This is a genomic window from Planococcus faecalis (assembly GCF_002009235.1).
In the GTDB taxonomy this organism is placed as follows: Bacteria; Bacillota; Bacilli; order Bacillales_A; family Planococcaceae; genus Planococcus; species Planococcus kocurii.
In genome coordinates this window covers 2,896,692-2,954,362 of sequence record NZ_CP019401.1, presented here as the reverse complement: position 1 = coordinate 2,954,362, position 57,671 = coordinate 2,896,692, and the positions used below count along the sequence as shown (strand labels likewise).

General features: G+C 41.3%; 58 protein-coding genes and 2 riboswitches (2 of these 60 cut by a window edge). Of the genes, 30 read left to right on the top strand and 28 right to left on the bottom strand.

Going from position 1 to position 57,671, the window contains the following annotated elements; genetic code table 11:
- From AJGP001_RS14660 to AJGP001_RS14605, 12 genes are all read left to right on the top strand, one after another.
- Positions 1-421: the 3' portion of a chromate transporter gene (locus AJGP001_RS14660; protein WP_071153160.1), read on the top strand. 161 nt of this gene lie to the left of the window's left edge; the window shows 421 of its 582 coding nt (coding positions 162-582); its start codon lies off the left edge, out of view; its stop codon occupies positions 419-421.
- Positions 418-951: a chromate transporter gene (locus AJGP001_RS14655; protein WP_078080699.1), complete on the top strand. Its 534-nt coding sequence runs from the start codon at positions 418-420 to the stop codon at positions 949-951. Before AJGP001_RS14660 ends, AJGP001_RS14655 begins: the two co-directional genes overlap by 4 nt.
- A gap of 159 nt (positions 952-1,110) precedes the next feature.
- Positions 1,111-1,593, top strand: a complete 483-nt coding sequence (locus AJGP001_RS14650) for an RrF2 family transcriptional regulator (protein ID WP_071153116.1) — start codon at positions 1,111-1,113, stop codon at positions 1,591-1,593.
- 20 nt (positions 1,594-1,613) lie between these two features.
- The gene (locus AJGP001_RS14645; protein WP_058384324.1) at positions 1,614-1,853 is read left to right on the top strand and encodes a DUF896 domain-containing protein; all 240 of its coding nucleotides are present in this window, start codon (positions 1,614-1,616) and stop codon (positions 1,851-1,853) included.
- 14 nt (positions 1,854-1,867) lie between these two features.
- On the top strand, positions 1,868-2,746 hold the full coding sequence (gene hslO / locus AJGP001_RS14640) for an Hsp33 family molecular chaperone HslO (protein WP_071153117.1): 879 nt from the start codon (positions 1,868-1,870) through the stop codon (positions 2,744-2,746).
- Between the two features lie 138 nt (positions 2,747-2,884).
- The gene (locus tag AJGP001_RS14635; RefSeq protein WP_071153118.1) at positions 2,885-3,487 is read left to right on the top strand and encodes an alpha/beta hydrolase; all 603 of its coding nucleotides are present in this window, start codon (positions 2,885-2,887) and stop codon (positions 3,485-3,487) included.
- Positions 3,488-3,632: 145 nt separating this feature from the next.
- Positions 3,633-4,598, top strand: a complete 966-nt coding sequence (locus tag AJGP001_RS14630; RefSeq protein ID WP_058384327.1) for a glutaminase — start codon at positions 3,633-3,635, stop codon at positions 4,596-4,598.
- 123 nt (positions 4,599-4,721) lie between these two features.
- Positions 4,722-6,767: a catalase gene (locus tag AJGP001_RS14625; RefSeq protein WP_071153119.1), complete on the top strand. Its 2,046-nt coding sequence runs from the start codon at positions 4,722-4,724 to the stop codon at positions 6,765-6,767.
- A gap of 108 nt (positions 6,768-6,875) precedes the next feature.
- Positions 6,876-7,973: a DUF2382 domain-containing protein gene (locus tag AJGP001_RS14620; protein ID WP_078080698.1), complete on the top strand. Its 1,098-nt coding sequence runs from the start codon at positions 6,876-6,878 to the stop codon at positions 7,971-7,973.
- 92 nt (positions 7,974-8,065) lie between these two features.
- Entirely contained in the window at positions 8,066-8,266 is a 201-nt protein-coding gene (locus AJGP001_RS14615; RefSeq protein ID WP_058384330.1) for a YwbE family protein, read from the top strand.
- A 149-nt stretch (positions 8,267-8,415) separates the two neighbouring features.
- Positions 8,416-10,542: an ATP-dependent helicase gene (locus AJGP001_RS14610; protein ID WP_078080697.1), complete on the top strand. Its 2,127-nt coding sequence runs from the start codon at positions 8,416-8,418 to the stop codon at positions 10,540-10,542.
- Positions 10,543-10,594: 52 nt separating this feature from the next.
- Positions 10,595-11,863, top strand: coding sequence for an MDR family MFS transporter (locus AJGP001_RS14605; protein WP_071153161.1), 1,269 nt, complete (start codon positions 10,595-10,597; stop codon positions 11,861-11,863).
- A gap of 20 nt (positions 11,864-11,883) precedes the next feature.
- Here AJGP001_RS14605 and AJGP001_RS14600 read toward each other — a convergent pair whose 3' ends face one another.
- Positions 11,884-12,195: a DUF3243 domain-containing protein gene (locus AJGP001_RS14600; protein ID WP_071153120.1), complete on the bottom strand. Its 312-nt coding sequence runs from the start codon at positions 12,193-12,195 to the stop codon at positions 11,884-11,886.
- 161 nt (positions 12,196-12,356) lie between these two features.
- Here AJGP001_RS14600 and AJGP001_RS14595 point away from each other — a divergent pair, with 161 nt between their 5' ends.
- Complete coding sequence (locus AJGP001_RS14595) at positions 12,357-13,181, top strand: VLRF1 family aeRF1-type release factor (RefSeq protein WP_058384332.1); 825 nt, start codon at positions 12,357-12,359, stop codon at positions 13,179-13,181.
- A 32-nt stretch (positions 13,182-13,213) separates the two neighbouring features.
- Here AJGP001_RS14595 and AJGP001_RS14590 read toward each other — a convergent pair whose 3' ends face one another.
- On the bottom strand, positions 13,214-13,897 hold the full coding sequence (locus AJGP001_RS14590) for a hypothetical protein (protein ID WP_245830203.1): 684 nt from the start codon (positions 13,895-13,897) through the stop codon (positions 13,214-13,216).
- A gap of 130 nt (positions 13,898-14,027) precedes the next feature.
- Here AJGP001_RS14590 and AJGP001_RS14585 point away from each other — a divergent pair, with 130 nt between their 5' ends.
- On the top strand, positions 14,028-14,390 hold the full coding sequence (locus tag AJGP001_RS14585) for a VOC family protein (protein ID WP_071153121.1): 363 nt from the start codon (positions 14,028-14,030) through the stop codon (positions 14,388-14,390).
- A 146-nt stretch (positions 14,391-14,536) separates the two neighbouring features.
- On the opposite strand, the gene hmpA (AJGP001_RS14580) is transcribed toward AJGP001_RS14585, so the two are convergent.
- Positions 14,537-15,721 carry an NO-inducible flavohemoprotein gene (gene hmpA / locus AJGP001_RS14580; protein ID WP_483878471.1) on the bottom strand — a complete coding sequence of 395 codons (1,185 nt, stop codon included), beginning with the start codon at positions 15,719-15,721 and terminating at the stop codon, positions 14,537-14,539.
- A 614-nt stretch (positions 15,722-16,335) separates the two neighbouring features.
- A complete protein-coding gene (hmpA, locus tag AJGP001_RS14575; RefSeq protein ID WP_071153123.1) occupies positions 16,336-17,523 on the bottom strand; it encodes an NO-inducible flavohemoprotein in 1,188 nt (395 codons plus the stop codon).
- Positions 17,524-17,613: 90 nt separating this feature from the next.
- On the opposite strand from hmpA (AJGP001_RS14575), the gene AJGP001_RS14570 reads away from it, so the two are divergent.
- Complete coding sequence (locus AJGP001_RS14570; protein ID WP_071153124.1) at positions 17,614-18,048, top strand: RrF2 family transcriptional regulator; 435 nt, start codon at positions 17,614-17,616, stop codon at positions 18,046-18,048.
- 34 nt (positions 18,049-18,082) lie between these two features.
- Here AJGP001_RS14570 and AJGP001_RS14565 read toward each other — a convergent pair whose 3' ends face one another.
- The 3 genes from AJGP001_RS14565 to AJGP001_RS14555 form a co-directional block, all read right to left on the bottom strand.
- Entirely contained in the window at positions 18,083-18,505 is a 423-nt protein-coding gene (locus tag AJGP001_RS14565; protein WP_071153125.1) for a pyridoxamine 5'-phosphate oxidase family protein, read from the bottom strand.
- 98 nt (positions 18,506-18,603) lie between these two features.
- Positions 18,604-19,491 (bottom strand): EamA family transporter, encoded by an 888-nt coding sequence (locus AJGP001_RS14560; protein ID WP_071153126.1) that lies wholly within the window; start codon positions 19,489-19,491, stop codon positions 18,604-18,606.
- A 107-nt stretch (positions 19,492-19,598) separates the two neighbouring features.
- Positions 19,599-19,829 carry a hypothetical protein gene (locus AJGP001_RS14555; RefSeq protein WP_058384339.1) on the bottom strand — a complete coding sequence of 77 codons (231 nt, stop codon included), beginning with the start codon at positions 19,827-19,829 and terminating at the stop codon, positions 19,599-19,601.
- 212 nt (positions 19,830-20,041) lie between these two features.
- On the opposite strand from AJGP001_RS14555, the gene AJGP001_RS14550 reads away from it, so the two are divergent.
- A complete protein-coding gene (locus AJGP001_RS14550; RefSeq protein WP_071153127.1) occupies positions 20,042-21,061 on the top strand; it encodes an STAS domain-containing protein in 1,020 nt (339 codons plus the stop codon).
- A 41-nt stretch (positions 21,062-21,102) separates the two neighbouring features.
- On the opposite strand, the gene pepT is transcribed toward AJGP001_RS14550, so the two are convergent.
- The 6 genes from pepT to AJGP001_RS14520 form a co-directional block, all read right to left on the bottom strand.
- Positions 21,103-22,320, bottom strand: a complete 1,218-nt coding sequence (gene pepT / locus AJGP001_RS14545) for a peptidase T (protein ID WP_071153128.1) — start codon at positions 22,318-22,320, stop codon at positions 21,103-21,105.
- 168 nt (positions 22,321-22,488) lie between these two features.
- Positions 22,489-23,694, bottom strand: a complete 1,206-nt coding sequence (locus AJGP001_RS14540) for a M20 family metallopeptidase (RefSeq protein WP_078080696.1) — start codon at positions 23,692-23,694, stop codon at positions 22,489-22,491.
- A 27-nt stretch (positions 23,695-23,721) separates the two neighbouring features.
- Entirely contained in the window at positions 23,722-24,555 is an 834-nt protein-coding gene (locus AJGP001_RS14535; RefSeq protein ID WP_071153129.1) for a MetQ/NlpA family ABC transporter substrate-binding protein, read from the bottom strand.
- Positions 24,556-24,587: 32 nt separating this feature from the next.
- The gene (locus tag AJGP001_RS14530) at positions 24,588-25,238 is read right to left on the bottom strand and encodes a methionine ABC transporter permease (RefSeq protein ID WP_078080695.1); all 651 of its coding nucleotides are present in this window, start codon (positions 25,236-25,238) and stop codon (positions 24,588-24,590) included.
- Positions 25,228-26,259 (bottom strand): methionine ABC transporter ATP-binding protein, encoded by a 1,032-nt coding sequence (locus tag AJGP001_RS14525; RefSeq protein WP_071153130.1) that lies wholly within the window; start codon positions 26,257-26,259, stop codon positions 25,228-25,230. Before AJGP001_RS14525 ends, AJGP001_RS14530 begins: the two co-directional genes overlap by 11 nt.
- 133 nt (positions 26,260-26,392) lie before the next feature.
- A riboswitch (SAM riboswitch) is annotated at positions 26,393-26,507 on the bottom strand.
- A 111-nt stretch (positions 26,508-26,618) separates the two neighbouring features.
- Complete coding sequence (locus tag AJGP001_RS14520) at positions 26,619-27,260, bottom strand: glycerol-3-phosphate acyltransferase (protein ID WP_078080694.1); 642 nt, start codon at positions 27,258-27,260, stop codon at positions 26,619-26,621.
- 133 nt (positions 27,261-27,393) lie between these two features.
- Positions 27,394-27,509: riboswitch (SAM riboswitch) on the top strand.
- 98 nt (positions 27,510-27,607) lie between these two features.
- On the opposite strand from AJGP001_RS14520, the gene AJGP001_RS14515 reads away from it, so the two are divergent.
- Together AJGP001_RS14515 and metX are read left to right on the top strand one after the other, a co-directional pair.
- Positions 27,608-28,900, top strand: coding sequence for an O-acetylhomoserine aminocarboxypropyltransferase/cysteine synthase family protein (locus AJGP001_RS14515; protein ID WP_078080693.1), 1,293 nt, complete (start codon positions 27,608-27,610; stop codon positions 28,898-28,900).
- 12 nt (positions 28,901-28,912) lie between these two features.
- Complete coding sequence (gene metX / locus AJGP001_RS14510; protein ID WP_071153131.1) at positions 28,913-29,926, top strand: homoserine O-acetyltransferase MetX; 1,014 nt, start codon at positions 28,913-28,915, stop codon at positions 29,924-29,926.
- Between the two features lie 115 nt (positions 29,927-30,041).
- Here the strand turns inward: metX and AJGP001_RS14505 are convergent, their stop codons facing one another.
- Complete coding sequence (locus AJGP001_RS14505) at positions 30,042-30,272, bottom strand: helix-turn-helix domain-containing protein (RefSeq protein WP_058384347.1); 231 nt, start codon at positions 30,270-30,272, stop codon at positions 30,042-30,044.
- A 275-nt stretch (positions 30,273-30,547) separates the two neighbouring features.
- Between AJGP001_RS14505 and AJGP001_RS14500 the strand changes: the two genes are divergently transcribed.
- A complete protein-coding gene (locus AJGP001_RS14500; protein WP_071153132.1) occupies positions 30,548-31,810 on the top strand; it encodes a mechanosensitive ion channel in 1,263 nt (420 codons plus the stop codon).
- Positions 31,811-31,932: 122 nt separating this feature from the next.
- On the opposite strand, the gene AJGP001_RS14495 is transcribed toward AJGP001_RS14500, so the two are convergent.
- The 5 genes from AJGP001_RS14495 to AJGP001_RS14475 form a co-directional block, all read right to left on the bottom strand.
- Positions 31,933-32,568, bottom strand: a complete 636-nt coding sequence (locus AJGP001_RS14495) for a response regulator transcription factor (protein WP_078080692.1) — start codon at positions 32,566-32,568, stop codon at positions 31,933-31,935.
- A complete protein-coding gene (locus AJGP001_RS14490) occupies positions 32,543-33,589 on the bottom strand; it encodes a sensor histidine kinase (RefSeq protein ID WP_058384350.1) in 1,047 nt (348 codons plus the stop codon). Before AJGP001_RS14490 ends, AJGP001_RS14495 begins: the two co-directional genes overlap by 26 nt.
- Positions 33,586-34,284, bottom strand: a complete 699-nt coding sequence (gene liaF, locus AJGP001_RS14485; RefSeq protein WP_058384351.1) for a cell wall-active antibiotics response protein LiaF — start codon at positions 34,282-34,284, stop codon at positions 33,586-33,588. The genes AJGP001_RS14490 and liaF overlap by 4 nt, the downstream gene beginning before the upstream one ends.
- Before the next feature lie 65 nt (positions 34,285-34,349).
- Positions 34,350-34,988: a PspA/IM30 family protein gene (locus AJGP001_RS14480; RefSeq protein WP_071153133.1), complete on the bottom strand. Its 639-nt coding sequence runs from the start codon at positions 34,986-34,988 to the stop codon at positions 34,350-34,352.
- A 13-nt stretch (positions 34,989-35,001) separates the two neighbouring features.
- Positions 35,002-35,349, bottom strand: a complete 348-nt coding sequence (locus tag AJGP001_RS14475) for a lmo0954 family membrane protein (protein ID WP_071153134.1) — start codon at positions 35,347-35,349, stop codon at positions 35,002-35,004.
- 350 nt (positions 35,350-35,699) lie between these two features.
- On the opposite strand from AJGP001_RS14475, the gene AJGP001_RS14470 reads away from it, so the two are divergent.
- From AJGP001_RS14470 to trhO, 4 genes are all read left to right on the top strand, one after another.
- Positions 35,700-36,788, top strand: coding sequence for a metallophosphoesterase (locus AJGP001_RS14470; RefSeq protein ID WP_071153135.1), 1,089 nt, complete (start codon positions 35,700-35,702; stop codon positions 36,786-36,788).
- Positions 36,789-36,801: 13 nt separating this feature from the next.
- Positions 36,802-37,416: a DedA family protein gene (locus AJGP001_RS14465; protein ID WP_071153136.1), complete on the top strand. Its 615-nt coding sequence runs from the start codon at positions 36,802-36,804 to the stop codon at positions 37,414-37,416.
- A gap of 72 nt (positions 37,417-37,488) precedes the next feature.
- Entirely contained in the window at positions 37,489-38,439 is a 951-nt protein-coding gene (locus AJGP001_RS14460; protein ID WP_071153137.1) for a 2-hydroxyacid dehydrogenase, read from the top strand.
- A gap of 480 nt (positions 38,440-38,919) precedes the next feature.
- The gene (gene trhO, locus AJGP001_RS14455; RefSeq protein ID WP_071153138.1) at positions 38,920-39,882 is read left to right on the top strand and encodes an oxygen-dependent tRNA uridine(34) hydroxylase TrhO; all 963 of its coding nucleotides are present in this window, start codon (positions 38,920-38,922) and stop codon (positions 39,880-39,882) included.
- Positions 39,883-39,934: 52 nt separating this feature from the next.
- Here the strand turns inward: trhO and AJGP001_RS14450 are convergent, their stop codons facing one another.
- The 7 genes from AJGP001_RS14450 to AJGP001_RS14425 form a co-directional block, all read right to left on the bottom strand.
- Entirely contained in the window at positions 39,935-41,461 is a 1,527-nt protein-coding gene (locus AJGP001_RS14450; protein WP_058384358.1) for a tripartite tricarboxylate transporter permease, read from the bottom strand.
- An 18-nt stretch (positions 41,462-41,479) separates the two neighbouring features.
- Positions 41,480-41,929 carry a tripartite tricarboxylate transporter TctB family protein gene (locus AJGP001_RS14445; RefSeq protein ID WP_071153139.1) on the bottom strand — a complete coding sequence of 150 codons (450 nt, stop codon included), beginning with the start codon at positions 41,927-41,929 and terminating at the stop codon, positions 41,480-41,482.
- A gap of 49 nt (positions 41,930-41,978) precedes the next feature.
- Positions 41,979-42,998 carry a Bug family tripartite tricarboxylate transporter substrate binding protein gene (locus AJGP001_RS14440; RefSeq protein WP_071153140.1) on the bottom strand — a complete coding sequence of 340 codons (1,020 nt, stop codon included), beginning with the start codon at positions 42,996-42,998 and terminating at the stop codon, positions 41,979-41,981.
- Positions 42,999-43,134: 136 nt separating this feature from the next.
- A complete protein-coding gene (locus AJGP001_RS14435; protein WP_410477390.1) occupies positions 43,135-43,812 on the bottom strand; it encodes a response regulator in 678 nt (225 codons plus the stop codon).
- Positions 43,805-45,343, bottom strand: coding sequence for an ATP-binding protein (locus AJGP001_RS14430; protein ID WP_151897518.1), 1,539 nt, complete (start codon positions 45,341-45,343; stop codon positions 43,805-43,807). The genes AJGP001_RS14435 and AJGP001_RS14430 overlap by 8 nt, the downstream gene beginning before the upstream one ends.
- Before the next feature lie 160 nt (positions 45,344-45,503).
- The gene (locus tag AJGP001_RS17565; protein ID WP_169835278.1) at positions 45,504-45,644 is read right to left on the bottom strand and encodes a hypothetical protein; all 141 of its coding nucleotides are present in this window, start codon (positions 45,642-45,644) and stop codon (positions 45,504-45,506) included.
- A complete protein-coding gene (locus tag AJGP001_RS14425) occupies positions 45,637-46,494 on the bottom strand; it encodes a MerR family transcriptional regulator (protein WP_245830201.1) in 858 nt (285 codons plus the stop codon). The genes AJGP001_RS17565 and AJGP001_RS14425 overlap by 8 nt, the downstream gene beginning before the upstream one ends.
- Before the next feature lie 262 nt (positions 46,495-46,756).
- On the opposite strand from AJGP001_RS14425, the gene AJGP001_RS14420 reads away from it, so the two are divergent.
- Both AJGP001_RS14420 and AJGP001_RS14415 read left to right on the top strand, forming a co-directional pair.
- Positions 46,757-48,238, top strand: a complete 1,482-nt coding sequence (locus AJGP001_RS14420; protein WP_078080690.1) for an aldehyde dehydrogenase family protein — start codon at positions 46,757-46,759, stop codon at positions 48,236-48,238.
- Between the two features lie 18 nt (positions 48,239-48,256).
- Complete coding sequence (locus AJGP001_RS14415) at positions 48,257-49,423, top strand: saccharopine dehydrogenase family protein (protein WP_078080689.1); 1,167 nt, start codon at positions 48,257-48,259, stop codon at positions 49,421-49,423.
- Positions 49,424-49,509: 86 nt separating this feature from the next.
- On the opposite strand, the gene AJGP001_RS14410 is transcribed toward AJGP001_RS14415, so the two are convergent.
- Positions 49,510-50,421, bottom strand: a complete 912-nt coding sequence (locus tag AJGP001_RS14410; RefSeq protein ID WP_071153143.1) for a diacylglycerol/lipid kinase family protein — start codon at positions 50,419-50,421, stop codon at positions 49,510-49,512.
- Positions 50,422-50,528: 107 nt separating this feature from the next.
- Here AJGP001_RS14410 and AJGP001_RS14405 point away from each other — a divergent pair, with 107 nt between their 5' ends.
- The 5 genes from AJGP001_RS14405 to AJGP001_RS14385 all read left to right on the top strand — a co-directional run bounded on the left by AJGP001_RS14405 (position 50,529) and on the right by AJGP001_RS14385 (position 56,532).
- Positions 50,529-51,710 carry an alanyl-tRNA editing protein gene (locus AJGP001_RS14405; RefSeq protein WP_071153144.1) on the top strand — a complete coding sequence of 394 codons (1,182 nt, stop codon included), beginning with the start codon at positions 50,529-50,531 and terminating at the stop codon, positions 51,708-51,710.
- 68 nt (positions 51,711-51,778) lie between these two features.
- The gene (locus AJGP001_RS14400) at positions 51,779-53,938 is read left to right on the top strand and encodes a beta-propeller domain-containing protein (RefSeq protein WP_078080688.1); all 2,160 of its coding nucleotides are present in this window, start codon (positions 51,779-51,781) and stop codon (positions 53,936-53,938) included.
- 102 nt (positions 53,939-54,040) lie between these two features.
- Complete coding sequence (locus AJGP001_RS14395) at positions 54,041-55,180, top strand: zinc-dependent alcohol dehydrogenase (protein WP_071153145.1); 1,140 nt, start codon at positions 54,041-54,043, stop codon at positions 55,178-55,180.
- Between the two features lie 116 nt (positions 55,181-55,296).
- Positions 55,297-56,052, top strand: coding sequence for a threonine/serine exporter family protein (locus AJGP001_RS14390; RefSeq protein ID WP_071153146.1), 756 nt, complete (start codon positions 55,297-55,299; stop codon positions 56,050-56,052).
- A gap of 12 nt (positions 56,053-56,064) precedes the next feature.
- Complete coding sequence (locus tag AJGP001_RS14385) at positions 56,065-56,532, top strand: threonine/serine exporter family protein (protein ID WP_058384370.1); 468 nt, start codon at positions 56,065-56,067, stop codon at positions 56,530-56,532.
- A gap of 593 nt (positions 56,533-57,125) precedes the next feature.
- On the opposite strand, the gene AJGP001_RS14380 is transcribed toward AJGP001_RS14385, so the two are convergent.
- On the bottom strand, positions 57,126-57,671 hold the 3' portion of the coding sequence (locus tag AJGP001_RS14380) for a bifunctional diguanylate cyclase/phosphodiesterase (RefSeq protein WP_058384371.1). Its footprint extends 1,461 nt past the window's final position; only the last 546 of its 2,007 coding nucleotides appear in the window; its start codon lies beyond the right edge, outside the window; its stop codon occupies positions 57,126-57,128.

The window sequence follows — 57,671 nt, the reverse complement described above, 5'->3', positions numbered from 1 at the left end:
GTTCGGAGATACTTTAGCGTTGGGAAATACGATGCCAGGACCTATTGCGACGAAAATGGCAGGCTATATCGGTTATCGTGTTAATGGGGTAATGGGTTGTCTTGTCGCACTGGCTGCGTCAGTCATTCCGACAGTTATCTTAATGATTATTTTGTTGGGCATTTTACAAAAATACAAAGATCTTGAATGGGTCAATAGCATGTCAGCCGCAGTGGTTCCAGTTGTAGGCGTTATGTTGGCGGTAATGACGTGGGATTTCTTTCAGAAGTCAGGAAAAGCTTTAGGGTTAGGACGCGCCATTCTATTCACAGCGATTGCCATTATTTTACTAGAACTAATGGGAATCCATCCGGCTATTATCATCGTAGGTATTTTGATTGTTTCCTTCACTTCATTTAAGAAGGGAGTCGGACCGAAATGATTTACTGGTCTATCTTTTTAGCGTTTTTTATCCCCGGTATTTTAGGCTATGGCGGGGGGCCGGCCTCAATTCCGCTTGTGGAAAAAGAAGTAGTAGACCACTACGGCTGGATGACCACCCAAGAGTTTGGAGAAGTTCTCGCTTTGGGAAATGCTTTGCCAGGTCCCATCGCAACGAAAATGGCAGGATATATTGGTTATATGGAAGGCGGCATCCTTGGCTCTATTGTTGCTTTAGTTGCTTCAGTGGCGCCGTCACTTATTTTAATGGTGCTGTTGATGGTCACTCTTTTAAAGTACAAAGATTCACCAAAAGTCCAAAACATCACCAAATTAGTTCGCCCTGTAATTGCTGTCTTATTGGGTGCCATGACATTGCAGTTTTTTATGACATCTATTGATACATCAGGAACTGTACAGACTGTTATTCTAGTAGTCGTTAGCTACTGGTTGTTAGAAATGAGAAAAGTTCATCCAGCCTTCGTTATAATAATGGCACTCGGTTATGGTGCGGTGTCTGGAATCCTTTAGTTTTGTGTTTTCGAAAAAAATAAGTACACGAAGTCATCCGATTAGGGGTGGCTTTTTTTTTGTGAAAAAGACAGGCAGTATAATTTACTTTTAATTCAAGAACGTATATTGTAGATAACAAGGATAATTATTATCTACAATCGAAAGAGGGTGATTTGGGTGCACATGAAACCAGGTGTAGAACAATCTGTATATGCCGTTCTTCTATTAAATATGTTGCCTGATAAAGCGGTGCTACCAGGAGAAGCAATTAGTCAACAACTGGGAACTTCGCCAACTTATTTTCAAAAGCTTTTGAGGAAATTGGTCAGTGCGGGCTTAATCACTTCTGTACCAGGAGTTAAAGGCGGCTTTAAATTAAACAAAAATCCTGAAGACATTAGCGTATTTAATATATATGTAGCCATTGAAGGACAACAATCGCTTTATTCACCAAGTGGGGTGTTAGGAGATTTGCTGGAACTTGAAGAGCCTGAGCGGTGCTGCTTGCTGACAGATTTAATGATCCAAGCAGAAAATGCGTGGCGCGACCGGATGGAACAAGAAACAATTGCTTCTCTTTCCGAAAAGATGAAAGAACAACAGTTTCAAGAAAAAACGAAAAAACTGACCGATTGGCTGTCTCAAAAATTAGTCGGTTAAAAGCGAAAAGAGGAATAATGATGATTGATAGTTTACCACGTATTAACCAGTTAGCAAAAAAAGCGCGAGAAGAAGGACTGACCAATGCAGAAAAAGTAGAACAACAAGTATTGCGTGAAGACTATTTGCGTTCAATTCGTGGGCAAGTAGAATCAACTGTCACTAGTATGACGGTTATTGATCCACTTGGTGAAGACGTTACTCCTGAAAAAGTACGAACAAAAAAAGAAAATAATCTAATCATAGAAAGTTTAAACTAGAGAGGAAGAACAAGATGAACGATTATTTAGTGAGAGCATTGGCCTATGATGGACAAGTGCGAGCGTATGCTGCCCGGACGACAGAAACTGTAGCGGAGGCCCAGCGTCGCCATTATACATGGCCGACTGCATCTGCAGCACTTGGAAGATCCATGACGGCAAGCGTAATGTTAGGCGCCATGATGAAAGGCGAAGAAAAGTTGACGATCCGTATTAACGGTGGAGGCCCAATTGGCACTATTTTAGTGGATGCCAATGCAAAAGGCGAAGTTCGAGGCTATGTGAGCAATCCGTTAACTCATTTTGATTTGAACGAACAAGGAAAACTTGATGTCAAAAGAGCAGTCGGTACAGAAGGAACGTTAGCAGTTTCCAAAGATATTGGATTGCTTCAACCGTTTGTTGGACAAGTTCCGATCGTGTCAGGTGAGTTAGGTGAGGATTTTACGCATTACATTACAACCTCAGAACAAATTCCGTCTTCTGTAGGAGTTGGTGTAATTGTGAATCCTGACAACACGATTCAGGCTTCAGGTGGGTTTATCATTCAATTACTACCTGGTACAGAAGAAAGCATTATTGAAGACATTGAAGCGCGTCTAAAAGTAATTCCGACAATCTCAAATATGGTGCGCCAAGGTCTATCACCGGAAGATATTTTAGATGAAGTGCTGGGGAACGGAAACGTCAAAGTACTAGACGAAATGCCTGTGAAGTTTCAGTGTCAATGTTCAAGAGATCGTATTTCTAACGCGATTCAAGGACTTGGTGTTGCCGAAATTGAAGGCATGATTGTGACAGACGGCAAAGCAGAAGCACAATGCCATTTTTGTAATGAAAACTATCTGTTCTCGAAAGAGAATTTGGAAGATATGTTGAAAACAGAAGCATAAGTAGAACGAGAGGTCCACGCACGTTGTTGCGATGGACCTTTTTTATTGGAATGATAAAAAAGGTATGTTATTATTATCTTGAATTCGAGATATATATTGATGCAATAAAAAGTAGAAGCAATTGGAGGTTATTAGAAGATGAAAAATATTTTTAAACAAGGCACGAATCTATCAAAACCAACTTTACTTATGCTCCATGGAACGGGTGGGAATGAAACGGATTTATTAGCTATTGCGGCTCATATCGATCCGGAAGCATCTGTGTTGAGCGTTCGTGGAAACGTCTCTGAGAACGGCATGCCACGGTTTTTTAAACGCCTATCAGAAGGTATATTCGATATGGAAGATTTAAAAATCCGTACGGAAGAGCTGTATAACTTTATTGGTCAAGCAGCGGATGAACATGGCTTTGACCGCACACAAGTTGTTGCAATTGGCTATTCGAACGGAGCCAATATTGCAGCTAATTTACTGTTCACGTATACTGGCGCATTAAAGGGAGCTATTCTTCATCACCCAATGGTTCCAAATCGTCATACAGATTTACCTGATTTGGCGAATACTCCTGTATTTATCGCAGCGGGTACAAACGATCCGATTTGCCCAGCAGAAGAATCAATAGACCTTGAAAAATTATTAAGCGATGCCGGTGCAGAAGTAGAATTGCATTGGGAAAATTTCGGTCATCAATTGACAATGCCAGAAGTAGAAGCTGCAAAAAACTGGTATGATAAGTTATAAAAGGAACCTTCCTCGAGAAATTGAGGAAGGTTTTGTTGGTTTTGATACCATTCATAAAGCTTCTCGTTACGATAGGGTGCGAGTTTTTGACAAAGGCTGTGGGTTTCATTCATGATAAGAGAAAAGAAAGCTTAGGAGGAAAGAGATGCAAAATAATCCGCATATTCGAGAACAACTAGAGGCTTGGGTAGAAGAAAATAGAGGTCATGCGATATTAGGAAATACTGCACAATACATCCCAGCGCTTGGAAAGGAGGATCCGAGTCAGCTTGGAATTTGTATGGTGGACGACAATGGAAATTATTATTGCGCAGGCGATACGGACAAAGAATTCACTTTACAGAGCATTTCAAAAGCGTTGACATTTATCGCACTCAGCTGCAACTACGGATTGGATTTCGTATTAGAACGGGTGGATGTAGAACCAACAGGAGAAGCGTTTAATTCCATTATTCCGTTTGAAATTCATCGACCGAACAAGCCGTTTAATCCTTTTATCAATGCTGGAGCCATCACTATTTCGGCATTGCTGCCAGGACAAACGAGTCAGAAAAAATATGAATTTCTGCTCCATTTTCTAGAAGAATTAGTCGGGCATCCATTGGAACTTGATAAAGAAGTCTATGATTCGGAATGGGCATCCTCACATCGTAACAGGGCGCTTGCTTATTATTTGAAAGAAGCAAAATTCTTAGAAATTGAAGTAGAAGAAGCACTAGATATTTACATTCGGCAATGCGCAATTAAGGTGAGTACGAAAGATTTGGCGTTAATCGGTTTGATCATCGCCTATGATGGTTTTAATCCCATTACAAAAGTAAAACATTTTTCAGAAGAAATCGCTCAAGTTGCCAAAGTCCTCATGGTGACATGTGGCATGTATAATTCATCTGGAAACTTTGCAGCTCATGTTGGCATTCCAGCTAAAAGCGGTGTGTCAGGTGGCATTATGGCCGCAGTGCCACCGAAACTCCATTCGCAAACTTATGAGTTTCGGGCAGGTGCGGGCATCGGTGTTTATGGTCCCGCCATTGATGTGCAAGGGAACAGTGCAGCAGGTACGATGATGCTGCGTCAAATTTCCAAAGAATGGGATTTGAGTATTTTTTAATAGTACCCCGCAAGCTGTCATAAGCTTGTGGGATTTTTTTTGTGAAAAATTTGTATGAATGTGTTTTAAAAAGCGAGACAGGGTAATAGGAGAATGAATAACAAAAGCAGAAGGAGTGGCAAAATGACAAAACAACCTGAAGTGAACAAAAACAGCAAAGATGAGCAACTTGAGCAGTACCGAGTAGATGATTCTGGCAAAAGCCTAACAACCAATCAAGGATTGAAAATGGCTGAGGATGAATTTTCGTTAAAGGCTGGTGAACGTGGTCCTACCTTGTTGGAAGATTTTCATTTCCGGGAAAAAATGACCCATTTTGATCACGAACGTATTCCAGAGCGAGTCGTTCATGCCAGAGGATATGCTGCACATGGTGTATTTGAAACATATGACTCTTTAGAGCATTTAACGAAAGCAAAATTTTTATCTGAAAAAGGGAAAAAGACACCCGTATTCGTGCGCTTTTCTACTGTTGCTGGATCAAAAGGGTCTGCTGAGACCGTACGAGATTTGCGCGGTTTTGCTACGAAATTTTATACTGAAGAAGGAAATTACGATCTAGTTGGAAATAATGTACCGGTATTCTTTATTCAAGATGCCATCAAATTTCCAGATTTTGTTCACGCAGTAAAACCAGAGCCACACAATGAGATGCCGCAAGCTGCAAGTGCCCATGATACGTTGTGGGATTTTGTCATTAACAACCAGGAAACTGCACATACGATGATGTGGTTAATGTCAGACCGTGCAATCCCCCGCAGTTTTCGAATGATGGACGGTTTTGGCGTACATGCTTTCCGTTTCATCAATGCAGAGGGCAAATCACATTTCGTTAAGTTTAGCTGGAAGTCTACGCTGGGTACCCATTCACTTGTCTGGGATGAAGCGCAGAAAATTTCTGGAAAAGACCCAGATTTCAATCGCCGTGATTTATACGATTCAATTGAACAAGGAGATTTTCCAGAATGGGAATTGGGCGTTCAAATTGTCGCGGAAGAAGATGAGTATAAATTTGACTTTGATTTACTAGATGCGACTAAACTATGGCCGCAAGAAGAAATTCCAATGCAGATGGTCGGCAAAATGACCTTGAATCGCAACGTGGATAATGTCTTTGCCGAAACAGAACAAGTAGCTTTCCACCCAGGACATGTGGTACCTGGAATCGATTTTTCTAACGATCCCTTGCTTCAAGGGCGTTTATTTTCTTATACCGATACGCAATTGCTGCGCTTAAACGGTCCGAATTTCCATGAACTGCCGATTAATCGACCAGTATGTCCGTTTCATAACAATCAGCGAGACGGTTTTGGCCGACAATCGATCAATAAAGGACGAGTCGCTTATCAAAAAAGTTCGTTTACCAATAATACACCAGCTCCTGTAAGCGAGGCTGAAGGCGGCTATTCTCATTACCAAGAGAAAATGGAAGGGCGTAAAGTCCGTGCCCGTAGTGAAAGTTTTAAAGACCATTTTTCACAAGCTACGATGTTTTGGAACAGCATGACAGAACCGGAACGAAAGCATATTATCGAAGCCTTCAGCTTTGAGCTTGGGAAGTGCCAAGAAATTTGGATTCGTGAAGGAGCCATTGAAATGTTTACAAATGTTAACTTGGAAATGGCACAAGCTATAGCTAAAAATATCGGAGTGACGCCTCCAACAACGGGTGGGTCAGCTGTCACCAAAGTTTCTCCTGCATTAAGTATAGACAATACGATTAAATCGGCTGCTACCCGTAAAGTGGGTGTATTGATTGATACAGGTTTTAACGATGCCGAAGTGCTGAAGATTCTTGAAAAACTCAAAACTGAAGGCGTACAGTACGAAGTTGTTAGTGAAATGCAAGGCAAGCTAGAAGGTTCGAGTGGAAAAAAATTGGAAGTTGATCATACCTTCACGACGACTGACCCAGTGCTCTATGATGCCATTTATGCGGTTGGTGGACCGGATGTCAGCAAGAAATTCGCTAAAGAAGCGGCACGTTTCATCGGTGAAGCATTCGACCATTACAAACCGATTGGCGCTACACATGACGGTCAAAAATGGCTTGAAACAGCAGGAATCGAAAGCCAACCAGGCATAATAGGAAGCAATCATGCTGATTTTGCAACAGCATTCATAAAAGCAATTGCAGCCCACCGTCACTGGGATAGACAAGTCGAATAAAGAGTCGAAAAACTGATTTTATTTTTAAAAAGGTTTAAGAAAATGAAGGTCGGGTAATTTCTAAACTAAGCAAACATATTCATATTATGAAAATTGGAGGAATTGTAAATGACTAACAATAAATTTATGGGTACGTTCGATAACGAAACAGAGGTATTAAGTAAAATTGAAGAACTAAAAGCACAAGGTTCTAAAGAAGATGATATGTACGTAATGGCTCGAGACGAAGGCCAGATTTCGATGGTACGCGGACGGACAGATGTAGACTATAAGTCATCCGAAGGAAATTGGATGGATAAATTCATGGGCTTCTTGTCAGGAGACGATTCAACACGGGAAGCATTTTCCGGTATGGGAGTCGATAAAGACGAAGCAGATCGGTATTACAACGAAGTACAAAACGGCAAGATCCTATTATTTGTAGACCGTGAGTATGGTGCAAACTATGAAGGTCAAGCGCCATATGATAATACTTCAACAAGTACTGAAGCAGGGACAATGGGAGCACCAGGAATAGGAAGCAATAGAAACCATCTAGATGACGAAGCTGTAGGCAGAGACGGTCTAACAGTGGACACAAATAATGAAAACGACGTTTATTACAACAAGAAAAATGATACATTTAGTCGAGACACAACTGACACAGCAGGTGTTGGAAAAGATGCAGGAACAGGCTTTGGTCTTGGGTCTGATCGTACAACGGAAGATTTAAATCGTACAGATCGTCTTGATGGGACAGACAAAAACTTTAACCATGGAGACACAGAAGAAGAGAAACTTCGTTTACACGAAGAACGTTTAAGTGTTGACAAAGAACGCGTGCAAACGGGTGAAGTCAATGTTGGAAAACACGTTGTCGAAGAAAACCAAACAATTGAAGTACCAGTAGAACGTGAAGAAGTCTATATAGAGCGTCGCCCAGTAAATGAAGAAACAACAGGGAATTCCTTTGATAACAATTCTGGATTAACAGGAGATGCATATCAAGAAGGCGAAAACATCCATATTCCCGTGACAGAAGAACGCGTTGAGGTGACAAAAAAAGATGTAGTAGCTGAAGAAATTATAGTTGGAAAACGTAAAGTACAAGACACAGAAACTGTAAATGAAACAGTTCGTCACGAAGAAGCGGATATCGACGAAGATACTATTTCAACAAAAGACAAGTTAAATCATGATGATCACAAAGATCGTGATCGTTTCTAAAGAAAATCTAGTTGGAGGCGGGGATTAATCCCCGTCTTTTTGTTCGTCCAACAGGAATAGCGTATAGTAGAAAGAGGCAAGGAGGGATAGCAATGGATGGTAAAAAAAGAAGTGACGTTAAGCCAGGCATTGAAGTACATGTGATTTTAAAGCAAGATCAGCGTTCAGGCAAGAAAACACACGGTGTTGTAAAAGATTTGCTAACAAATTCTGCGACACATCCACATGGCATCAAAGTTCGCTTACAAGATGGACAGGTAGGACGGGTCTGTGAGATTTTATCAGGAAAATAGAGCTTCTTTCACTTTTGTGTAAGAAAGCACTGTGCACCAAGCCTCTTTAATAACAAGGACTATTATAAGTTAAACAAAAACGGATCCATTAAAATGGGTCTGTTTTTGTGTTAATATAGGGATATTGAAAAATGAAGGAGTCTCTCAAAATGAGCCAATTCTTTGAACGTAAAAAACAGGAACTTGGAGTTCAATTAAATAAAATACAGCGAAAAGCAGTAGAGCGTACAGAAGGTCCTTTGCTGTTGTTAGCGTGTCCGGGGTCTGGAAAAACGACTACGATGATTATGCGTATCGGTTACCTAATCGAAGAAAAAGGGATATCTCCGCAACGTATCAAAGCGATTACATTTAGTAAGGCATCTGCTAATGATATGCTCGAGCGGTATAAACGATTTTTCCCAACGCTACAGCCAATTGATTTTTCGACTATCCATAGCTTAGCCTTTCAAATTACGCGTGATTATTTTTCAGGATCTCGTTACGTTATGATAGAAGGCAGTGAGACAAATGGCCTTCATAAGAAGAAACTCCTTCGTGAAATGTACCGAACGGAAAATGACGAGCCAATTACAGATGACCAATTAGAAGAGTTGATTTCTTTTATTAGTTACGTGAAAAATAAAATGCTGCCTAGGAAACAATGGGCAAAATTGAAAGAACCTTTTCCTGGAGCAATCGAAATCCTGAAAACTTACGAAGCGTTTAAAGAGAACTATGACGTAAGGTTAGTTGATTTTGACGATATGTTGTCGTTAGCCTACGAAGCACTGGAGAAAGACAAAAGTTTGCTTGCGAAGTACCAAGGACGCTGGGATTATGTCATGACAGACGAAAGTCAGGATACTTCATTGATTCAACATGCCATTGTAGAAAAAATAGTAGCTCGCCATCAAAACCTATGTGTTGTAGCTGACGATGACCAGTCAATTTATACATGGAGAGCTGCCGAACCGACTTATTTACTGAATTTTAGAACAGTTTACCCAGACGCTTATATTATGAAAATGGAGCGTAATTATCGCTCCTCCCAAAATATTGTGCATACAGCTAACGAATTTATCAAAACCAATAAAAAGCGGCATGACAAAAACATGTTTACTAAGCAACCTGAAGGAGACCCCATCGTTTTAAGGCGCTTAGGTTCAGAAGAAGCACAATTTAAGTACGTTATGAAAGAGCTCAAGGAATTGACAGATTATGGAGATGTGGCGATTTTATACCGCAACAACTCGTCTTCAACTTTATTGATGAGTGAACTTGAACGTTTAGGCATTCCTTTCTATATGAAGGATTCTGATAATCGTTTTTTCTCTCATTGGATTGTAGAAGATATGTTAAATTTTATGCGTTTTAGCCTGAAGCCAGAACGCATTGATATTTATTCGAAAGTTGCCTCTAAAACGAATGCCTATTGGTCAGGGAGCCAATTGAAAATGCTAAGTCGCATGAATCCGACAGAGGAACATGCTTTTGATCAAATCAATTTAACAATTACCTTAAAAGACTATCAAATTAAAATTTTAGCTGAACAGAAAAAATGGTTTGCTGCGTTGAATGGCATGAAGCCGTTGAAAGTGATTCGAACAATTCGTGGGGAAATGGGCTATGATCAAATGCTCACGAGTCGTGCCGAGAAGTTTGGGATGAAAATGACATACCTGGCTCAGATTTTGACGACATTGGAGCAAATTGCAGAGCCGCTTGAATCCATGACAGCTTTTGCAAAACGCCTAAAGCAGTTAGAACAAGTAACACAACAAGCGAAAAAAGAGAAAACTGACGATATGCTAACCTTATCAACATTTCACAGCTCTAAAGGTTTGGAATTTGAACGAGTTTACATGATTGACTTAGTAGAAGGAGTCATCCCAACTGAAGAAGATGGGGAAACGCCTGACAGTTTAGAAGAAGCGCGCCGCCTATTTTACGTTGGCATGACAAGAGCTAAAAGCCATTTAGAATTGATTAGTTACGGAAGTGAGTCTCGGTTTGCGGATGAAGTACGCAACTTAGTCGTTCCTGAAAAAAGAATGGCAACGCCACAACGAACTGCAACGAAAACACCTATCAAAGTAAAAGTACCCGACAATCCGAATGCCATCCATTCAGAAGATGTATTGCGTGAAGGGGTTCAGGTTAGGCATCGCGTCTTTGGAGCCGGGGAGATTGTCGAACGAGATCAAGAACGTATCTCCATCCAATTCGCAAAAGAACGCAAAGAATTGATGATTGATATTTGCCTAAGTTATCGGTTATTAGAGATGATTAACTAGCGCCTCTGTGAACTTACAGATGTGACATACAGAAGAACGCGGGGAAATGGCAATGAAAATAAGGGATTGGGATCGAAGTTTAAAAGTGCGTCTAATCGGCGAGTTTTTTATGAATACAAGTTATTGGATGGTATTCCCGTTTTTAGCAATTTACTTTGCGGAAGAGTTTGGTAAGGGGACCGCAGGATTACTGCTAGTTATTTCGCAAATGTTTTCTGTGGCATCAAACTTAGTCGGTGGCTATTGTGCAGACCGATTTGGACGTCGCCGCATGCTAGTAGTGGCCTCTACTGCTCAAGGCTTGTCGTTTTTGCTATTTGCCTTTGCCAATTCTCCGTGGCTGCAGTCTCCTGAACTTGGCTTTGTCGCGTTTACACTTGCTGGCATGTGCGGTGCTCTTTATTGGCCAGCAAGTCAGGCGATGATTGCAGACGTTGTGCCGGAAAAATACCGTAGCGATGTTTTTGCCATTTTTTATACGACTTTAAATATCGCAGTTGTAGTAGGTCCGTTGTTCGGAGCGATTCTGTTCTTTTCTTATCGCTTTGAATTATTGCTAGTGGTTACAGTGATTTCGATGCTTCTAAGTGTAGTTTTACGATTGCTTACAAAAGAAACCCTCTCACAAGCTATGGTGGAAAAATGGCAGTCGCAAACAGCAACTGGGTGGGTCGGAGCGATTTCGAAGCAATTTAAAGAGTACGGCTTAATTTTTAAGGATCGTCTGTTTCTCCTTTTTATTATTGCTGGCGTGTTAGGTGCACAGACATTCATGCAACTAGATTTGCTTATCCCGGTCTATTTGAGAGAAACAATTGATAGTCAAACAGTGGCTTCTTTGTTTAACCGAGAATGGTCTGTTACTGGAGAAACCTCTTTTGGTTTGTTGCTAGCTGAAAATGGATTGTTTGTGGCATTACTAACAGTAGTTGTGACTCGGTGGATGACGAAGTTTCCGGAAAAATGGGTTTTCTTTACTTCCGCTGCTTTCTACGGTTTAGCTATGTGGCTCTTCCCACTAACTGATTGGTTTTGGATGTTTGTAATTGCGATGGCCGTCTTCACCTTTGCTGAACTGATGGTGGTCGGTCTGCAGCAAAACTTTATCTCCAAACTTGCACCAGAAGACATGCGTGGGCAATATTTTGCAGCTGCTAGTTTACGTTATACCATTGGGCGCATGATTGCACCGATCTCCATCCCCATGACAGCCTGGTTTGGTTTTCCATTGACGTTCGGTGTATTGGGGTTACTGGCACTTGCTAGTGGTTTTGTCTACTTGCTTATGTTTCGATTATACGAAAAAAGGCCTTCCTATTGAGGAAGGCCTTTTGTTTTGCTTTACTTTTGGTCTTTAGCTAATTTAACTAGCATATGTGCAAGCATGTGTTGCTCTTCTTTATCGCCAACCTGCCATAAGCGGTGCAATAAATATTCTTCACTATTTTTAGGATCTTCTTTTTTCGCAAGATAAGATGCAACTTTTTCAGCTAGTTGTGCGATGCGCTCTTCGCTCAAGCCCAATTTCTCGCCCAACTCAACTTTGTCACTTAAGTAATTCATGAATACAGAAAAATCTGCTAAAATTTTGTCTTTTTTCTGTTGGTCTGTATTTTCTAGTTTATCTTCAACCTTTTTATTGATGTTTTCCATTTGTTCGCCCAACTCCCTTATGGTTTTTCAATACACTAACTATTTACCACCACAAAGAAAGTTTAAACATAAAATTTAAAAACGTTCAGAAGATTCGTTTAAATAGAATCGATAAGGGTAATGAGATAACAAGGATGGAATATAAGAAGGAGGATGATTGAATGACCTTATACGACAAAATCCAGGAATTGAAAAGTTTTGAATGTCCAGACCGCTGCGTGTTAAGTGTATATTTAAATACCAATCCAGCTGATTCAAATGCTCAAAACGGAGCATGGAAGATCCATCTGAAAAATGGCTTGAAGCGATTAGATGAATATTTAACAGCTTCGAACAATGAAAAAGAAATAAAAGCATATAAAAATTTGCGAAAAAAAGTGGAAAAAGAAATTTTAGACAATCAAAACGATCTTCAAAAAGGTGTTGTCATTTTCGCTTCAGAACACGAAGATCTTTGGTCAGTGCATTATGTACAAATCCCTGTGAAGACAAGTTTCCATTGGGAAAACAAACCTGTCCTAGAAGAGCTTCGTTATATGTACAAAGCTTATCCATACGCAGGTATCGTGTTGCCAGGATTTAAAGGGATTCGTGTCATTGATACGTCTATGGGAATTATCAATGAAGAATTTTTTTATGAGTTTGATTCAGGACTTGAAGTCTGGACAGAACAAAAGGGCGCACGAAGTTCAGGTCGAGTAGGAGCTGGAGGCGGTAGCACAGTCACTGGTGGTGGCGGTGGAAGTCCAGCCGATGAATTAGATCATCGGTTAAGAGAAAACTTAGAACGTTTCTACAAAGACATGGGCGGAAAAATGGAGAAGCTGAGAAAAGAACGCAAATGGGAAGAAATTCATGTAGTCGGCGAAGCCGAACATGCTAAGTCATTTGCTAAAACACTTCAACAAAAACCAAAAAGTTGTGTCTATAAAAACTTGATGAATAATGATTCTGGGAAAATTCTACACGAAGTATTCGAAGTATAAATAAACCACCTCAGCAACTTTGCTGAGGTGTTTTATTTAGGTTTAGGGCAAAATGTGCACGTATTAAAAGATGGCATTTCTTTGTACAAGCAACAGGTTTTTCTAAGCGGTTTTGAAACAGCTTGTTGCAAGGAAGTGTCACCAAGTAATTTCGCAAGATAAGAAGTTTTAATTGGCTTCCAATTTTCTTCATTCATAAGCCATTCTAAGTCTGCTGCGACTTTTCGTGGATTTCGGGTTTCTAGATTAGCGTAAAACCACAAGACAGAACCGAGCACGTTTTCCCAGCAAGTGATAGGAGAGATTTTTATGTGTTTTTTAAATTCATTGAGCAACTCGTTTACTTGTCTATGAAGAATATCATGAAACGCTTGGAACCTGCTGTGTGCGTCAATCGGTTGAAATGTCGACGACTTCGCATGGACCTGTAAAAGAGGAAGTCCATAATTATGAACACGGTCAAATGCTAATTCACGCCAATCGACGGAAAAATACCCGTTGTATTGATCGATTAGGCTAAACTGAGCGGTTACGTAAAGAGCATATTGTCGAAAAAAATAAGATACTGCGACGCCGGCGTTGTCAGTTCCACACCAGTGTTTTAATTCTTCGATCATTGTGGGGACATCTTGACTAAGCGGCTGTTGTGGAATGCGGTCTGTTGCAACAGATTGCGTGCTTAGCAAGTATTTGGCTTGTTGCGGGAAAGTCACCATGATTCACCTCTTCAGTTATTATGCTACGTTAAAAGGGAAGAGTTTGCAAAGTCATCAAACAATCTAACAAGAGCTATTCGCCTATTATTTTATTGAGAAGTCGATTAAACTGAGGAAAAGGAGTGAGGAAATGGAATTTTCTATTTTAACAATCGACCACGTTCAAGTTGCAGCACCTGCAGAGGAAGAACAAGTTGCAAGAAACTTTTATGCGGAGATTTTGGGAATGCAAGAGATTGAAAAACCAGAAGCGCTAAAAGGTAGAGGAGGTGCCTGGTTCGAGTTTGGTAGTCAGCAATTGCATGTAGGCGTAGAAGAGCCTTTTTCACCAGCAAAAAAAGCACATCCGGCATTTCAGGTAGCTGGTTATGAGAAGTTAAAGGAACACTTATTAGTAAACAAAATTGAATTGAAAGAAGACAATAGCATTCCAGGTGTCGAACGATTTTTTGTTTTTGATCCGTTCGGCAATCGGCTAGAATTTCTGAAATAAAAACGCCAATGCCCGACGTCAGGGCATTGGCATTTTATAAATGGTTTTAGTAGCAGGTAAAATGGTGATTGGAGCCACTGCTATACATAATGATAAATAAGTGCATATCAAAAGCTGCCCAGTAAATAGGCAGCTTTTAGAAAAAATTATACGGTTTGAAGAGCGATTGCTGGACCGAAGAATTCAAAGTGAATTTGTTCTTCTTTCATGCCGAGTGCTTGCAGTTCTTGAATCATGGCTTCCATGAATGGAACAGGTCCACATACATAAACATCACCTGTGATATCGACGTATTCTTCTAAAACCGTGCGTGTAATATAGCCTTGTGGCTGGTCAGAGTAAAACGTTTTATAGCGTGCATCAGTCATAGTCGCAACGTATTTCTGAATATCCTTATCGAAAGCATGCATAGATTCATTGCGCGCAGCGTGAAGAAATGCAGTTGGACGTTCTGGAGTTAACGTAGCCACAGTTTCAAACATGCTCATCATCGGTGTAATGCCGACACCACCACTTACAAATGCGACGGGTGTAGTTTTTTCAGTATCAAGAACGAACTCACCTGCAGGAGCACTAACTTCAAAGCGATCGCCTACATTCATTTCGTCATGAAGATAAACAGAAACGCGGCCGTTTGGATCATTGTCTGCATCGCGTTTAACGGAAATACGGAATTCGTCTGCTTGAGCTGCTTGAGAAAGACTATATTGACGGTTGAACAAATACTGCTCTCCCGGAATTGACATGCGTAAAGAAATATATTGGCCGGGCTGATAAGCAGGAACATCTTTTCCATCAGCTGGTTTCAAGTAGAAAGAAGTGATACTTTCGCTTTCTTTTTCTTTGCGGACAATTGAAAAGTCTTTAAAGAAACTCCAGCCGTTTTCTTGAGATTCCATTTTTGCATACATTTCTTTTTCAACGCCGATAAAGGCATCTGCGATTACGCCATATGCTTCTGCCCAAGCATTGATGATTTCATCGGTTGCTGCATCGCCTAAAACTTCTTTAATCCCTTTTAATAAATATTCTCCAACAATCGGATAATGTTCCGGCTTAATTCCCAAACTTACGTGTTTGTTAGCAATTTGGACAACTGCTGGAAGAATAGCTTCTAGATTATCGATATGGACAGCTGCAGCATAAACCGTGTTTGCCAATGCAGCCTGCTGACGACCTTTTTTCTGGTTCGCGTGATTAAAAATATTTAAAAGTTCAGGATGCGCTTCAAGCATGTTCTTGTAGAATACAGTCGTGATCGCTGTTCCGTGTTCTTCTAATACCGGTACTGTGGATTTGATGATCGCTCTTGTTTCTTGTGATAACATAATCAATCTCTCCTTTTGTTTTCTATATCTTGACTATACTCCTCTAATTCCTTTAAAGATATATTTAAAATACATCTTTAAAATTTGGACACAACTAATTTCACAGAAAAGTCACAACAGAGAAAAGCGGAAGCGACCGTGTAGCTCCGACAGGCATAAGGCAGATCAGCAGTGTGGCGTTCTGTGCCACGTAGTTGAGTTGACATATGACTCGAGGAGTTGGTCGCTGGAGTCTGGACAAAAAGAAAAGTGGAAGCGACCGTGTAGCTCCGACAGGCATAAGGCAGATCAGCAGTGTGGCGTTCTGTGCCACGCAGTTGAGTTGACATATGACCCGAGGAGTTGGTCGCTGGAGTCTGGACAAAAAGAAAAGCGGAAGCGACCGTGTAGCTCCGACAGGCATGGGGTGGATTCGACACACGACATTTTATGGTCGTTAAACTAAAAAAACCATTAAATGGATATACAGTCGATATTCATTCAAATACTGTCCGTTTGGCGAGGAATACTGTCCAAACCAGGAAAATACTGTCCAAATCTATCAAAATACTTCATATTTCACCTAAATACTTCTCTACGCATAAAAAAAGTCCAGCATAAGCTGGACTGGAATGCATTTATTCACTATTCGTATTTAAATCCATAGCAGGCCCAAAAAATTCGTAGTGAATCTGTTCTTCTGGAATACCCATGCGATGTAGTTCACGAATCATAATCTCCATAAATAGCGCGGGTCCACAAACATAGACATCACTTGCAGGATCGACATATTCCTCAAGCATTTCCCGGGTAATAAAGCCGTTGGGTTCATCTGAATAAACAGCTTTATAGCGAGCATCGTCCATCATCTCAGCGTATACTTGAATGTCATTATCAAATGCTTGCTGCAGTGGATTACGAGCGCCATGTAAGAAGGTGGTCGGACGCTCTGGTGTAGATTTTGCAACTGTTTCAAACATACTCATCATCGGCGTGATGCCAACGCCGCCACTGATAAATGCGACCGGAGATGTCTTCGTCATGTCGAGGACAAAGACTCCGGCTGGAGCACTAATTTCAACGTGATCACCTTCATTGACACCGCTGTGCAAGTAGTTAGAAACGACGCCATTTGGATCGTTGTCATTTTCACTCTTTACCGAGATACGGAATTCATCTGATTTCGGTGCTTGAGAAAGGCTATATTGTCGAATAACTAAAAACTCTTCACCAGGCATAGAAAGCCGTATCGAAATATACTGACCGGGTGTATAAGGCGGTACGTCAGATCCATCTGCAGGTTTCATGTAAAAGGAAGTAATGACTTCACTTTCTTTTACTTTACGTGCAACAATAAAATCTTTAAAGAAAATCCAGCTATTTTCCTGCTCTGCCGTTTGTTTATACATGTCTTTTTCAACACCGATAAAGGCGTCTGCAATAACGCCATAAGCCTCAGCCCAAGCTTCAAGTATGTCATCAGTTGCAGCATCCCCGAGTACTTCCTTCATAGCTTTTAATAAGTATTCGCCAACAATTGGATAATGTTCAGGCAAGACACCGACACTCACGTGTTTATGAGCAATTTGAACAACTGCTGGAAGAATTTCCTCGAGGTTATCGATATTAACGGCTGCTGCGTGAACCGCATTAGCTAGTGCAGCTTGTTGACGACCTTGCGCTTGGTTTGCTTGATTGAAAATATTCAATAATTCAGGATGTGCCACAAAAAGATTTTCATAAAATCGAGTAGTAATTGCCACACCATATTCCTCTAAAACGGGTACAGTCGACTTAACAATTGACCGAGTTTGTTCTGATAACATAGTAAACACTCCTTTTCGTATTTTGAGGTTCATTTGCTTTCGAAAGAACCAAAAAGTCTCTATAATAAACAATCAGAAGAGGTGAGTAAAATGAGATTGACCATGTATACTGATTTCTCATTACGTGTTTTGATTTATTTAGGCACAAAAGATCCAGAAAAGTTAACGACCATCCAAGAAATTTCTGACGCTTACAATATATCTAAAAATCATTTAACAAAAGTTACATTTGAGCTTGGAAAAGCTGGATTTATTCATACAGTAAGAGGAAGAGGTGGTGGTATTCGTCTGGCAGATCTTCCACAACATATTAATATTGGTACAGTAGTAAGAAGAATGGAGGATGACTTCGATTTAGTTGAATGTTTTAATTCAGCTACAAATCGTTGTCCCATTTCATCAATTTGCGGACTACGTGGTGCTTTAGGCAAAGCACTCAACGCATATTTATCAGTACTGGATGAATATACGCTTGAAGACCTCATGTTTAATCGAGAAGGGCTCCGCGAAATTCTAAAGACATAAAAAAACGGCTCAATCTCTTGAGCCGTTTTCGTATTTATAATTCCAGAGCTTGCGGCTCTTGCCCTTTTTTATTCATTAACCGTACGCGATCAGGTTTAATGGCTAAAATAACAAGATTTGGATCATCAGGTCCTTCAAACCAACCTTCCAAATGCTCGTTCCAAACTTTGTCAATCATTTCACGATCATCATGTATCGACATGGTTCCTTCAATTTCTAAGAACGAATCGCCAACTCCTTCGCCTTCGTATCCCAAAAGAATATGAGCATGAGGATTAGCTTCTAGCTCATCGACTTTTTGCGTTTTTTTACTGGTGGCGGTGTAAAGTGTAAAATCATCGTTAAAAAAAGTCATATAACGCGAATGAGGCTTATTGTCTTTAATTGTAGCGAGAGTTCCTACGTAACTTTCCTCTAAAATTTTTAACGCTGCTTTTTTAACGTCTTCTTGATTCATCCATATCACTCCTTTTGTCTTTGTATTTATCTATTCCTTTTTAAACTTTAACTAAACATAAAAGACCCGCTAGAAGGAGCGGATCTTTTATGTTTGTTCTATTCCATTATTTTAGGTGTTCGATTAAATGCACTTGGCAGCACCATACCAATTAAAATAATGAAGATTCCTCCGATTTGAAGGGGTGTCAACACTTCGTCCAGAATAATAACCGATGCGAGAACAGCTACTGGCAATTCCATGGCGCTTAAAATGGAGGCAAGTCCTGAACCAACACGCGGAACTGCGATGGAGAAAAAGTAAATAGGCATAATAATACCGAAAAACCCGAGTAACAAGCCGTAAACCCACAAACCTTCAGCGAATAATTGTCCATTCCAAACAATTTCGGGTGTTTGAAAAAAGCCAACAATAATCGCTGCGAAAAGTGATACGTAAAACAGACGAGCTGAAGTGTCCATACCGTCGATTTGCTTGCCGTTGACAAACATGAAAGCCGAAAAACAAAAAGCAGCTCCAATTCCCCAAGCCCATCCTTGCCAAGGAATCGCGCTTAGATCTGTTCCGATGATTCCAGCGGCAAACACTGTTCCTGTAAATAATAAGATTAAAGAAAAGACTTCTGTTCGTTTCAGCCATCGCCGATTGACGATACAATCAAGGAACATACCGATCCATGTAAATTGGAACAATAAAACAACTGCTAGTGAGGCGGGAAGATAGTTAAGAGAGTGTGCGTAAACCATACCGGTAGCAGCTGTGAAACTGCCGGACAGCAGTAAGATTTTCCAACCTTTAATTCTTGGCATTTTGCGCTGTGTTATAAAAAATAAAAGGGCAGCTAATACGAACCCTATAAAATATTGACTAGTCACGGCTTCAGCGGCTGTGAAACCATTTTTCATTGCGACTTTTATAATAGTTGAGAGAATTCCATAACAGCTTGCTGCTACGACGACCATAAGTGGATAAATCCAGTTTTTCATTTTCTTTCACTCCTGTTCAAACGAGAATCATAGCATAAAAAAACCATAGAGAATAGTCTCTATGGTTTTTTAAAAAAAGTACTTACTTTTATGAACATTCATAGTTATTATTCTGGGAATTTTTCTTCGCTTGAAGAATTACTTTTCGTTCCGCGTTTATCACTTTCTTCACGCTTTTCTTGTTTTAGATCTTCCATCGGGATGGTATCGACAGTCATTTCTTCTTTGTGCATTTCCGTAAGTGTTTTTTTATCCGTTTTGTACTGTTCAGGATTATCCATGGGACCGCCATCGCTTATGTTACGATCTTCATCTTTAAATGGTTTTTTGTCTGACATGTCAAGCACCTCTTTCTTTTTTGTGTTAGTCTTTATATTCCTTAAATGAAACTTTTGAAACATACAAGAGACCACAGTTTCTATATGCCCAAACAATGGTTTCAGCCTTAACATGTTGGCAATAGAGCAACCGATTAATAGGGTACTTAAAATCATTCTGAAAAAATAAGAACTATGATAAACTGAAACGAACGAGCGGGAGGAATTTTAAAATGGATGTAAAATCAGCAATAACAGTAGGTGGTTTGAATTTTGAATGGGATTTAACCAAAGGACGTTTTTTGTTTGAAGGACAAGAATCAATTCTTTTCTGGACAGCAACAGCGATGAAACTTTTTTTCGATTCTATAGAAGAAATTTCTGGTAAAGATGCGGCGGACGTTGTACTAGAAACGACAGGGTTTCGTCAAGGTCTACTAGTAGGAGAATATTTTCGACACATGGAAAATGTCTCTGTAACAGAAGCTTCTAACTTAATTACAAATACATACGCCTCCGCAGGATGGGGGTTAGCAGAAATAAAAAAACTAAACGAGGAAACACTTACGCTTGAAGTGCATTTAAAAAACAGCTGGGAACATATAATTAATGTGGCACAAAAAAAGACGCAAGGAGGCAGTTTTTTGCCTGCCCATTATGCCGGAATTTTTTCTTCTTTATTTAACGAAAATATTTGGTATAAAGTTGTGCACCATCAAATAGACGGTTTTGAAGAAAGCATTATTCAATACTTTCCTTCAGAACAAACGATTGAAAAAAATATCCACCACTTTTCTCGGCTAAAAGAAGCGGAAAAAATCAGCGAACTGGAACGATTAGTAGATGAAAAGACAAAAGAATTAAATGAAATGATCAAAGAAATTTCTTCACCGCTTATTCCAGTTCTTCAAGGGATTGTTGTTGTGCCACTACTTGGGACATATGACGAGGCTCGTGCAGAAGAGTTATTAGTCAAAACGCTCCAGAATATGCCGAATCACAAAGCTAAGTATTTGATCTTAGATTTGACAGGGTTAAATAATAATTTTACGCAACATGCGGCGATGCTGATTGAAAAGCTAGGGTTAGCGGCATCGTTGATTGGTACACAAACGATATTGGTTGGCATCTCGGCAAAAATGAGTATGACCATCACAGAGGCAGGCATCAACTTATCAAAGTTCCAATGCTTTCAAACTCTTCAACATGGTATTCACTATGCCCTTGCACAAAACGGTAGAAGTATCATCTAAATAAAAAGGTACATTGGATCCTGTCCAATGTACCTTTTTATTTATTCCGCGGACTTTACAATTTCGATAATTACCTGTGTTGCTTTCTCCATATTTTCCGCAGAAATGAATTCGTATTTTCCGTGGTAATTCTCACCACCTGTGAAAATGTTCGGCGTTGGAAGCCCCATGTACGACAATTGAGAACCATCTGTACCGCCACGAACAGGCACAATGTTCGGCTTGATTTCTAATGCAGTCATAGCGTGCTCTGCGCGATCGACAATTTCCATAACGGGTTCGATTTTTTCCCGCATATTGTAATATTGATCTTCAATTTCTAGCAGAATGGCTTGTTTGCCATATTGCTGTTGGAGCTTTTCCGCAACTTCTTCCATATGCCGTTTTTTATCTTCGAATTTATTTTTATCGAAATCACGGATAATATAGCTCAATTCCGCTGTTTCAATATCGCCAACAAAATTATTCAAATGAATAAATCCTTCATAGCCTTCTGTTAACTCAGGAACTTCATGTTTCGGCATTTCCTGTTGGAATTGAATAGCTACTGTTTGCGCATTGACCATTTTATCTTTTGCTGATCCCGGATGAACGCTTTTCCCTTGAATGGTCAGTTTCCCGCTCGCTGCGTTAAAACTTTCGTACTGCAACTCGCCAAGAGGGCCACCGTCCATGGTGTATGCATATTGTGCACCAAAGCGTTCGACGTCAAATTTATGTGGGCCGCGACCAATTTCTTCGTCTGGTGTAAAGGCGACGCGGATTTTTCCATGCTCAATTTCAGGATGAGCATTTAAATATTCCATTGCAGTCATGATTTCAGCAATACCGGCTTTGTTGTCTGCGCCAAGTAATGTCGTGCCATCTGTTGTGATTAGCGTATGGCCCACGTAGTCTTTTAAAGAAGGAAAATCCGACACAGTCATCGTAATGCTGCTATTTAGTGAGATGTCCTGTCCATTATAATTATCAATACGTTTCGGATTAACGTTTTTTCCAGTAAAGTCTGTCGCAGTGTCAACATGTGCCAAAAAACCAATTACAGGGACTTCTCTGTCGGTATTGGCCGGAAGCGTGCCGAAAAGGTAACCGGATTTATCCATATCGACATCAGTCAAGCCAATGGTTTTCATTTCCTGTTCCAATTCACGGAGCAAGTCCCACTGCCCAGTTGTAGAAGGGGTGGTGGTACTAGTGAAGTCGGATTGTGTATCGATTTTGGCGTAACGAACGAGTCGTTCAATTAAAGTCTCTAACATGTATAAATCCTCCTAGAATAAGTTCTGTACAAGTTGAATGGTGTTACCGACTTTTTAGAGTTATGGAACAGCAACTTCAACCCATATAGTAGTAGTTTAGCACGAAGTGGGAAAATGGTGAAAATTCTGGTCACAAAAAAACGACGCCCGGCAAGGGACATCGTTCAATTAGTTTTGCTTTTTCAGTTTTAATGCTTTTGTATGCGCAGCTTGTACTTCCTCTAATAGAGCAGGTTTTGTCAGCAATAGATACCCAGTAGTAGCTAATGCTTTAGCGCCTTTGATCAACGCATTATTGCCTTGCTCTGATTTAGCAGCTTCACGAAACTCAGCAGTATGGGCAATTAGGCTTTCGGGACCAATTTTAATATAGCCATGTGCAGTAGGGACTACGTAACTAATGTTGCCAGCATCGGTAGAACCAAGGCCAGAAATCCGGGAATCTGCTACCGCCTCACCTAGTGCTTCAAGCTCGCTACGAACAATCACATCCAAAGCGGGTGTAATGACCAAGTCACGCACTTCATTTTGGAAACGTTCGATTTTCACTGTAGCACCAGTTGCCAATGCCGCGCCTTCAGCAATCGCTCGAATTTTACGAGCAGTGTCAGCTGTTTTCTTCCAAGAATCACCCCGAATATAAAAGCGTGCCGCCGCATATTCAGGAATGATGTTCGGTGCATCACCTCCATGAGTGATAATCCCGTGGATACGTGCATCTGAAGGTAATTGCTGACGCAAAGCATTGATGCTATTAAATAGCTGCAAGACCGCATCAAGTGCATTAATGCCTTGTTCAGGAGAGCCTGCTGCATGCGCGGGCTTACCGTAAAAGTGGAATTCCAATGGATCAACAGCAAGGGAAGGACCGGTGACAGCTGAATTTCCAGAAGGATGTAGCATCAAAGCCGCATCAATACCTTCGAGCAGGCCGTGTTTAATGAAACTGCCCTTGGCGCTACCATTTGGACCGCCTTCTTCTGCAGGTGTTCCAAGAACGACAACTCGGCCACCTATAAGGTCTAAGGTTTCTGATAATGCAATGGCGGCAGCGACGCTAGTGGTTCCAATAATGTTGTGGCCGCAGGCATGACCGATTCCAGGCAGTGCATCATATTCAGCAAGGTAAGCGATTGTTGGCCCAGAAAGTGAGCTTTCTTTACTGGCAAAAAAAGCAGTGTCGTGACCGGCGACGCCTTTGTCAACGGTAAATCCTGCGTCTTCAAGCAAATCAATTAATAAAGAACTCGCATAAAACTCTTCATTACCAAGTTCAGGTTTGGCGTGAATTGCCTGGCTTGTTTCAATATATATCGTACGTTGCGAGTCGATGGATTGAGAGATGATCTGTCTTGCTTCCTTAATAAGGGTCATTGGAATTCCTCCTATATAGATAACTTCTTATTGGTAATCGACAAGCTCATCTACTGTAACAACAGTTGGAATTTGAGCACCTTTTGTATGCTCAATAATAAATTCAGCGGTATCTTCCTGTTGATAAATCTCGACGATTTTCTGGTAAGCTTCATTATCAGCGTCTTCAGCGTTTGCAGCAATCAAGTTAATATACGGTTTAGCCGTATCACTTTCGCGAGCGATTGGATCTTTAGTTGGGTTTAATCCCGCATCAACGGCAACACCATTGTTGATAATTGAAGCAGCCACATCAGGCATTGCACGTGGTGTATGACCAGACACCATAGGGACAATTTCAATATTTTTGGGGTTTTCGATAATGTCTTCTGCCGTTCCAGTAAGTCCAGCATCGTCAGAAAGTGTGATCAATCCTGCTTCGTCGAGAAGTAATAGTGCGCGGCCCATGTTGGTCGCTTCATTGGGAGTTGCGATTTGTGAACCTTCAGGAATATCATCGATAGATTCGTATTTATCAGAATACAAGCCCATCGGTGCAATGACGGTCGAACCAATCGGCACGATATCAATACTATGCTCAGCAACAAATTCATCAAAATAAGAAATCGTCTGGAACGCATTCAAATCCAGTTCCCCTTCAGCTAGCGCTAGGTTCGGAGCTACATAATCAGAAAAAGTTTGAATTTCCAACTCAATTCCTTCCTTCTCCGCTTTGTCCGCAATATAATCCCAAATCGTTGTATCCGAACCGCTAATGCCAAGTGTTACGGTCGTTTTGCCTTGTGCATTGCTATCGTCTCCACAAGCAGCCAAAATGAATACCAGTAGTAAAAATAATGTTGCTGTTAAAATTTTTTTCATGAGTAATTCCTCCATTTTTAAGGTGTATTTTACTAATTACGTCTGACTTGCCTCGATAATACATTTCCAAAAGATTGAACGCCTTGTACCAGTATGACCAAAATAGCTACTGTGATGAACATTACGACCGTGTCGAATCGTTGATATCCGTAAGTAATGGCTAAGTCCCCAAGACCACCGCCGCCAATAGCGCCAGCCATTGCAGAAGCACCAATAAGTCCAACTACAGCGATTGTCAAAGCAAGAACAAGTGAACTTAACGCTTCGGGAATCAAGAAGCGAAAAATAATTTGCAATGGAGAGGCACCCATTGCTTGTGCGGCCTCGATCACACCTTTATCGACTTCAAGCAAAGAGTTTTCAATTAACCGAGCAATGTATGGCCCCGCATAGAAAACTAGTGGAACGATGGCTGCAGCTGTACCAATCGATGTACCAACAATGAGCCGAGTTAATGGAATAATGGCAACCATTAAAATAATAAAAGGAATAGAGCGAAAAATATTGATGACGACATTCAATACTTTAGACACAATTTCATTTTCTAACAAATGTCCATGACGTGTAACGACTAACAAGATACCGAGAGGAAAGCCAATCAATAGCGAAAATCCAAACGCAACACCTGTCATATAGACGGTTTCCCATAAAGCTTCCAAAATTTGTTCGTAATTAACTGACATAATCAATGACCTCCTCTATTTGAATAGTGCTGTCCCTAATAGAAGATAAGGCACGTTCCACTTCGCTTGACTCTCCAGAGAATTCGACAATTAAGTTACCGTATGGAACACCTTGCAATTCGGTAATATTGCCGAATAGTACATTCAAATCAACGTTAAAGTCACGTGACACTCGGGACATGAAGGGTTGACCGACTGATGTGCCAGTAAACTGCAACCGGTATATGGCCTGATTATTTTGTTTATCTTGAATTTGTGCTAGCAGCGATTCAGGCAACTCGTCGTTCATAACAGAGCGAACAAATCGTTTGGTGGTAGCTTGCTGTGGATTAGAGAAAACGTTAAAGACGCTTCCTTGCTCAATAACTTTCCCTGCTTCAAGCACGGCCACTTTGTCACAGATTTCTCGAATGACGCCCATTTCGTGTGTGATGAGCAGGATGGTAATATTGTATTCTTTATTGATTTTGCGAAGTAGGTCCAAAATCGATTTCGTCGTTTGTGGATCAAGTGCTGATGTTGCTTCGTCGCATAACAGAACGGAAGGATTCGTTGCAAGAGCACGAGCAATGCCGATGCGTTGCTTTTGACCACCTGACAGCTGGTCTGGATATTTTTGCGCCTGATCTGCAAGTCCAACGAAATCGAGCAACTCTTTTACTTGTTTTTCGATATCATTTTTCGGTGTGTTAGCTAACAGGAGCGGCATAGCGACGTTATGATAAACCGTTTTTGAATCGAGTAAATTAAAATGTTGGAAAATCATACCGATATCTTTTCTGATAGTACGAATTTCTTTGCTAGATAGCGTCGAAATATCCTTTCCGTGAATTAATACACGTCCTTTAGAAGGACGTTCGAGCAAGTTTACAGTGCGGATTAGCGAGCTTTTACCGGCTCCACTAAAGCCAATAACTCCGTAGATTTCGCCAGTTTGGACAGTTAAATCGATGCCGTTCAATGCATGGATTTCCTGTTTACCTGATTGGTAGGTTTTGGCGACGCCTTCGAATTGAATCATAGTAAGTAGACCTCCTCATGCTGTATTGTTATTCAAATCGTTAATGCTCACAATCCGTCGAGAAACTAGACAAAGAGAGCCCCCTTTTTTCTTAACCATAAGAAAAAAGAGGGCTCCTGTTGAAACCATCTAATTCTCATCTTCCAAATGCATGGATGCATTTGCAGGAGTTGGCACAGTTTTTGCGGTTAAACAAATCTGCTGCCGAAACGTCATAGGGCCTGTCCCTCGGTTTCTCTGGATAAGAAAGTGATGTATGCTATTCGATTCGTGATTCCTACTTTATGGCGGAATAACAAAAAAGTCAAGATGAATATTGAAATTTATTTTTTAATCTTCAAAATTCATTGTATTCCTTTCTAAATGGACGGGGTAGGTTTCTTTCGAAAAACTGATGATACTGTAGGTTCATTGCCACTCTTTATTCGTATAATATTTTCTCGATGTTTCCATAAAGCCATCGTGAACAGGACTAACGCTATTAGTAACGGCCATAGACCGACTGCAGGGATAAAGGCAATTACAAAATACACGGCGTACAAAACGAATACGCCAATGACAAGATAATTTGTTACCAGTGAAACAATGATCAATAACAATAATCCGAGCAACCCGAGCTTCCAGTCAAGCGCTATCATTACACCTATTACAGATGCTGTACCTTTTCCGCCGTCAAAGTTCATATAGAACGGAAAATTATGACCAACTATTACGGCAGCTCCTGCAACGAACAATAGTGTCCAGATTGTTGCAGTTGAAAAGCTACCTAAGTCCACTAACAAACGTAGCCCCGCAACAACAGCAAAGCCTTTGAAAACGTCAATAAAGGCAACGAGCAAACCATATTTCCAGCCCAGCACGATGGCTGCATTAGAAGCACCGGAATTTTTTACGCCCGAATTTTTGATGTTAACGCCTGATACGGCTTGTGCAACAAGTGAACCATGACAACAACCGATAAAATAACCTGTAATCAATAAGAGCAAAATCCAAATGACCATTATTAATTCCTCCTCTACACTAAAAGATAACGTTTGAAAGTGGGCAAGGTTTCAAAATTTTTTGACTAATGAGCTTGACAAACGCCAATAAAGTTTTTATACTTCACAACAAGATCAAAAATTAAATCAAATACTCTTATCAAGAGTGGCGGAGGGATAGGCCCTGTGATGCCCGGCAACCGACAGACATTTTGTTTGTAAAGGTGCTAATTCCTACAGAATCGATTTTCAGGTTCTGAGAGATAAGAGGAGGAAACTCCGTAATTTACGGCCCTCTTCTTAGCGAAGGGGGCTTTTTTCGTCCCCTTTAGCATGTGTTACTACTAAAAAAACAGGGGGAATAGAAAATGACAAACTTTAAACCAGAAACATTATTATTACACGGAGGACAACAACCAGATCCAACGACAGGCTCTAGAGGTGTTCCTGTTTATAAAACCACTTCGTATGTTTTTAAAAATACACAGCATGCACAAGACCTCTTTGGACTGAAAGATACAGGCAATATTTACTCACGCATTATGAATCCGACAGTCGATGTCTTTGAACAACGAGTAGCGTTACTAGAAGGTGGTACTGCAGCAGTTGCTCTTTCTTCAGGAATGGCCGCTATTGCTTTTTCCATTTTGAACATTGCAGAAGCGGGTGATGAAATCGTAGCAGATAGCAGTCTTTACGGTGGCACTTACAATTTGTTTGCTAACACGCTACCACGCTATGGCATTACAACAAAATTCGTCGATGCGACCGATCCAGAAAATTTTAAAGCAGCAATTACAGATAAAACAAAAGCGATATTTGGTGAAATTATTGGTAATCCAAGCTTGAATGTTTTTGATGTCGAAAAAGTAGCAGAAATTGCCCATGCTAACGGATTGCCGTTATTGATCGATAATACATTTGCCTCTCCTTACGGCAGCAACCCGATTGAGTTTGGTGCAGACGTCGTCATTCATTCTGCGACAAAGTGGATTGGTGGACACGGAACGACAATTGGTGGCGTTGCGGTGGATGCTGGGAAATTCAATTGGGACAATCCACGTTTCCCAAATTATACACAGCCTGACGAAACCTATCATGGACTGCGGTACGGCATTGATGTACCAGGTGCAGCTTTTGCGACAAAACTTCGCGTTCAATTATTACGTGATTTTGGCCCTTCACTGAGCCCGGATAGTGCTCATGCTTTACTGCAAGGATTAGAAACTTTACATTTACGGATTCCAAAACACAATAGCAACGCTCAAATTATTGCAGACTACTTAAAAAAGCATCCACAAATCGAGTGGGTAAACTTCCTTGGATTTGAAGAACATCCTTCTCATCAATTGGCGAAGAAATACTTGAAAAATGAAGGTTATGGATCGATTGTCAATTTTGGTATCAAAGGTGGAAGAGAAGCAGGACGTAACGTGATTGATCACATAAATCTCTGGTCTCATGTAGCCAATGTAGGAGACGCCAAGTCGCTAATTATTCACCCGGCTTCTACGACACATCAGCAATTGAACGATGAAGAGTTAACTGCATCTGGCGTAACGGAAGAGTTGATTCGTTTGTCTGTTGGATTGGAGAATGCAGAAGATTTAATCGCTGATTTGGAACAGGCCATACAGGCAGCAGTTTTGGAAAAGGTATAAGGAGGGATCGTCATGAAAACAGTATCCATTGGCTCATTAATCCTGGACTCTACTAAGACGATAGATGATGTGGAACTTGCATACGAACGTCTCGGAGATGAAACAGCTCCTGCGATCCTGATTTGCCATGCATTGACAGGTAACCAATACGCAGTCGGTACTGAAAAAAATCCAGGGTGGTGGGCAGGATTAATCGGACCAGGAAAACCCGTGGATACAACTGTTTTTCAAGTGATTACCTTTAACGTACTCGGAGGCTGTCACGGATCGACGGGTCCTTTATCGAAAAATCCGAAAACAGGAATTCCTTACCGAGCTGACTTTCCAACATTGACGATACGTGATATGGTTCGAGCGGAATATCGTGCATTAAAAGAATTGGGAATTGACCACCTTGCAGGAGTCATTGGCGGTTCCCTTGGTGGAATGAAAACCTTAGAATGGGGAAACCTCTATCCAGATTTTACGGATGCGATTTTTCCGCTAGCTGTCACTCCCTATTACAGTGACTATGGAGTGGCGTTTAATCACATTGGCATATTGGCGATTGAAAGTGATGGGGATTTTAATAATGGAGACTATGCAGATGCGTCTCTTTTGAAGGGGTTTCATGTTGCTAGAATGGCAGGAATGGTTACTTATCGAAGCGGTCATATGTTCAATCGGCGCTTTGGTCGTAGTGGCGATGGCGAAGAATTTGATGTGCAGTCATATTTGAATTATCAAGGCAAGAAATTAGCCGGTCGTTTTGATGCCAATAGCTATGTATTACTGCTGAGAGCTATGAATACACATGATATCCAAGATGCTGTACTAGATGTTCCCGTCTATTCCTTGTCTTTTACGCGCGATTTGTTGTATCCAAGTGAGCTAATGGCTCCGTGGCTTGAAAAACAAAAGACAGCAAGTTGGAAAATCGTTGAAACAGAATTTGGCCATGATGGATTTCTCGTTGAATTTGATAAATGGAGCGGATTTATCGAGAATAAGCTAAAAAGCCTAGTAGTGCCTGAGCTCACCAGATAATTAGTGGATTTCTACTCGCACTGTTTCGCAAGCAAGACGTTGAAAATTATCCTCGATAACAGAAAGGCACCTAAAGGATACGCGTCCATTAGGTGCTTTTCTATGTGTACTTAAGTTAGTCTTCGTCTTTAATATCCACATCTTCTGGTATGGGCATAGTGCGCCATTCTTCTAGCGCTAGCTTGGCTTGTTCCAATTGTTGAAAATGCGCTTCAAATTGAGAGGTATTGATGATGTATTGTTCCCCGTCATGAACTGCGCGGATACGACCTTCTAATACGTAACGATTTACTTGTTCTTCGGGCATGGATAAAAAAGTGGCAGTTTCCTGGACTGTCATGTACATGGGATCTCCTCCTCTTTTCTTTTATTATAATAGAAGAAGACGACTACCTCAAACCATCGGTGTCATCGTGTGTTCGTTAAAAAAAGAATGTTAGTAGACGATGTTCATCATCAATTACCTTGTTTTTTCTTTAGAACTTTAACATCTAGACTTCGAACTGCTCGTTAACAAGAGTTTTTTTATGCGACTAAGATTTTAATATATTAAGTGTTTAGCGATAGGAAAGTAAGGGGATAGTACTAGTGAATACTATACAAAAAAAGGAGGATGATTGTATGAATGATATTGGTAATTCTTTTAGAGGCGTCGGATATACAATTATTGACTACATTCCAAATGTTTTAGGCGCGTTACTATTACTGCTTATCGCGTGGATTGTCGCAACAATTGTACGAGCCATTTTCACCAAAGGGTTAAAAAAAGCAGGTGCAGACCGGGCCATGGTCAAAGGACATATGGCGAAAACAAAAGAAAGTGCAGACAGCATGTTGGATTCCATAGGGAAAATTCTTTATTACCTCATTTTCATTTTGTTTATTCCGAGCGTTTTGCAAGCTTTGGATATGAACAACGTAGCACAACCAATTTCAAACATGATGAACAAGTTATTGGCATTCCTGCCTAATCTGTTCATGGCCATCATCATTTTAGTCATTGGTTATTTTGTTGCCAAATTTGTGAAGAACCTTGTGTTCAGTCTTTTAACAGCGATAAATATTGATAAATGGTTCAATAAATTTACTAACAAAACAAGTGGTGCTTCGACAAGTACGACAAGAATGGACGCTGGAGACAAAGCAACTCTAGCTAATGTATTGGCTAATGTAGTGTTCGTTATCGTCTTGATTCCGATTTTGACCATTGCGTTAGAAACATTAAACATCCGTTCGATTTCTGAACCAATTGTCAATATGCTCAACCAAGTTCTAAACATGATCCCGAATATTTTCGTAGCGATCATCTTGATCTTAGTAGGTGTATTAATCGGTAAATTTGTGGGAGACTTGTTGATTAGCCTATTGAACGGAACAGGTATCAATCGCTTCTCAACGTATTTGAACACAGACAAAACCAAAACACCGAGCGTTGATATTGCGAACATCATTGGCAAAGTAGTACAAGCGATCATCATCATTTTCTTTACTGTAGAAGCTATGAATGTTTTACAGCTTGATGTATTAAACGGGATTGGTGAAGCCGTAATCGCATACTTACCACTTCTGATTAGTTCGCTAATTATTCTGGGTCTTGGATTAATCGGGGGAAGTGTGCTTGGGAACTACGTGAAGCAGTCTTCAGGTAACCGTTTCCTTGGTACAATTGTCAAATATGCGATTATTATTATTGCTGTATTTATGACACTTGACCAGTTGAACTTTGCAACAAATATCGTTAACCTTGCCTTCCTGTTCATTATTGCGGGACTTGCAGTAGCCTTTGCTATTTCCTTCGGTATGGGTGGACGTGAGTTTGCTAAACGTCAGCTTGAAAATCTTGAGAAGAAAATGGAAAAAGAGAACGACAAACCAAATCTATAAGATTATTTGAAAACTCCCAAAGCTACTTGTAGCTTTGGGAGTTTTTTATTGATTGGTGTGTATTTATGAGCATCCAATTATAAGACGATTAAATGAGTTCCACATTCCCATTTTTGAGGGGTTTATTTAAGTGGAGAGATGAGTTTATGCTGGAATGCATAAATAACTGCTTGAGTCCGGTCATGAACTTCAAGTTTTGCCAAGATATTACTGACATGTGTTTTCACTGTTTTCAAGGCAATAAACAATTGATCGGCAATTTCTTGGTTGGTCAGACCATCAGCTAGCAACAACAAGATTTCCATCTCACGTTCAGTTAACGCGTCGTGTAGAACCCGTTCATGACGCATTTGCTTCATCATTTTTGTCATCACCTCTGGCTCAAGTACGGGAGTGCCATTCATCGTTTCACGAATCGAATCAGCAATCCGTGAAGCTTTTGAAGTTTTTAATATATAGCTAACGGCTCCGGCTTGAAGTGCAGGATAGACTTTGTCGTCGTCGAGAAAGCTTGTGACAATCATAATTTTGGCTTCTGGCCATTGATCAATGATGGATTTTGTCGCTTCTGCACCGTTCATAATGGGCATCACCATGTCCATTAGGATCAAATCAGGTCGCAAGTCCAATGCCAATTGCACGGCTTCTTGCCCGTTTGTGGCTTCGCCAGCAACTTCCATATCTTTTTGAGACTGCAAGTAAGCAGAGACACCTATACGGACCATTTCATGATCATCTACTAACAAGATTCGAATCATTAGGCTTCTTCCTTTCAATTGGAACTTTTACTTCCACAATGGTCCCTTCAGAAGGAACAGAAACAATTTTGCTCGTAGCACCAATTTCGATGGCGCGTTCTTCAATATGTTTAAGGCCGTAAGAAGTCGATTTGGATTGTTCACTTTCAAATCCCACACCATTGTCTTGAATACGCAAAATCGCAAAATTATCGCGTTCAACAAACAAGATATGAACTTCGGTTGCTTTGGAATGGCGCAATGTATTGGATAAAGTTTCTTGCGCAATACGGAACAGATGATCTTCGGCTCCTTTTTGCAGGGGCACTTCTTCTAATTTATGATCAATCGTAAAATAGACTTTTTCTTTAAGTTCACTAACCAATTCAAACAATCCTTGACGCAAGCTTTTGTCGTGAAGAGCGGCGGGACGTAAATGCAAAAGCAGTGCGCGCATTTCCAACTGAGCTTGCTGAATCATTTTTTCTGTCTGCAACAGTCCAGGCTGCACCTCTTCGCTTTCAGTCATCGATGACAGCAGCATGGAAGCAGCAAAAAGTTGTTGAGAAACGGAGTCGTGAAGCTCTCTAGCAAGCCGTTGACGTTCCATAATTAAGCGCTCCTGGATAATCTGATCCTGCGTTTCTGCACGTTCATTGGCAATGCGAGTCAAGCTTTTACGCTGTGATTCTAATAACTTTTGCAATTTTAGAATGGAACTCGACAAATTGCGCGGCAAGGTTTTCATTTGGGCAGCTTGAACGACCGTTTTGTCTTCATTGCGCAAAAGGGCTTGGAAAATCTGTTCGATTTCCTGCACTTTTGATCGCGACAAAGATTCGGTCCACCATGATATGCCGACGGAAAGAGCGAGCATCAGAACGAGCAACCAAATGCCCAAAGGAAGGCCAGCGATAAAATCTTCCCACAGAACAGACCAGCTATTGAATGACGGCAAACCAAGCAAAGCAAATAGAATACTGAAGATAATCAAGGCAAAGAGAGATGTGAAAAACAGGCTGCGTGGCACAATCTGTCTCATCTACGAATCACCTCGACGTCCCCCATCCAAGTAGTCACGGATACAATCAACTCAGCTCTGTTGCCTTCGTCCGCAGGATAGCCGTCTTCCGCGTGAATGGTGGTATTGAGAATGCGCTGGCTATCCCCATTGAAAAAACGAGCTTCCCCCAAAAGTGTAGAATAAAAGACGCGTACCGGAACTTCATACGGCACGATAACTTGGACTTTTCCAAAACCTTGTCGTATGGAAATCAATGAAGGTTTTTTAGGTAAAACAGTATGTGTAGTATCTACAAGGATATCCCCGATAAAACCTTGCACATGAATGTCTTTCCACTCGTAAGATTCGATTGGCGTGCTTTGAGCGGCCATTACTTTATTCTGGATTAGACCTGTATCTGCGGAACCTTGTAAAGGGGTGGTCTGAAGCCATGCTTGCCCTTTCCATAGACGAAGCAACAGGTAAATGGCAAGCCCGAAAATCATCAGTCTCAGACTCCACATAGACAAAATAGAAACGCCGATAAGAAAAGCACCTATCCAAAAATAGGATCTTCGGTATTTACTGGTGTTTCTCAGCGCATAGTAAAGAGTTCCGATACCAAGAAGGATCAAAAACACACTGCCATTTCCAAAAAAGGCAGCTTCGACGAATATCAATAATAAAGCACTTAGCAAAAAAAATGCTTGTCTGTTTGTTGGAAAATGTTGCATGGCTTTTGCCTCCTTCTTTGTATCAGAAAAAATGAGAAGAAGAAAAAACTTCTTCTCACTCTATTTTAGACAAGTTCTTTTGGAGTTGTGCTATTTTTTTCTAAAGAATCCAAACGACGTTCCATTGTTGAACGCTCATGCCGCTCTTCAACTTTAGCACCGAGTGTTGTGATGTATAGAGCCATGTCGTCAAAAGAGCCAATGCGTTCAGCGACAAGTTCAGGACTTAGCACTTTGTCCATCTGGTGATGAGCACGCGTGGCATTTTCTTTGCCCATCAATTGCAGTTGCTTTACTTTCATGTCTTTTACTTTGTGTTTCATTTCTTCGTAGCGGTATTCTAAGCCAGTTAGTTCAGCTATGTTTTCACTTAGGTTGTTTTGCAACACTGAAACGCGAGTAGCGTAAGATTGAACTTCCATTTTTGCAAAATCAGCGAGATCAGACTCGCCTGAGGTTTGTGCTAATTCCAATTGTTCGTGGCGCTTAGTGAGCATGGCGGATGCTTCTGCCAATTCTTTCTCTAGTTTACCATTTAGCTGAGCTTGACGTTCAACCCATTTTCCAGTGGTGGTTGTCTGGTTTTCAGCTTCTGTAACGTAGTGATTCAGTAGAACAAGTGGATTTTTCTCCTCATTTTTTACGACGACGGCATCCAAGTCGGTTGCGACAGCAAATTTAAAACGTTCCCATAACGTTATCATATTCATTCTCTCCTTATTTAGTTAGTTTGTTCCATTGTTGTTCAAAGTTCATAAATGGATCGCTTTCTTTTACAGCTGTGACAGAAACGCTTTGGCCATTCCATTTGCGGTAAATCATCCACAATGCGACAAGGGCGGCGACGCCAATCAAAGCAGGTACATTCGAAATGGCTGCAATTCCTCCGATAATCCCTACAGCTACCCAGCATACTTTCGCTAATGTCGAAGTGCTTTTTAAATAGTAATGCACCCCGGCGTAGACGATTAGTAAAGATACGACCAATCCAATCATGTGTCCCAAATTGCTGAGTACGACGATTCCAGCAATGATGCCGAGCGTAATTAACCAAAATTTGTTCATCTTTTTTTGCCTCCTCGTTGATTTCTAAGTTAATTATACGAAGAGAATGAGTTTTTCAATACGGTCTCTGACTGCATCTTTGACTAGGTCTTGGGACGTAGAGTGAGCTAGTCCCGGGAGATGTATTTAATCGCACCGACCGCTTTGGCCAGAGCTCCCGCTAGAAGCCAAGTAAAAAACGCTAGTCTTCGAGCTCTGCTTCGTCCTTGTGCGCGGCGGTGCTTAGAGAGGGGCGAGGGAGAGTTGTTTTGTGAAGGATATGAATTGGAATGCTATACTGTTTTTTATCACATTGAAAAAATGTATCTTTCGTACAGAGATTTATTTTAAAAGAAGAAAGAGGCGTTTTTATGAAAATAGTTGCGGGCATCGGTAGTTTCTTGTTGATTTATACAGCGCTTGTTGCCTATTTGGGCTGGGCGGTTTATGTTTGGCTAACGAGTTTTTTAGAGAGTGTAAATCTGTGGATTTTTGCGGCTTTGTGGTTGGTGGTTGCCTATAGTTATGTAATTGGAAGAATCGGTCACAGATGGCTTGGATTTACGGTGCTCGGTTCTTATTGGTTCGCTTTTTTGCAGTATGCGATTTTGTTGATTCCTGTGGCAAATCTCATTGTGCTAGTGGTGGATTTAAAAAATGATGTGTTTGTTGTAGGTTCATTAACTGCCATTATGTTATTGCTGCTATTTAGTGTCGGCACTTACTTGGCTTACAGTCCGGTTGTTCGAAATCTTGAAATTACCGTAGAAGGTAAAGAGGCGGAACCTCTTCATATGGTCGTAGGTTCCGATTTTCACTTAGGGTTTTTATCGGGCAAGCGACATTTGCAACGTTTTGTTACTAAAACAAATGCGCTTGATCCGGATGTTGTCTTTTTAGCAGGTGATTTAGTGGATGACGATCCGGTTTGGTATGCGCGTTATGGCATGTCGGAAGTCATGGAACAGTTGAAACCAGCTCTGGGTGTTTACGGTGTGTTAGGAAATCATGAGTATTACGGCAAGAAAATTCCATTGCTCGTAAGACTCATGAATAAATCAGGTGTGAAAATATTAAGAGATGAAACTATTTTAGTTGCGAATCGTTTTTATTTAACGGGACGTGAAGATCGTACGAATGGCAATCGGCTGTCGTTGCTTGAGTTGAAACCTGAAAAAGACACGGTGCCTTGGATCGTAATGGACCATACGCCGGCCGATTTGAAAACGCCCAGAGAATTAGGCGCAGATTTGCACATGTCAGGCCACACACATAAAGGGCAGATGTGGCCGAATCATTTATTGACTAAACGAATTTTCGAACTGGATTACGGCTACCGTTTAATCGAAAAGACACATTTTCTTGTGTCTTCCGGATTTGGATTTTGGGGTCCGCCGTTGCGTATCGGAAGCCGTTCAGAGTTATGGTCGATAACGATGAATTTCCGTTCATCTTCTTAAGAGGAGTGTTGTTATGGAAGAATGGATTACTTCAGTCATGTCGGATTATGGCTATTTGGGTATATTTTTTCTAATTATGCTAGAAAACGTCTTTCCACCGATTCCGTCAGAAGTGATTTTAACGGTCGGCGGATTTATGACAACGACGACCACAATGACAATACCGGGAGTGATTTTAGCTTCAACTGCGGGCTCTGTCCTTGGAGCGGTAATTTTGTACGGTGTCGGTTTATTACTAGACGTTGAGCGGCTGGAGAAAATCATAGATAAATACGGCAGTTGGTTGCGCGTAAAAAAGCAAGACATTCATAAGGCCGATAGCTGGTTTGATCGTTTTGGGGTTTGGACTGTATTTTTTGGCCGGTTGGTTCCTTTAGTGCGGAGTCTAATTTCAATTCCTGCGGGTATGTCGAATATGAAATTTGGACTGTTCGTTGGCTTTACGACGCTCGGCACCTTGTTGTGGAATACTGTTTTGGTGTTTATCGGACGAGCAGTGGGAGACAACCGGGAACAAATTATGCATCAGTTTGGTCTTTATTCCAATGTTGTGTACGTCTTATTAGCGTTGAGTATTGTCGTAGCTATTGGGTATTACATCAAAAAAATAAAAACAACAAACGAATAGGAAACTGCTGGCAATTGCCGGCAGTTTTTTAAATTGTTATAATTGTTTAATAATAGAGGATGGAGGATGGGTATGAAGCCAATCGTATTTATTACACAAAAGCTGCCGGATCAAGCAGTAGCTGAATTAGCAGAGCAGTATGAAGTTCGCATGTGGCCGGAAGAAGACACTCATGCACCGCGTGAGAGATTGCTTGAAGAAGCAAAAGAGGCGCATGCACTTTGGACGATGCTATCTGACCAAATAGACAACGAAGTGTTTAGTTCAGCACCGAACTTGAAAATCGTTAGCAACTTAGCAGTTGGCTATAATAACATCGACTTAGAAGCGGCACGGAAGCATGGTGTTACGGTAACCAATACGCCTGATGTTTTAACTGAGGCGACCGCAGATTTAACATTTGCTTTGTTACTTGCGACGGCCCGCAACATAATGGAAGCAGAAAAAACTGTTCGTTCGGGACAATGGAAATCTTGGACACCGATGGGAATGACCGGACAAAATGTTGGCGGTGCTACGCTCGGAATTATTGGTATGGGGCGAATTGGTGAAGCTGTAGCTCGCCGTGCTCAAGGTTTCGGTATGAATATCCTTTACCATAATCGTACGCGTAAAAGTCTTGAAGATGTCCGTTATGCTGAATTTGAAGAATTGCTGAAGGTTTCAGATTACGTGGTGATTTTAACGCCGCTGACACCTGAAACTAAAGGGATGATCGGAGCAGCCGAACTGGCATTGATGAAAGATACGGCTTGTTTGATTAATGTAGCTAGAGGCGGGATTGTTGATGAAACGGCCTTATATGAAGCTTTGAAAGAACAGAAAATATGGGGTGCCGGACTGGATGTATTTGAACAAGAGCCTGTACCACTAGACCATCCCTTATTGACATTGCCAAATCTTACGGTGTTGCCGCATATTGGCAGTGCCACGATTCAAACTCGTTTTGAGATGATGGCATTGAATGCTGAAGCCATTAAAGCATGTCTAGAAAAAAAATCAGTAAAAAATAGAATCTGCTAACTAGCAGAAAAAGTGCAGCTGCTGTAGTAGCTGCCTTTTTTGATTGGGTTATTTTAGCTGCAATTTATAAACTTAGGAAATTCGCGGATTATTCCAAAGCGTCGCTAATTTAGACCAGCCTCGAGCATTACTACTTAATAACTATATAAGCTAAATGAAAGAAACCAAATCTTCTACATCGCTGGTTGCTTTAGGCGAAGTAACTTGTTAAGTAAGAAGGTAGTGTCTATTTTTCCGTTAGTAACGGGAAGACATGGCACAAGCCTTTGGCAACTGGCACCGTGCCGTCCGATCGCGCCAGTTACACGATCCGCAACCTATGGATTCGAAAGCACAGTTGGTTTGCGGGATAGTAACAAGTAGAAATCATGAGTTCAATCAATATAAAGTTGAAGTTTTTCGTTATTTGTTATAAAATGGTTGAGGTTTTTGTTGCTTTTTTGCTACAGAAGCAAATTGAAGAAATAGGAGGTATGATTCATGCAAAATCATACACACAATGTCTTACTGTATTATAAATACGTCGAGGTAGAAGATCCAGAAACCTTTGCTACCGAGCATTTGGCTGCTTGTAAAGAGCTAGAGCTAAAAGGTCGAATTCTTGTTTCTAACGAAGGAATTAACGGAACGTGTTCAGGAACAATTGAGCAGACGGAAGCATATATGAAAATGTTGAAAAGTGATCCACGCTTTTCGGATACAGCTTTTAAAATCGATGCTGCTGAAGGCCACGCGTTTAAAAAAATGCACGTGCGTGCAAAAAATGAAATCGTTCATCTTGGATTAGAAGAAGACATCAACCCGAACGAACTGACCGGCACTTATTTAGAGCCAGTGGAATTTTATAAACAAATGCAAGAACAAGACACCATCGTTTTGGACGCGCGAAATGATTACGAATACGATCTTGGGCATTTCCGTAACGCGATTCGTCCAGATATTGAAAACTTCCGCGATCTGCCAGAATGGATGCGTGACAATAAAGAACAATTTGAAGGCAAAAAAATTCTGACGTATTGCACAGGCGGAATCCGCTGTGAAAAATTTTCTGGCTGGCTGAAAAAAGAAGGATACGAGGATGTTTCTCAACTTCACGGAGGCATCGTTAATTACGGCAAAGATCCTGAAGTAAAAGGTGAATTATGGGATGGACAATTATATGTATTCGACGAGCGTATTGTTGTACCTGTCAATCAAGTTGAACACGTCATTGTCGGCAAAGACCATTTCACAGGAGAACCATGCGAACGTTATGTGAACTGTGCAAATCCTGATTGCAACGCGAAAATGTTGACTTCTGAAGAAAACGAACACAAATACATGCGTTCGTGTTCAGACAAGTGTCGCGAACATCCACGTAACCGTTATGCTTTCGAGCACGGGTTGACTGGAGAGCAAGTACAAGAACGTTTAAATGCATTAAAGGAAGTAACAACAATCTAATAAAAAAAAGCCTCCATAATTTTTGGAGGCTTTTTTGTATTAGAAATCTATATCAATCTTCTTCGTTTAACACAATAGTGCGACCTTTCAATTTCAATAGCAAAGGGATTAATAACCAAGCAGCAGCTACCATCAGTAGAATTAAAGACAGTGGCTTGGTAAAGAAAATCATGAAATCGCCATTTGAAATCGTCAATGCTCTGCGGAGATTATTTTCAATCATGGGCCCTAAAACCAAAGCTAAGACGAGTGGTGCCACAGGGAAATCGTTTTTGACGAGTACATATCCCAGTATTCCACAAGCAAGTAGTAAGAAGAGGTCGAATGTGGTGTATTGGACAGCATATACACCAAAGAAAGAAATCGCTATGATGATGGGCAATAAATATTTTTTAGGGGTTTCAATGATTTTGGCAAATACTTTAACCAAGGGCATGTTCAAAATTAATAACATCAAGTTACCGACAAACATACTGGCGATAAGTCCCCATGCCACTTCAGGATGATCATCAAATAATAATGGACCGGGTTGAATGTTATACATGATAAGTGCTCCCATTAGGATAGCTGTGGTTCCAGACCCGGGTATGCCTAATGTTAAAAGTGGAATCATAGCACCACCAGATGCAGCATTATTGGCTGATTCAGGACCTGCAACACCCGCAATGGCCCCGGTGCCAAATTTTTCAGGAGTTTTGCTGAATTTTTTCTCGGCAATATAAGAGAAAAACGAAGCGAGCGTTGCGCCGGCACCAGGAAGTACACCGATAAAGAATCCTAAAAGAGATCCCCGCATAATTGGTTTTGCACTATCTTTTAAATCTTGTTTAGTAGGAAGGATTCTACCGATTTTAGCAATCGTACCATCTTCATGCTCGCGTTCTAAAATCGTTTTAAATACTTCACCTAGCGCAAACAAACCAACTGCGATTGTTAAAAACTCAAGGCCCGAGTAAAGAACGGGTAAATCGTAAGTAAAGCGAGCAATTCCTGATACCGCGTCAATGCCGATTGTGCCAAGAATCAAACCGAAAACGGTCATCATTAAGGCTTTCGTCATCGATTTTCCAGCCAATCCGCTTACTGCGGCGAGTCCGAGTAACATGAGTGAAAAATATTCAGCGGGTCCGAATTGGAGAGCCACATTGGACAAAGGCTCTGCCAATAATACTAGACCAATCAAAGAAACAATTCCTGCCACAAATGAACCGATTGCTGCAATCGATAAAGCGGCTCCTGCTCTACCTTGGCGCGCCATTTGATAACCGTCAAGCGTTGTGACAACAGAAGAAGATTCTCCTGGTGTGTTCAAAAGAATAGAAGTAGTGGAGCCGCCGTACATCGCACCGTAATAAACTCCGGCCAATAGGATGATGGAACTTGCTGCAGCTGCTTCTGTCGGCATGCCGGAAGTGATTGTTGCAGTTACTGGAATAAGAAGAGCTACACCACTCATGGGTCCAATACCTGGCAATACACCAACAGCTGTTCCAATAAGGACCCCTACAAACGCAAAGAGAATGTTCTGCCACTGGAATGCGATGCTGAAGCCATCCATTAAAAATTGTAAAGTAGTCATTGCCATCCGCCTTTCGTTTTAAAATTCAGGGAATCCCGGTAATGAGCCGCCGAGAAATTCGGCGAAAAGATAGTAGACACCAAACGAAAATGCGGTGGCAATAATCAATGTATGAAGCCATTTTCCACTTTCCATCGTTTGAAAGGCTATGACTAAAAATAAGAAAGTCGTAATGACGTAACCAAGTGTCTCTAAGAAAGCAGCATATAGAACAGCACTAAAGAAAATGATGAAAAACTTTTTGTATTTAATCGGTTCATCGTTTTTTGCACCGGCCTCGTAACGAAAAGTTTCATATAGCAAGCGAGCACTTAAGAGGATCAAAATAGTGCCTAAGCCGATTGGAAAGATATCGGGTCCGACTGCTGAACCGTAAGAACTCTCGGATATTCGCTGGCTTTCCATGACAAATAAAAGGCCGATTAGTAAGAAAATAATGCCAGCAAACCGATCGAAGGTTTTACTCATTGTCTTTCACTCCTTTTAAATTAGAAAACGGCCGAAGCCGCTGTTCTAATTACTTTTGCATATCAAGTGCAGTCAACAACTCAACAATCAATTCTTCTTGAGTTTGTAAATATTTTTCGAAATCCTCGCCGTTTTTGTATTCACTTTGCCAACCATTTTGCTCAAGTTCTTGTTTCCATCCCTCGCTGCCAGACATTTCTTCTAGTTTTTCTGACCAGTACTTGTATGCGGTATCTGACATATCTTTAGGACCGAAAATACCGCGCCAAATCGTAAATTCAGTATCAATACCTTCTTCTTTGAATGTTGGGATTTCGCTTAAGTCACCTTCTAAACGTTCCGGAGAACTTACGGCCAATACTCGAACATCACCAGATTTCATGTATTCTCCAATCGTAGATGCATCTGTTGCGATGACATCTGCGTTATTGCCAAGCAATGCAGCTACGGCTTCGCCACCACCATCATAAGAAACGTATTTCACTGATTTTGGATCAATGCCATATTCAAATGCTGGCAAAATCCCGACCAAATGATCCATTGAGCCCGGAGCAGAACCACCAGCAAATGTAACCGCTTTTGGATCAGTCTTTACCGCGTCGAGAACATCGGTTAATGTTTGGAATTCAGAATCTGCACGAACAACAATCGCTCCATAATCACGTGTCAGTTGAGCCAGTGGTGTTGTATCCTTATAACCGTATGGACTGTTTCCTTCAGCTTTACTATTGTTGATTAGAATCGGTGGAGATTTAACCATAAGCATGTAGTCATTGTCGACTTCTTTCGTAGCGTATTCTGCCATATAAACGGCTCCACCACCACCGGGTTTATTTTCGACCATAATTGATTCTTCAATGATGCCTGTTGTATTCATAGTTTTTGCAATAGAGCGCGCAGTCAAATCCCAGCCACCGCCCGCTCCAGAAGGGGCCACAATTGTTAGTCCACGTTCGGGATAATCGGGCGAACCAGCATCACTAGCTTGAGAATTTTCTTCAGATGAGCAGGCAGCAAGACCAATTGCTAACATACCAGCAAGAGAAACAGCAATCATTTTTTTGAACATATCATTCATCCCCTTTTATAATAGTAAAAAGACAACGCTTTCAGCGCTGTCTTCAACTTATCAGAATATAGGATGAATTCGATGTTTATTGTCATAAGATGGATACTGTGCATATTGTTAATACTGTTCATAAAGTTCACGGAGTGAAAAAATAGCGTCTTTCAGGTCTTCCAATTGTTCCGTAAAGTAATTCTGCTCGGGCCTTCTGGTCTGCTGTTAAGTGTTCAAGATAACGGCGTGCAGTTGAACGGCTCATGCCACAGGCAATTCCCATTTCTTCAGCTGTTATGCCAGTTGAAGAGATCGCCAGTTTTTCTTTTATTTTAATCATTGTACTTGGGTCTATGCCCTTGGGAGTAATCACTTGTTCCATATAAGCTTCGTGGTTTTTATTCCATAACTGTTCGATCGATTGCTCATTCAAGGAATCGGATTTCTCAAGTGACATGCTTTTCGACTGATAGGCAAGAAGGCTTTTTTGAAAGCGATCAAAAGTCAGTGGTTTGAGCATATAATCAGAAACGCCGGCTCTAAAAGCTTTTTTGACAATGGCTGTTTCAGAAGCAGCTGTGATAAAAATAATATCGGACTCAGGGCTTTCAGATTTGATAAAAGGCAACAAGTCAGTACCTTTCATATCTGGTAAGAATACATCAAGCAAAATTAGTTGTGGCTTTAATACTTGTATCCAATCTTTTGCTTCAGCACCATTATGTGCAGCACCTATTACTTGAAATCCTTGGATTTTCTCAATAAAGCGCCTGTGTATGTCTGCAATCCGCTTGTCATCTTCAATAATGAGAATCTCAATCATCTTCATTTCCTCCGATCGGTATGGAAATAATAAACAAAGCTCCACCAAAATCGCCATTCTCCATCGTTATTTCTCCTTGTAAATCGTGAACATTGCCATAAACTTTTACTAGGCCATAGCCGCGATCGTTGCCATTTTTTGTGGAAATCCGTTCTTTAAAAAGAGTGGAAAGAATGAGTGGATCCACCCCTTTTCCGCTATCTTCAACTTCAATCAAAATTTCATGGCCATTATCAACAAAGAGAAGCCTAACCAAACGTTCATTTTCAGGGAGATAGTCAACGGCTTCAAAGGCATTAGTTACAAGATTACCGAGAATCGAGACAAATAGGCTTTTTTCAAGATAGGAAGGAAGTTTTTCTAAATAACTGTCTTCATCCAGAAGAAATTTGACTTTTAACTCTCTGGCTTTGTTGAAAAGACCGATAACAATGCCACCAAGTAGAGGGTCTTGCAATCGATTCGTAACAAACTGAACGAGTGATTGCTGCTCTTTTGCTTCGCTATGGATAAGATCCATCGCTTCATCTAGTGAGTTTAATTGAATCAGTCCCAAAATCGTATAAAGGAAGTTGTGGTTTTCATGAGTCTGTGAACGGAGCAAATCGGCATATTGCCTAATCTGAGTCAATTCATTGCGAAGACCATCTAGGTCTGACTGCAATCGAAAACTAGAAACTGCTCCCGCGATTTCACCATTAATAACAATGGGGATACGATTAACAATCGTTTTCTTACCACGTATGGTCATGGGGCGATCTAATTGCTGCTCGCCTGTGAGCAGCACTTGAGGAAGTAAGGTATTGGGAAGTACTTCATCAATAAGTTGTCCAATAAGCTTTTTTCCTTTCGGCAACGATAGAACTTCATAGGCTGATGCATTAGCCATTGTGATTTCACCGCTTTTGTTGACCATAATGATGCCTTCTCTGACTGATTCAATTAATGTATTTCTTTCGATAAACAAACTAGCGATTTCTGCAGGCTCCAACCCAAATAATATCTTTTTAATATTTTTAGAGAGAATCATTGAAGCAACTCCGCCAATCGCAATCGCGATTAGCACAATAACAAGAATAGAATCGGCATATTGCATGAAAATGGAGGTCATGTCTGCTTTTAAGAAGCCTACAGAAATAACACCAATGATATTATTCTGCTCATCAACAATCGGTGCCTTTCCTCGAAGAGAAGGACCCAGTGATCCAACTGCTTCTGAGACATACGATTCGCCTTGAGAAATAGCGCGCTCGTTATCATCGCCAACCATTTTCTGACCAATCCGGTCTGGGAGAGGATGCGTATAACGGATTCCTTCTGCATTACCAATGACGACATATTCAGCACCAGTTTGTAGTTGAACTTCATCAGCGATTGGCTGAAGTGAGACATGAGGGCTGTCAGCAGCAAAGCCTTGCACTATATCTGGTCGATCGGCAGTGGTAACAGCAATATTCAAAGCACGTTTTCCCATTTGTTCTTCAATTGCTTCTGAAATCGTAAAATAAAACGATAATCCAACAAAAATCATTATAAATGCTACAAATAAAGCTCCATATAAGAAGATCCTTCGCTGCAAGGGCATCTAAATATCACTCGTTTCCAATATGCTGTCATAGTTAATGGGCTAATTATATAGTCAATAATAGGGGAATTCCATGTTTTTTTAAAAAGAAAAAACGCAAAAGCTTTTACTTTTGCGTCAGTTCTTCTTGCTGTTCTTCACATTCAAAGCAAATCAGTTCTCCGTCTACATAAACTCCATCCAAAAAACCATCACGACAATAGATATCTTTGCCACAATTGCTACACGGTCCGATAAGTTCACGCATCTTGTAAGTCTTCTGCATAAATGTACATGGCGTCTTTGAGGTATTTAGCTAAGCCTTGGCCATGTTGATCAATGTTGCTTGCAAAGCGACTGTCTGACGCGTACAAATCGCCTAATCCACGGAACATTTTGGGCGAACAGTCATAAAAACGATTTAACAGCGTATAGTATGCTTTCATTTCTTTTTGTACCGCTGGTGTTTGTGGAGACAAGTGCATTAAGCTTGCGACCGTATTGTAGATACGGTCTCCTTCACGATTAATTTCGTCCAAATCTTCCTCTTCTTTTGCCACTTGAACGGACTCACTAGAAGTTGAAGGCGATTCTTCGTGTAGTACTGTTTCAACAGGAGCAACGACAACAGTTGAATCTGATTCGTAAGCAGAAGCAATTTGAGAAGTTTCTACTTGTGCCACATCTGGGGAACCGATATCGGGCTTTTGGTATTGTTGAATCAGATTTTCAGCTTTACTGCTAGCAAATGCTGAAAAACGTTCTTGATCAGTCAAATTCTCTGAACCTTGTAACTCCCGCTGAGTCAATTGTGCAGTCTGAATCAGCTTTTCGATGCGCTGTTTTTTCTGTTGAAGTAATTCGATATGCTGAGCTAGTGCATATTCTCGGTCAAAACCTTCAGCGACAAGTTCTTGAATTTTCTTAAGTGAAAAATCCAGCTCTTTTAGGAATAAAATCTGTTGAAGCAATTTCAAATCTTGCCCATTGTAATAACGATAGCGGTTAGTTCCGATGTTGGACGGTTTTAGTAAGCCAATACTATCGTAGTGATGAAGAGTCCGCACACTAACACCGGCTATTTTTGCTACTTCTTGTACTTTGTACAATCTAATCACCTCTCTCTTTAAAATACACTATAACGCACCGTTAGTGTCAAGCATTTATGAGAAATGATGTGGAAATGCGTTGTTTCTTTTTTTTAGGGGTGAAGATCTAAGTTTGGGAGGAAGTTAAAACACATGTCTTATGACATGACTTTCACATCAACAAAATAAATAAATCAGATATTTCAGATATCTCCTATTATTTTCTAGATAATTGTGAAATAATGAAAGTGGAAGCGCTATCAAAGATAGGTAGTCGAGAGGGGTAATGGCGATGAAATTGACTAATTTTGTGAATGGTAAGTGGCAGCAGGCAGAACATGCGGAATTTAGACCTGTTTTGAATCCGGCAAATGGGGAAGAGCTGGCACAAGTTCGAATGTCTACAGCACAGGATGTCGACTTAGCAGTAAAGGCAGCACTAGGAGCACAAAAAAAGTGGGCAAAAGTACCGGCACCTAGACGTGCGGATTATTTATATGAAATTGGTCGACTGATGAAAGAGCGAAAAGAACACCTCGCTCAAGTGTTAACGAAAGAAATGGGGAAAGTGATTGAAGAAGGTCGTGGTGAAGTACAAGAAGGAATTGACATGGCTTATTATATGGCGGGAGAAGGAAGGCGCATGTTCGGCGAAACAACCCCGTCAGAACTGGCCGACAAATTCGCAATGAGCATCCGGTCACCAATTGGTGTCGTAGGATTGATCACTCCGTGGAACTTCCCTGTAGCAATTGCCACGTGGAAATCATTTCCTGCAATTGTTGGAGGCAATGCATTTATTTGGAAACCTGCAACGGAAACGCCGATGATGGCCTATGAGATGGCAAAGATTTTTGAAGAAGTGGGTCTTCCAGAAGGTGTCGCTAATATTGTTTTTGGAGCCGGCTCAGAAGTAGGCACAGCACTTATCGAACATGAAGGCGTAAGGGTTATCTCATTTACAGGATCAACAGAAACCGGTCGCAAAGTAGCAGAAGCAGGAGGGCGCAACTTGAAAAAAGTATCTCTCGAGATGGGTGGGAAAAATGCCGTCATCGTTATGGAAGATGCTGATTTAGATTTAGCCGTAGAAGGTATTCTTTGGAGTGCATTTGGTACAGCTGGTCAGCGTTGCACAGCTTGTAGCCGGGTAATTGTTCATGCCGATGTAAAGCAAGAACTGCAGAAACGGCTGCTTTCGAAAATGGAAACTTTGACAATTGGAGATGGTACAGACGAAACCATCAAAATCGGACCGGTTATCAATCGAAAAGCAGTCGAAAAAATTCATTCCTATATTGAAATCGGCCAGCAAGAAGGAGCTACCTTACTGGTTGGTGGAGAGATTTTGACCGGCGGTATTTACGACAAAGGGAACTATTACGCTCCGACATTGTTCACGGATGTTAAACCCGAAATGCGCATTGCGCAAGAAGAAATTTTTGGTCCTGTTGTATCAATTATCGAAGTGGCAACTTTCGAAGAAGCAATTGATGTGAACAATGGTGTGATTTACGGGTTGTCGAGTTCAATTTATACAGCTGATGTAAATCGTGCATTTAAAGCGCAACGTGATTTAGATACCGGGATTGTCTACATTAATGCGGGAACGACCGGAGCGGAAATTCACTTGCCGTTTGGTGGAACTAAAGGGACTGGGAATGGTCACCGTGATTCAGGCGTTGCGGCATTGGACGTTTTTACAGAATGGAAGAGTGTCTATGTTGATTACAGTGGGAAGTTGCAGCGTGCGCAAATCGATAACGAAGCTTGATTGAGAGGGGATGGGGAGATGAAAATCGTCGTATTAGGCGCAGGATTAATGGGCAAACAAGCAGCTAGGGATTTGGTTGCTGACGAGGCTGTGGAACGCGTCTTTTTAGCAGATCGAAATACAGCTCAAGCTGAAGCATTCAAGGTGCAACTCGGCAATAACAAGCTAGAAGTATTCGAATTGGATGCTAGTGATGACGAGGCATTATCGGCAGCTATTTCAAAAGGTGATATCGTTATTAATGCGCTGTTTTATACTTTTAACGAAAAAGTAGCAGCCACTGCGCTCAAATGTGGTGTTCACTCCGTAGACTTAGGCGGCCATATCGGAGGTGCTACAGATGCAGTGTTAGAGATGCATGATGAAGCTCAGCGAAAAGGGGTTACACTAATTCCCGATTTGGGCGTAGCACCTGGCATGATTAATATTTTAGCAGGGTATGGCGCCAGTAAACTCGACCAGGTTTCCGATATCCGGTTATTTGTTGGTGGAATTCCAGTTCATCCAGAACCACCATTAGAATACAACCACGTTTTTTCACTAGAAGGCGTGTTCGATCATTACACAGACAAATCGCACGTCATTCGTGAAGGGAAATTATTGGAGGTTGAATCTTTATCTGAAATTGAGCATGTGAAGTTTGAGGATTTTGGTGAACTAGAAGCTTTTCATACTTCTGGAGGAACTTCGACTTTGACGGATACTTTCAGTGATATCAATTCGTTGGAATACAAAACTTTGCGTTATAAGGGGCATGCCGAGAAGGTTAAATTATTAGTTGATTTAGGTCTCACTAATCGAACGAAAACAGTGACTGTGGACGGACGTGAAATAAAGCTTCGGTCTGTTTTAAAAGCCGTGCTTGAACCGATAACAGAGCTTGGAGACAAACAGGACGCGGTCGTCTTACGGGTAATGGTGTCGGGCATCAAAGCGGGAGAAGAAATCCGCTACGAATACAATATGGTAACGATTAAAAATCCTGAAACCGGTGTCACCGCAATGGCACGAGCTACGGCTTTTACTATTTCAGTCGTAGCGCAGATGATTGGCAAAGGGATTATAGACAAGCGAGGCGCTTATCCACCAGAAATGATCGTCCCTGGAGAAGAATATATAGCAGAGATGGCGAAACGTGGAGTGGCTATTAAAGAAACTGTTCATCGCTCAGCCCTTCAACAATAAAAAACTAGCGATGGCAGTCTAATTTAGCAGAAAGACTGACAACTATAAAAAAGAGAGGATTCCTATCGGGTCCTCTCTTTTGACGTTCAAATAAGCAGTTCCACCTTTTTTGGCACTAACATTTTCAAACTACTTGGAAGTATTTCGATGTCGAGTGGCGTTTTTAAATAAATTTCGCCGTCCGTATCGACATCCAATTCTGTATCGGTCGCGATGGAAATAGAGCGACCCTGGTAATGAGCGACATGCTCTAATTCTTCTGTTGCAACTTCAGGCTGAGCTAATGAAAACCATTCCCGCAATGCAGCCAAGGATGAGGTTTGGATAATAAATAAATCCAACAAACCATCAGCTGGGTCAATCGTTGCCAGCGGGAAGTTATGAGTGCCAATCGATTTGCCGTTCATAACCAGTACGAGAACACCTTCTTCAGCATAGCTAATCCCATCGATTTTTAAATGCATGGAAAATGGAGTGGCTTGCCGCATGGATTGCAGAGCGCTCATGAAATAACTAATTCTACCGTAACGTTCTTTTAAGAAAGGATCGATGTTAGAAGACGCATCGGTAATCAAACCGATTCCCGCGAAATTCAGAAAAGATCCTCCATTAATTCTCCCAGTATCTAACTGCTTGATTTCGCCGTTGATCAATTCCGATGCTGCTAAATCTAAGTCTAGCGGAATATTCAACGTACGCGCAAAGTCATTGCACGTACCGCTCGGCAATATGGCAAGGGGCGCAGGTGACTCAATTGTCGATAAAGCCCGAACAGCAGAATGGACAGTACCGTCACCCCCCGCAATAAACAGAACATCTGCATCCTTCGCAGCAAGCTTACAAGCTGTTTCAAATTCCTCTGGAGAGTGCGTCTGAATTATTTCGAGTGACTGAGATGCTTGAGCCAAATGAGGTACAGCGAGTCTTAAAACAGCGTCCACCGTAGACGGTCCTGCATTGCCGTTATACAATAATACGGAACGATTGAATTTAGGCATGTCTCTTGCCCTCCTGTAAGTCTGTTTATCTTTATAATTCCACTAACACAAATTATATAAACTACAAAAGCGAGTAAAGCTGTACCTACTAAAGAAGAGGTGTTTACATGACCACGAAATTGTATTACCAGGATTCTGAAATTTCAACTGCAGACGTACGAGTAATGAACAGCGGCAAAGACGAAACCGGCTACTATGTCATTTTAAATCAAAGTTGCTTTTATCCAGAAGGTGGCGGGCAACCGGCAGATACGGGGAAGATTGGACCAGCCAAAGTAGTAGACGTACAGTCTGTGAAAGGTGAGATTCGTCATTACGTAGATATCCAGCTACCGGAAGAAAGTTTTTCTATCCAAATAGATTGGCAAAGAAGATGGGATCATATGCAACAACATGCGGGACAACATTTGTTGAGTGCACTATTTGAAGATAATTTAGGCTTAAAGACACAAAGTTTTCATCTAGGAAAAGAACGAGTTTCCATTGATTTGGATTTGGATACAGCAACAAACGCACAGCTTCAAGAAATTGAAAAAAAAGCAAATAACCTCATCGGACAAGGCCTGCCGATCTCTACGACATGGGTAAATGCTGAACAAGCTAAAGAACTAGCTTTGAGAAAGCCACCAGTCGTGGAAGGGGATATTCGATTAGTTGAAATCGCTGGAATTGATTTGAACGCTTGTGGCGGCACGCATCCGAAAAATACAGCAAGTATTGGTCAGTTGAAAATTATTTCGACTGAGAAAGCAAAAGGCGGTATGCGTATTTATTTTTTATGCGGCAATCGTGCATTGCACTATTTTAATTTCCTAGTAGCAACGACTGATCAGTTAGTTGCACAGCTAAATGCTCCAACGGCAGAACTACCGAATGCAGCAGAAGCCCTACTCACAGACAAGGCAGTAGCTGACAAAGTGATAAAAAGTCTTCAAGAACAAGTGTTAAACTTAGAAGCAAATGCGATTTTACCAGATAATGGTGCCGTATCGAGAGTTTTCGAAAATCGTCCACTTAAAGAATTACAACAACTTGCTCGACTAGTGATCAGTCAGCATCCATTTTCAACGGTGCTGTTGATGAGCATGGCAGAAAATGACGTACGTTTCGTTTGTGCAAAAGGACAACAAGCACAAGGAGATATGCGGGAAGTGCTAAAGTCACTCTTAGCCTTGACGGAAGGCAAAGGCGGCGGAAATGCTCAATTTGCTCAAGGAGGCGGCAAGACTACTGAATTGCCAGAAACATTCATATCTATTTTTTCGGAAGAATTAAAAAACGTTGAGTGAAATGTGTAACTTTTCCAGTGATTCCCTGTCTAATGAGAAAAGGGATGTCTGAAAGGGTGTGAAGTGTCATGAAGAAGAAAAAGATTTGGATCGTTGCTGTCATTGCCGCTGTAGCAATTGGTTTAGTAGTTATTTTTCTCAATGATAAAGTCTCTGTAAGTGCTTCCCCTGTTGTTTTAACGGAACAAGGGTGGAAGGCTAGCTTTTCTTCGCCGCTCCAACTAAAAGCCGTTGATAAGGGGGATGTCTACATTACGGATGCACAAGGCAAACGTGTGGAAGTTGAAATGCGCATTCAGAACAACGGCAAGACATTGGAAATACCAGAAATTACTACCGGCGAATATCAATTACATGTTAAAAAAGCTGCATTGAAAAACAGCTTCATGAAAAGTTTAGTAGACACAGAAATCTTATTTGTTGTACAAGAGCAATTGGAGAAGTTGTCGGGTGAGAAAGAATTAACAGCTTATTTTGTGCGTTTATTGGAGATGCAACAAAATAACCAACAAAATGGCGGCGTTGTTTTAGAAAGTGGAGGAGAAGAGTCAGCAGAATCGACAGACACGGCGTCTGGTACTGGTATGGATGCAGAAAGAAGTTATTCGACTACTAACAATCAAGTGGAAGGGGTAGACGAAGCGGACTTGGTGAAAACGGATGGTTCGTATATCTATTCTATTAGTGAATCACGTGTCATTGTTACAGATGTTCAGAATCCAGAAAAAATGACTGTTGCAGCGGAGCTGTCTTTTAATGATGATATGTATCCCCAGCAACTATTCTTATCAGGAGACACATTAGTAGTCATGGGCAGTTGGTACTCAGCTCAACCAATCGATAATTTCCGTCTACCACATAACTACCGACCGCAGATGGGTGTTACTTCTGTTCATTTATACAACATCAGCGACCCAAAATCTCCTCAACTGCTTCGTGAGTTTGGAACGGAAGGGAATATGAGCGGCGCTAGGTTGACGAATAACATTCTTTACTTTGTTACAAACGTTTATCCCGATTATTGGATGCTAGAAGAACAAGAGAAGCCTGAACTTCGTCCTCATCAATATGATTCGAAGCATGGAGGCGAATTTGAACCTGTAGATTACGACAGCATTGCCATTTTGCCTGGAACGGCAGAAGGCAGCTATAGCGTCATCACAGCCATTGATTTGACGGCACCTGATACGAACGATATTTCAACAGAAGGATTTTTGGGTGGCAGTGACCAGCTGTATATGAACCAAGACCATCTTTATTTGACGGCACCTGTGTATGTTCCGTTAACGAATGAAAAGCTACGTGATAGTCCGAGAATGGATGTTTGGCTCCCTCAGCAAGCGAATACAGAAGTCTTTAAATTCAATTTGAGTGGTGTAAATGTTGAGTTTTTAGCTTCTGCAGAAATAACCGGTTCCTTGCTCAATCAGTTTTCCATGGATGAATACGAGGGTCATTTCCGAGCAGCTACAACGGAAGGCGTTGCGTGGGACTTAACCAGCCCTTCAAAAAATCATTTATTCATACTGGATGAGCAGATGAAGCAAGTGGGATCGGTGGAAGATTTGGCTCCCGGTGAGCGAATTTATTCAGCACGCTTTATTAAGGATAAGGCCTACATGGTGACATTTAAAGAAACAGATCCGCTTTTCGTCATTGATGTTTCGACTCCTGCTTCTCCAAAAGTACTTGGAGAGTTGAAGATACCGGGCTTCTCTAATTATTTACACCCACTGGATGAAGATCACTTGATTGGTTTTGGCTATGACACAAAGCTAATACCTGTTAAGAACGGAGAACCGCGAGTAGTCGCAGGAGGAATGAAAATTTCCTTATTCGACGTCAGTGATTTTGCGAATCCACTAGAAAAAGACACTGAAATTATTGGAGGACCTGGAACATACTCTGCACTTCAATACGATCACAAAGCTTTATTTACTCATCAAGAGAAAAATCTATTTGGCTTTCCAATTAGTTTATATGATGAAACTACTGGTGAGTATGTAGAATTTGAAGGTGAAGGAGCATTGATTTACACAATTACTCCAGATGGTATTTCACAAACGGCAAGTTTAGTTGAACAAACGAATAATGAGTACGAAGATTGGCATTCAGCTATTCAGCGAATTCTCTATATTGATGAGGCGCTCTACACGATAGCTACTAGCGAAATCCATAGCTATGGATTGGAGACATTCGAACCAATCAGCGATTTGGTATTCGATTAATACGTAAAGAAGCGAGTGTTATTCGCTTCTTTTTTTTATGTTTTAATCAAGATGAAAAGGGAACAGGAACAGTATTCTAAAACTACAATTGGAGGGATAATGATGAAAGCAGTAACGTTTCAAGGAACGAAAGATATGCAAGTGAAAAATGTAAAAGATCCTGAAATTCAGAAAAAAGATGATATTATTGTAAAAATAACGGCAACAGCTATTTGCGGAACAGATTTGCATATCTATCAAGGTGCATTACCGACAACCAAAAACACGGTCATTGGACACGAACCGATGGGAATTGTAGAAGAAGTGGGACCGGACGTTACTAAAGTGAAAAAAGGCGATCGCATTGTCCTGCCGTTCAATATCAGTTGTGGTAAATGTTTTTACTGTAGCAACGAAATGGAAAGCCAGTGTGATAACTCAAACGGCAATCCTCATTTCGATACCGGTGCCTATTTTGGTCTGACGGAACGTTATGGTGATTATTCAGGTGGTCAAGCGGAGTATTTGCGCGTGCCTTATGGAAATTTCACACCCCTGTTGATTCCTGAGTCCTCGGAGTTAGAAGATGAATCGTTGCTGTTTTTATCAGACGTCTTACCGACTGCCTGGTGGAGTGTAGAACATGCAGGCGTAAAAAAAGGCGATACCGTAGTTGTTCTAGGTTGTGGTCCTATTGGACTCATGACTCAGAAATTTGCTTGGATGCAGGGCGCTAGTCGCGTTATTGCAGTAGATGAAATTCCTTACCGAATGGAACTCGCTAAAAAAATAAACAATGTGGAGATTGTCGATTTCAGTAAGCACGACAACACGGGTGCGTTGATTCATGAAATCACGCAAGGTGGAGCACGTGTTGTGATTGACTGTGTTGGAATGGATGGCAAAAAATCGCCAGCAGAAGCCGCACAGCAAAAATTGATGCTGCAGGGCGGTACGCTCAGTGCCATTGACATCGCAAAAGATGCAGTAAGCAAATTTGGAACGATTCAATTGACAGGGGTTTACGGATTGACTTATAATCAGTTCCCGCTTGGAAATATGTTTGAGCGCAATGTCACATTGAAAATGGGACAGGCTCCAGTAATTCACTTAATGCCAATGCTTTATCAAAAAATTGAAAACGGAGAATTTGATCCCCGTGAAATTATTTCACATATAATGCCTTTAGAAAGTGCTAGCGATGCTTATCAAATTTTTAATGACCATCAGGACAATTGTACAAAAGTCGTGTTGAAACCATAGTTGATAATGTGCATACGAAAGTATTGACTAAACGCCTCGATTCTTCGGGGCGTTTAGTTTTTTGTCTATCTGCGTTATGATGAATACAGAAATCAACTGCGAGAGGAGCAAACTATGTGACGCAAGTAGGAGAAACCAGACGTGAGCTCGCCTTGGATTGTTTTCTGCTAGCAGGCAGAATTATGATGGAAAGTGGAGCAGAAACCTATCGAGTTGAAGATACGATGATCCGAATGGCTGGTTCACAAAACATGGTAAATTCTCACTGTTTCGTGACGCCAGCAGGTATCATGTTTTCTCCAAGTGAAGAATTGGCTACGCGATTTGTGCGTATTAACAACCGCAGTACAGATTTAGAGAGAGTTGCCCTTGTCAACTCTGTTTCGCGAAAGTTAGTAGCTGGAGAATTTACATTGCAACAAGCTTATGACGAACTGATGACCATTGACCAAACCAATTATCGATTTCATATATGGGTGCAAACTTTGGCAGCTTCTATAACAAGTGCTTGTTTTTTAATTTTATTGGGAGGTAGTTGGATTGATCTTCCTTTTGCGTTTGTGTTTGGAGGCACCGGGTTTATTATTGTAGAAACCATTCTTGAAGAAACTCGTGTGAAGATATTCGCGGAATTTATCGGAGCTTTTATCGTCGGAATTTTAGCCTCTATCGCGGTATATACCGGATTTGCGACCGATTTGGACACATTGATTATTGGCTCACTTATGCCGCTTGTTCCTGGATTGCTCATCACCAATGCGGTTCGGGACTTGATGGCAGGACATTTCGTATCGGGATTGTCTAAAGGAGCAGAGGCGTTTTTAACAGCGTTTGCCATTGGCGCAGGAATCGCGGTAGTTTTATCATTTTAAGGAGGAGATCGCATGAACTGGCCATTAGAAGCATTTCTCAGTTTTTTGGCTGCCGGCGCGTTCGGCGTCATCTTCAATACGCCACGTAGAACGCTGGTCAGCTGTGGACTGGTCGGCATGAGTGGCTGGCTCATTTACCGCACATTTTTCCTGGCCTTTGGAGACTCGGTGCAGGCATCTTTTGCCGGTGCATTTGTTGTCTCTATTGTAGCGCATTTGCTGGCTAAAAAATTCCGTATGCCGATGATTATTTTTAGTATCGCCGGAATTATTCCATTAGTACCGGGGAGCAAGGCGTATAATGCGATGCGGAATATTGTTGAACATAATTATCTAGAAGCCATCTCATTTGCTTCTGAAGCATTGATGGTTTCGGGTGCTGTTGCAATGGGCCTGGTCTTTGCAGAAGTAATGATGCAACTGTTTTTCAAGCGGCAGGCAAAAAGAATACAAAGAAAAATGGGCCTGACACAAGAATAATTCTTGTTTGTCAGACCCATTTTTAAGTTGTTAAAACGTCTGTTTTTATATTTCGAGTAGTCTTTATGACTTTTGTTTCGGGCGCGTGCGCTTTTCTTTGTTGTCTAGCGCAAGCGCCCAGATTCTAGGGTCATAAGTCAATGCGGCAGTACGGCTGAAAACATGCCGCTTCGCCACATCGCCTTATGCCCGTCGAATCTACACGGGCGCTTTTCTTTGTTGTCTAGCGCAAGCGCCCAGATTCTAGGGTCATAAGTCAATGCGGCAGTGCGGCTGAAAACATGCCGCTTCGCCACATCGCCTTATGCCCGTCGAATCTACACGGACGCGTGCGCTTTTCTTTGTTGTCTAGCGCAAGCGCCCAGATTCTAGGGTCATAAGTCAATGCGGCAGTGCGGCTGAAAACATGCCGCTTCGCCACATCGCCTTATGCCCGTCGAATCTACATGGGCGCGTGCGCTTTTCTTTGTTGTCTAGCGCAAGCGCCCAGATTCTAGGGTCATAAGTCAATGCGGCAGTGCGGCTGAAAACATGCCGCTTCGCCACATCGCCTTATGCCCGTCGAATCTACACGGGCGCGTGCGCTTTTCTTTTCACCCCAGCCATTTTTCTAGTTCGGTAGCGTTCATCGGGTGCCCGATGATGTAACCTTGTAGGCTGTCGCAGCCCATCGCGCGCAGGAGTTCGAATTGTTCGTTGGTTTCAACGCCTTCAGCAGTTACTTGGAAATCAAGTGATTTGCCGAACTGAATCATACCGTTGATTAATTTTTGGATTTTTTCTTGTTTGGTGATGGACTGAATAATCATTTGGTCTATCTTTATTGAAGATATTGGCAACATGAGCATATAGCGGAACGAAGCATAGCCAGTTCCAAAGTCATCTAATGCAAAACTTATGCCTTCTTGATGGAGGCTCTTCATCTGTGTCATGATTGACCGTTCTGCTTCTGCTTCTAGCGCAAATTTTTCAGTGATTTCAATCATCAACGAACTTGCTTGACAATCATTAATCTTTAATTGCTCAAGCAGCATCTTCGCCATATCTTTGTCTCTGAATTCGTGAATTGAGGAGTTAATGCTAATTTGCAAATCGATGCCTTTTGATTTCCAGTCTTTTAATTGTCGGCATACCGTTTC

Bases quoted from the DNA above. Each gene is read 5' to 3' on its own strand.
- AJGP001_RS14475 (WP_071153134.1), bottom strand. From the start codon at position 35,349: ATGAACAAATTTTGGTTAATTACGCTCGGCATCATTGCTGGAATCGTC.
- pepT (WP_071153128.1), bottom strand. From the start codon at position 22,320: ATGTTAGAGACTTTAATTGAACGACTCGTTCGTTACGCCAAAATCGAT.
- hmpA (WP_071153123.1), bottom strand. From the start codon at position 17,523: ATGTTATCAGAACAAACTCGGTCAATTGTTAAGTCGACTGTACCCGTT.
- AJGP001_RS14495 (WP_078080692.1), bottom strand. From the start codon at position 32,568: ATGATTCGAATCTTGTTAGTAGATGATCATGAAATGGTCCGTATAGGT.
- AJGP001_RS14535 (WP_071153129.1), bottom strand. From the start codon at position 24,555: ATGAAAAAAATTTTAACAGCAACATTATTTTTACTACTGGTATTCATT.
- AJGP001_RS14540 (WP_078080696.1), bottom strand. From the start codon at position 23,694: ATGACCCTTATTAAGGAAGCAAGACAGATCATCTCTCAATCCATCGAC.
- AJGP001_RS14420 (WP_078080690.1), top strand. From the start codon at position 46,757: ATGAAATTGACTAATTTTGTGAATGGTAAGTGGCAGCAGGCAGAACAT.
- AJGP001_RS14525 (WP_071153130.1), bottom strand. From the start codon at position 26,259: ATGATTCAATTCGAAGGCGTCGCCAAAACCTACCAATCAGGTAAACAG.
- AJGP001_RS14565 (WP_071153125.1), bottom strand. From the start codon at position 18,505: ATGAATCAAGAAGACGTTAAAAAAGCAGCGTTAAAAATTTTAGAGGAA.
- AJGP001_RS14585 (WP_071153121.1), top strand. From the start codon at position 14,028: ATGGAATTTTCTATTTTAACAATCGACCACGTTCAAGTTGCAGCACCT.
- AJGP001_RS14505 (WP_058384347.1), bottom strand. From the start codon at position 30,272: ATGTACATGACAGTCCAGGAAACTGCCACTTTTTTATCCATGCCCGAA.
- AJGP001_RS14450 (WP_058384358.1), bottom strand. From the start codon at position 41,461: ATGACTACTTTACAATTTTTAATGGATGGCTTCAGCATCGCATTCCAG.
- AJGP001_RS14530 (WP_078080695.1), bottom strand. From the start codon at position 25,238: ATGTCAGTTAATTACGAACAAATTTTGGAAGCTTTATGGGAAACCGTC.
- AJGP001_RS14415 (WP_078080689.1), top strand. From the start codon at position 48,257: ATGAAAATCGTCGTATTAGGCGCAGGATTAATGGGCAAACAAGCAGCT.
- AJGP001_RS14550 (WP_071153127.1), top strand. From the start codon at position 20,042: ATGGATGTAAAATCAGCAATAACAGTAGGTGGTTTGAATTTTGAATGG.
- AJGP001_RS14610 (WP_078080697.1), top strand. From the start codon at position 8,416: ATGAGCCAATTCTTTGAACGTAAAAAACAGGAACTTGGAGTTCAATTA.
- liaF (WP_058384351.1), bottom strand. From the start codon at position 34,284: ATGCAACATTTTCCAACAAACAGACAAGCATTTTTTTTGCTAAGTGCT.
- AJGP001_RS14615 (WP_058384330.1), top strand. From the start codon at position 8,066: ATGGATGGTAAAAAAAGAAGTGACGTTAAGCCAGGCATTGAAGTACAT.
- hslO (WP_071153117.1), top strand. From the start codon at position 1,868: ATGAACGATTATTTAGTGAGAGCATTGGCCTATGATGGACAAGTGCGA.
- AJGP001_RS14480 (WP_071153133.1), bottom strand. From the start codon at position 34,988: ATGATAACGTTATGGGAACGTTTTAAATTTGCTGTCGCAACCGACTTG.
- AJGP001_RS14410 (WP_071153143.1), bottom strand. From the start codon at position 50,421: ATGCCTAAATTCAATCGTTCCGTATTATTGTATAACGGCAATGCAGGA.
- AJGP001_RS14635 (WP_071153118.1), top strand. From the start codon at position 2,885: ATGAAAAATATTTTTAAACAAGGCACGAATCTATCAAAACCAACTTTA.
- metX (WP_071153131.1), top strand. From the start codon at position 28,913: ATGAAAACAGTATCCATTGGCTCATTAATCCTGGACTCTACTAAGACG.
- AJGP001_RS14430 (WP_151897518.1), bottom strand. From the start codon at position 45,343: ATGATTTTTGTTGGATTATCGTTTTATTTTACGATTTCAGAAGCAATT.
- trhO (WP_071153138.1), top strand. From the start codon at position 38,920: ATGCAAAATCATACACACAATGTCTTACTGTATTATAAATACGTCGAG.
- AJGP001_RS14435 (WP_410477390.1), bottom strand. From the start codon at position 43,812: ATGATTGAGATTCTCATTATTGAAGATGACAAGCGGATTGCAGACATA.
- AJGP001_RS14500 (WP_071153132.1), top strand. From the start codon at position 30,548: ATGAATGATATTGGTAATTCTTTTAGAGGCGTCGGATATACAATTATT.
- AJGP001_RS14490 (WP_058384350.1), bottom strand. From the start codon at position 33,589: ATGAGACAGATTGTGCCACGCAGCCTGTTTTTCACATCTCTCTTTGCC.
- AJGP001_RS14520 (WP_078080694.1), bottom strand. From the start codon at position 27,260: ATGGTCATTTGGATTTTGCTCTTATTGATTACAGGTTATTTTATCGGT.
- AJGP001_RS14395 (WP_071153145.1), top strand. From the start codon at position 54,041: ATGAAAGCAGTAACGTTTCAAGGAACGAAAGATATGCAAGTGAAAAAT.
- AJGP001_RS14625 (WP_071153119.1), top strand. From the start codon at position 4,722: ATGACAAAACAACCTGAAGTGAACAAAAACAGCAAAGATGAGCAACTT.
- AJGP001_RS14590 (WP_245830203.1), bottom strand. From the start codon at position 13,897: ATGGTGACTTTCCCGCAACAAGCCAAATACTTGCTAAGCACGCAATCT.
- AJGP001_RS17565 (WP_169835278.1), bottom strand. From the start codon at position 45,644: ATGCGTGAACTTATCGGACCGTGTAGCAATTGTGGCAAAGATATCTAT.
- AJGP001_RS14595 (WP_058384332.1), top strand. From the start codon at position 12,357: ATGACCTTATACGACAAAATCCAGGAATTGAAAAGTTTTGAATGTCCA.
- AJGP001_RS14630 (WP_058384327.1), top strand. From the start codon at position 3,633: ATGCAAAATAATCCGCATATTCGAGAACAACTAGAGGCTTGGGTAGAA.
- AJGP001_RS14385 (WP_058384370.1), top strand. From the start codon at position 56,065: ATGAACTGGCCATTAGAAGCATTTCTCAGTTTTTTGGCTGCCGGCGCG.
- AJGP001_RS14460 (WP_071153137.1), top strand. From the start codon at position 37,489: ATGAAGCCAATCGTATTTATTACACAAAAGCTGCCGGATCAAGCAGTA.
- AJGP001_RS14560 (WP_071153126.1), bottom strand. From the start codon at position 19,491: ATGAAAAACTGGATTTATCCACTTATGGTCGTCGTAGCAGCAAGCTGT.
- AJGP001_RS14515 (WP_078080693.1), top strand. From the start codon at position 27,608: ATGACAAACTTTAAACCAGAAACATTATTATTACACGGAGGACAACAA.
- AJGP001_RS14445 (WP_071153139.1), bottom strand. From the start codon at position 41,929: ATGAGTAAAACCTTCGATCGGTTTGCTGGCATTATTTTCTTACTAATC.
- AJGP001_RS14405 (WP_071153144.1), top strand. From the start codon at position 50,529: ATGACCACGAAATTGTATTACCAGGATTCTGAAATTTCAACTGCAGAC.
- AJGP001_RS14400 (WP_078080688.1), top strand. From the start codon at position 51,779: ATGAAGAAGAAAAAGATTTGGATCGTTGCTGTCATTGCCGCTGTAGCA.
- AJGP001_RS14605 (WP_071153161.1), top strand. From the start codon at position 10,595: ATGAAAATAAGGGATTGGGATCGAAGTTTAAAAGTGCGTCTAATCGGC.
- AJGP001_RS14465 (WP_071153136.1), top strand. From the start codon at position 36,802: ATGGAAGAATGGATTACTTCAGTCATGTCGGATTATGGCTATTTGGGT.
- AJGP001_RS14645 (WP_058384324.1), top strand. From the start codon at position 1,614: ATGATTGATAGTTTACCACGTATTAACCAGTTAGCAAAAAAAGCGCGA.
- AJGP001_RS14570 (WP_071153124.1), top strand. From the start codon at position 17,614: ATGAGATTGACCATGTATACTGATTTCTCATTACGTGTTTTGATTTAT.
- AJGP001_RS14600 (WP_071153120.1), bottom strand. From the start codon at position 12,195: ATGGAAAACATCAATAAAAAGGTTGAAGATAAACTAGAAAATACAGAC.
- AJGP001_RS14655 (WP_078080699.1), top strand. From the start codon at position 418: ATGATTTACTGGTCTATCTTTTTAGCGTTTTTTATCCCCGGTATTTTA.
- AJGP001_RS14440 (WP_071153140.1), bottom strand. From the start codon at position 42,998: ATGTTCAAAAAAATGATTGCTGTTTCTCTTGCTGGTATGTTAGCAATT.
- AJGP001_RS14620 (WP_078080698.1), top strand. From the start codon at position 6,876: ATGACTAACAATAAATTTATGGGTACGTTCGATAACGAAACAGAGGTA.
- AJGP001_RS14470 (WP_071153135.1), top strand. From the start codon at position 35,700: ATGAAAATAGTTGCGGGCATCGGTAGTTTCTTGTTGATTTATACAGCG.
- AJGP001_RS14555 (WP_058384339.1), bottom strand. From the start codon at position 19,829: ATGTCAGACAAAAAACCATTTAAAGATGAAGATCGTAACATAAGCGAT.